Here is a 55,570-nt window from a genome sequence, read left to right on the forward strand (position 1 = left end):
TCACCCTGACACCACCATCTCCTTGCGCCTCAAGCTCAAGCGCGCCGGGTGGAACGATGCCTTTCTTTTTGAGCTCCTCGGCCACATGCGATAGCCCTGACCCTCAGGGGGAGGGTAGGAGGGGCAGTCGCGCGCTCCTTCGCTACTTTTGCGGCGGGCCGAGATCGAGCGGCGGCAAGTCGATCTGCGGCACTTCGATCTTGATCGTGCTGGGGTCGATGTTCGATTGCACGCCCTTGTAGTGCATCACCATCGAGGGGAACGCGATCACCAGACCTACCATGATCAACTGAATCACGACGAATGGCACCGCCCCCCAATAGATCTGGCCCGTGGTGACAGGCTCCATTCGCTTGCCGGTGACGCGATCAGTATATCGATCCTTCGGGGCGACCGATCGCAGATAGAACAGCGCAAAGCCGAATGGCGGATGCATGAACGAGGTCTGCATGTTGACGCCGAGGATGACGCCGAACCAGATCAGGTCGATGCCGAGATGCTCGGCGGCAGGTCCGAGCAGCGGGATCACGATGAAGGCCAGCTCGAAGAAGTCGAGGAAGAAGGCCAGCACGAACACGAACGCGTTGACGAAGATCAGGAAGCCGACCGGGCCGCCGGGCAGGGAGGTGAGCAGGTGCTCGACCCAGACATGCCCGTTGACGCCGTAGAAGGTGAGCGAGAACACGCGGGCGCCGACCAGGATGAACACAACAAAAGCCGACAGCTTGGCGGTCGATTCCGTGGCCTGCCGGATCAGGTCCCAGCTCAGCCGCCGCTTTGCGGCACCGAGGATGAGGGCGCCGGCGGCACCCATCGCGCCGCCTTCGGTCGGCGTCGCGATGCCGATGAAGATCGTACCCAGCACCAGGAAGATCAGGAACAGGGGCGGCACCATGACGAAGGTGGTCTGCTGCGCCATCTTCGAGAGGAAACGGAAGCCGGTGAGCTTGTCGATAACCCAGTTCAGCACGGCGACGACGAAGGCGAAGATGATACCGTAGAACATGCTCAGCACGACGTAGTCGGCGCCATGCGTGCTCGAACTGCGCATCATGAACCATCCGAACACACAGCTCGCGAGGAACAGCATGCCGAGCGAGACCAGGCCGCGGCTGCCGTCCTCCTCGCGGAAACCGATGGCCTCCTTCGGCAGGCCCGGCACGGCCTTCGGGAAGATCATGCTGACGAGGAAGGCATAACCGGCGTAGAGGGCGGCGAGCACGAGGCCCGGGATGAAGGCGCCTTCGTACATGTCGCCGACGGACTTGCCGAGCTGGTCGGCCATCACGATCAGGACGAGCGAGGGCGGAATGATCTGCGCGAGCGTGCCGGACGCGGCGATGACGCCGGTCGCTACCCGGCGGTCATAGCCGTAGCGCAGCATGATCGGCAGCGAAATCAGCCCCATCGAAATCACCGAGGCGGCAACCACGCCCGTCGTCGCGGCCAAGAGCGCACCGACGAACACCACCGCGTAAGCAAGTCCGCCGCGGATGGTGCCGAACAATTGGCCGATGGTGTCGAGCAGGTCCTCGGCCATGCCCGATCGCTCCAGCACCAGCCCCATGAAGGTGAAGAAGGGAATGGCGAGCAGCGTGTCGTTGTTCATCACGCCGTAGACCCGCTCCGGAAGGGCCTGGAGGAAGTCGGGGTGGAATTGGCCGAGCTGGACGCCGATGATGGCGTAGAACAGGCCGACGGCGCCGAGCGAGAATGCCGCGGGATAGCCGAGCAGCAGCACGACAACCAGCGACGCGAACATGATGGGCGCCATATTGGCGATGATAAACGCGGTCATGATTTCCCCTAAACCGTCGCCAACGGCTACTTCTTCTCGATCGCTTCGACGAGATGCTCGACTTCTGCCTCGAGCGCCGACACTTGGGATTCATGCGGATCGGGCATCAGTCCGCGCATGACTGCCATCCGCTTGATCAGCTCGGAGATACCTTGCACGAGCAGGAGAGCGAACCCGATCATGATCAGGGCTTTGGCAGGCCATTGCGGCAGGCCGCCGGCATTGCCGGATTGCTCGTTGATGTGGAAGGAGCGCTGGAAGAACGGCACGCCGGTGATGATCATCACGACGCACAGCGGAATGAGGAAGAACAAGTGACCGATCACGTCGATCACGTTGCGGGCCGTCTTCGGCAGTGCGTTGTTCACGATATCGATGCGGATGTGCTCGTTGTCGAGCAGCGTCCATGACGAGCAGAGCAGGAAGACGATGCTGAACAGCACCCATTGCAGCTCGAGCCACGAATTGGAGGACGTATCGAAGGTCTTGCGGATGACGGCGTTGACCGCCGAGATGATGACTGCGAGCACGATCAGCCATGCCAGGCGTTTGCCCGTCCAGCGCGTGAACGCGTCAATCCTGCTGCTCAACTTTAGGAGCGCTTGCAACGATAGGTCCTCCCCCGATTGTGCCCCCGGCCGTCTTGACTGCGCCGAGTTGGCGCGTGGCTTGTCTCGCCGCGCAGGCATGAGGCAGCCGCACCAAACCAGCGGGCGTGCCGCCAGTCAATTGGAAGTTTGTTGATAGTTAAGGGGAAATAATACCCGCGAGCAGGTTAAGGGCTACCCGCCGGTGACGCTCATATGCCTGGAGACGCTGGGACGGTTGTGGCGGCGGTCGATAATGAAATCGTGGCCCTTGGGCTTGAGCCCAATGGCACGATCGATCGCATCCGCAAGCAGCACATCCTCGTTCGATGCACGCAGAGGTTTACGCAAATCGGAAGCATCCTCGTGGCCAAGGCAGGTGTGCAGCGTTCCGGTGCAGGTGATGCGCACCCGGTTGCAGGATTCGCAGAAATTATGGGTCATTGGTGTGATGAAGCCGAGCTTGCCGCCGGTCTCGGCGACGTTGACATAGCGCGCGGGTCCGCCCGTGCTCTCGGCTAGGTCTGTCAGCGTGAATTGCTGGGCGAGACGCGCGCGCACCAGGGACAGCGGCAGATATTGGTCGATCCGGCCCGAGCCGATCTCGCCCATCGGCATGACCTCGATCAGCGTCAGGCCCATGCCCTTGCCATGGGCCCAGCGCATCAGCTCGGGGAGCTCGTCCTCGTTGAGGTTCTTCAGGGCCACCGCGTTGATCTTCACGCTGAGCCCTGCGGCGCGGGCGGCTTCGATGCCTTCCAGAACCTTGTCGATCTCGCCCCAACGGGTGATCTCGCGAAACTTCCGGGGATCGAGCGTGTCGAGCGAGACGTTGATGCGGCGGACGCCGCAATCGGCGAGCTCCCGCGCATGCTTCGCAAGCTGGGTGCCGTTGGTGGTCAGCGTCAGCTCATTCAAGGCGCCGCTGGAAAGATGCCGCGACAACGAGCGCACCAGCATCATCACGTTGCGGCGGACCAAGGGCTCGCCCCCGGTGAGCCGCAGCTTCTTCACGCCCTTGGCGATGAAGGCCGAGCAGAGCCGGTCGAGTTCCTCCAGCGTCAGCAGGTCAGCCTTGGGCAGGAACGTCATGTCCTCTGACATGCAATAGAAGCAGCGCAAATCGCAACGGTCGGTCACGGACACGCGCAAATAGCTGATGGTCCGCCCGAACGGATCGGTCATGGGGCTCGACAGCGCGGCGAGGGGACTCGCTGTAGCGAGGGGGCTCGCGGAAGATCCGTTCATACGGGAAGCCTTGTACTTCGGGCAGCTTGCGCACCGACGCTTCAGCGGTGCTCTGGAAGCAATCTAAGCATCGGAGAGGCAAAGGACAATCGGGTCGATAGGTCAGCGCCTCCCGCGCTTGGCTCGGGGGACGCGGCCCGCGCGGCGTCCGCCGGGCTGCGGCTGCCGCAGGTTTCGGCTTCTTGGGCCGCTGCGGCTTACGGACCGGTTTGGGCGGAGTGGCCGATTGAAGCTCTGCAAATCCCGGATTTGGCGCGGTGATGGAGGCCACCTTCTGCGACCAACCGCTACATCGCCCAGCCGGACCTAAGGCGTGCCGCTTGGGCAGGCAACCACGGCTGCGCATCGATCACGCAGAATTGCAAGGAATAACTCAGATTTATCAGGGGTTTGCTGGAGCCTGGGCGGTCATCAGGCTGCGCGCTGCGGCGGGCAGGTCACGCATGTGATGGATCAGCCGGTCCGGCTTCAGTTCGGCGATCGGCACGTCCGTATAGCCGAAGCTGACCCCGATCACGGGCACCCCGGCCCGGCGGGCCACGCCAACGTCGGTTCCGGCATCACCGACCATGATGGAGGCTTTGACCTCCCCGCCGGCGCGCGCCACGGTCTCGCGGAAAATGGTCGGGTCCGGCTTCTGGACGCCGAACGTGTCCGCGCCGCAGATCGCCGCGAAGCGGCGGCTGAGGTCGAGCTGGTCCAAAAGCCGCTTCGACAGCCATTCCAGCTTGTTGGTGCAGACCGCGAGGCGGTGGCCTTGGGCGGCAAAATGGTCGAGCGCGGCCTCGAGCCCCTCGAAGGGGCGGGATTCCACCGCGATATGATCGGCGTAATAGGCGATGAAATCCGCCGTCATCCGGTCCATGTCGGCAGTGGTGACGGTGCGCCCCTCGGCCTCCAGGCCCCGCTCGATCAGTTTGCGGGCCCCGGCGCCGATCATGTTCCGGGCCGAGGCCATCGGCACCGGCGGCAGCCCTTCGCGGTCGAGCACGTGATTCAGCGCGGTGATCAGGTCGGGCGCCGTATCCACAAGCGTGCCGTCGAGATCGAAGACGATGGTGTGAGGGAAGGTCATGGGCGAAGCGCTACCGGCCCGGTCGTATCGAAGCAAGGGGCGGGACCATAAGATCCGCTTATAGACCTGATCCCAGACCCTGTTCTCCGGGAAAAAACGAGGCTACATAGGCCGCCGCAACCGGCCACACCCGGCGGCACATTCTCGATTCAAGGCGGGCGCAAACGTGAACATGGACCAGTTGAAGCGGCAAGCGGCCGCGCGCGCCCTCGAGGAGGTGCGTGACGGCATGCAACTCGGGCTCGGCACCGGCTCGACCGCAAAACATTTCGTCGAGCTGCTCGGCGAGCGCGTCGCCGCCGGGCTCAAGGTGATCGGCGTACCGACCTCGGAAGCGACCCGCTCGGACGCCGAGCGTTGCGGCGTGCCACTGACCACGCTGGACGAGATCGACCATCTCGACATCACCGTCGACGGCGCCGACGAGATCGATCCCGAGCTCAACCTCATCAAGGGCGGCGGCGGGGCGCTGCTGCGCGAGAAGATCGTGGCGGCTGCGTCGGATCGCATGATCGTGATTGCCGACGAGAGCAAATGGGTGCCGACGCTCGGACGCTTTCCGCTGCCGGTCGAGGTCATCCCGTTCGGGCTTGGGGCAACGCGTCGCGCGATCGAGATTGCATTTGCCGAATGCGGCGTTTCCGGGCAGATGGCGGTCCGCAAGGCCAAAGACGGCCACGTTTTCGTCACCGATGGCGGCCACTGGATCGTCGATGCCCAGCTCGGACGTATTGTGGATCCATCCGGCCTCGCCAACGCGTTGAGCGCGATTCCGGGCGTGGTCGAGCATGGGTTGTTCATCGGCTTGGCCGGCTCGGCCGTTTTGGCGGGCGGCGAGGGAATCCGCGTGATTGAACGGCGCAAGCCGAAAGGAGACTTGGAATGAAGATCGTGTTGAAATTCTTGCCGGCTGCGACCCTCGCTGTGGGACTGGCGCTTTCGGCCGCCCCGGCAATGGCCCAGCAGGCCGCGCCCAAGGCCGCCGCGCCGGCCCAGCCGAAAGCCTCACCTGCGGCGATTGCGGCGGCCAAGGAGATTTTGCAGATCAAGAACGCGACTGCGATGTACAGCGGCGCCGTGCCCGGCCTCGTCGAGAAGACCAAGATCGCGCTGATCCAGCAGAATCTCAACTACCAGAAGGACCTCAACGAGGTCGCGCCGATCGTCGCCCAGCAGCTCAACGGCCGCCAGAACGAAATCGGCGAAGGCATGGCGCAGATCTATGCCAGCGAATTTACCGAGCAGGAGCTCAAGGACCTCGTCACCTTCTACAGGTCGCCGCTCGGCAAGAAGCTGATCGAGGCCGAGCCGCGCGCCATCGGCCTCAGCATGGCCTTCATGAACTCCTGGGCCCAGAACTTCTCCGAGACCGTGATGGGAGCCTTCCGCGCCGAGATGCGCAAGCGTGGCAAGGAGATCTGAGCGCACCTATCTGATAGGAGTCCTAAAGCGCGTCATCGCGCTCTGGGTTGTTATTTGAGCAAGATCTTTTTCGGAAAACCGCTCCACACTTTCCCGGATCATGCTCTGAAAGAGGTCGGAGTGGACAATGGCTGAATTCGACGTCGACCTCTTTGTCATCGGTGGCGGCTCGGGCGGCGTGCGGGCCGCCCGCATCGCGGCTGGTTACGGCGCCCGCGTGATGATCGCGGAAGAGTACCGCATGGGCGGCACCTGCGTGATCCGCGGCTGCGTGCCGAAGAAGCTGTTCGTGATCGGCTCGCATTTTCGTCATGAGCTCGAGGACGCCGCCGGCTTCGGCTGGACAGTCCCGCCAGCCACCTTCGACTGGCCGACGCTGATCGCCAACAAGGACAAGGAGATTGCGCGGCTCGAGGCGGCCTACACGGCCAATGTCGAGAAGTCGGGTGCGCAGATCGTCAAGAGCCGGGCGGTGATCGAGGATGAGCACACTGTCCGTCTGCTCGAGAACGACCGCAAGATCACGGCGAAGTACATCCTGATCGCCACCGGCGGGGCGCCAAACCATGGCGCGGCGATTCCCGGCATCGAGCACGTGATCTCCTCCAACGAGGCTTTCCATCTGAAAAAGTTGCCGAAGCGGATCGTGATTCAGGGCGGCGGCTACATCGCGCTGGAATTCGCCGGGATCTTCGCCGGCTTCGGCTCGGACGTCACGGTGATCTATCGCGGCGACAACATCCTTCGCGGTTTTGACGAGGATGTTCGGACCCACGTTCGCGCCGAGATGGAGAAGCAGGGCATCACCATCCTCACCGGCTGCACCGTGACCAAGGTCGATCGGCACGGCGAGGAGTTCACCACGCATCTGTCGAACGGGTCGAGCCTCGCCTCCGATCAGGTCATGTTCGCGATCGGCCGCCATCCTGCGGTGGCCAATCTCGGCCTTGAGAACGCCGGCGTCGCCATTAATCCGAGCAATGGCGGCATAGCGGTGGATGGTTTCTCGAAGAGCTCGGTCGACAGCATCTATGCGATCGGCGACGTCACCCACCGCTTCAACCTGACGCCGGTAGCGATCCGCGAAGGCCACGCCTTTGCCGACACCGTGTTCGGCAAGCGCGAGGTCAGGGTCGATCATGCCAACATCCCGACCGCCGTGTTCTCGCAGCCGGAGGTCGGCACCGTCGGCCTCACCGAGACGGAGGCACGGGCGCAGTACAGCCACGTCGATATCTACAAGACGACGTTCCGCCCCATCAAGGCGACGATGTCGGGCCGCGACACCCGCATGCTGATGAAGCTCGTCGTCGACGGGGCGACCGAGCGCGTGCTGGGCTGCCACATCGTCGGCGATGCCGCCGCCGAGATTATCCAGGCGGTCGCGATCGCTGTGAAGATGAAGGCGACCAAGGCCGATTTCGATGCGACGATCGCGCTGCACCCGACCGCGGCCGAAGAGCTCGTTACCATGCGCACGCCGAGCGCACGCCACGTGCGCCAGGCGGCGGAGTAGCCTTTCGACTGTGAGGTCTCGGCCTGTGAGGCCTTGACGTTATGTTCATGTTTTGTTCTTATGCTGCGATCGTCAGGGAGGCAGCCATGGACAACCGTATCAACGAAATCCGCAGAACCATACGAGCGCTCCGGGTCAGCATGCTCGAGGCCGAGTCCATCATGCGTGAGCAGGTCAATCGGGACGAGGACTGCAGCTTCGTCGCGCAGGAAATCCTCAAGATGCGTTCGGTCATGAGCCTGCTCGTCAAGGAGCGTGCAACGCTCGGCGATGACGAGCCGATCCTCGTCAACTGCCTCTATCTCCGGCGACGCCGGCAGCCGCGAAAATCATCGGCTGATCGCCTCCCGGAGCCGCAATATTCCACCGCAACGCGTGGCGGCGAGGATCTGACCGGAACGGGGCGACCGCTCATTCGAGCGACTGACGGGCAGCCCGCTCAGGCTTGCCGGACGGGCTGTCCGCCCACTTCGCCATGTCCGTCGTTCGCACGTCGATGCCTTCGCACCAGAGGCAGCTGAGCTCCGCGCGGCCCTTGGCCGAAAGCATCGGGACAAGTCCATGGCCGCAGCCGGGGCAAGACGTGACGCGATTCATGCGTTCCTCCGATGCCCGAATTCAAGACGACATTTCGTTGCCGAAGCTTGCCCGGGCGTTATGACGGAGCAGGAACGCTGCCAGTCGGAGCGCTCGTCCCTGAGATGGTCGAGGCTGCGATCCAGCGCGAAACTGCCCCGATGTCCTCGGCATGTTCGCGATAGGCGCGAAGCTGGAATTCTGCGGAGCTGCCGCGCGCAACGATGGTCCGACAGTGCTCGACCTCGGCGGCGCAGTTCAGTGCCGCTGCGTCCCCAGCGATGTCGTCGATCACGCGGGAGAGCAGCTCCGAGATCGTGACGGGCCCGTCCTTCGAGGCGAAGATGCAATCGGTGCCGTAGCGCTGGGCGCGCCATTTGTTTTCGACCGCAATCGCGCGTTCGACCGCGGTGACCTCCTTCGACAGGTGGGGCCGCAGGTAGAGGTGCCGTGTCAGGCAGCGATAGAGCGAGGCGATCGCGACGGCGTCGTCGATGAAGGTGCAGGTGTCGGGCGCGCGCAGCTCGAGGGTCGGGTGTCGCATCGAAGGTCGCATCGCCCACCAGATGTGGCTCTCGTCGGGAATCACGCCCGAGCGCTGCAACGCGCCGACATAGTCGTCGAAGTCCTGCTTGCTTTCGAACAGTTCGGGCAGGCCGGTGCGCGGCAGCTCGGAGTAGGCGGCGAGCCGGTAGCCCTTTAGTCCGGTCTTGTGCGAATTCCAGAATGGGGACGAGGCGGAGAGCGCGATGAACAGCGGCAGATGCGGCAGCATCGCCCGCATCACCGCCATGCGCTTCTCGGGATCTGGCAGCTGGACGTGCACATGCATGCCGCACATCATGTTGCGGTGGCCGATGCTGCGCAAATCCTCGATCATCTCCTCGTAGCGCGGTTTCGGGCTGGGCTGCGACATGCGCCAGACCGCGGTCGGATGCGTGCCGCAGGCCATGATCACGAAGCCGTATTGCGCGGCGACGTTTGCGACCTCGCGGCGCAGGAAGCGGAGCTCTTCGCGCGCGTCATTGACCTCGACGTGAATGTTGGTCGCGACCTCGAGTTGGGATTGCAGCATTTCCCGCATCGCCTGGCCGCCGGTCGACCAATTCGCCGATTCGAACAGCTCGTTGGGAGTCTCGATCGCGACTTCCAGGCTGCGACGATCGGCGAGGAAATATTCCTCCTCGATGCCGAACGAATATTCCGCCGCCTTGCCGCCTCTGCCGGCGGAGCGAATGACGAAGTGCTGCCTGTCGTCGGACGGATCAAGCCGCAGCAGTTTCAAAACGTCTGAAGCAAATGTCATTGTCCCACCCGGCCGAGGTATTTACCTGCCGGCAACAATTCTTCTGGATGGAACGGGTTCCGCGTCGCACTCACCCGTAATTGCAAGAGTGAACGGAACAATCTTCACGCTTTCGGACGCGCGCGCGATCAGCGTGTGATTCGGCGGCACTTCGGCCCAATCCTCGTCCTTGTCGAACGGCTCGGACACGACGACGACCTGGCCGCCGGCCTCGCGGAAATACAGCGTGTTCGCGGCATCGTTGACCGCAACGCGGAACGCGTAGAGATCGTGGCCGTTGGCGATCGCGCTCGTGAAGCGCAGCCGTTCGCGTAGCTGGCCTTCGTTGACGAGACTGACGAGGGCTTGCAGCACGCGGTGCGTTGCGCCGAGCGGATCGCTATCCAGACCCGCGCCCATCATGGCGAGGAATACGGCTTCCGAATCGGTCGTGCCCAGCCGCGATGGGTAATAAGGATCGGGGATCAACGCCTCGACCCTGCGCCGCAGCCGATTCCAGCTCCCGACGAATCCATTGTGCATGAACATCCATTGGCCGCAGGCGAAGGGATGGCAATTCTGCCGTGTCACCGCCGTGCCGGTGGCCGCGCGCACGTGCGCGAAGAACAAATGCGAGCGCAGATGGCGGCAGAGATAGCGCAGGTTCTCGTCCGACCAGGCCGGGCGCGTCTCGCGATAAAGGCCTGGCTCCGGATGCTCGCCGTACCAGCCGAGGCCAAAGCCGTCACCGTTCGAACCCGCCGTCGACTGAAGCGAGCGGATGCTCTGCGCGACCAGCGAATGCTCGGGCTCGGTGACGTAGGGCTCGAAGGACGTCGTCTCGCCCCGGTATGCGATCCAGCGGCACATGAGGGATCCTCTCGGGGATGTGTCTTGAGCTGCACCAACAGTTCTGACTCCCTCATGGTTCCCGGTGATGCCGGGAGCGCGACCAAGGCCGGCTTCGTTGCTAGGATGCGAGAAAATCGAGATGGAGATCGAGATGAATGATCGAGCCAAGCTAGCCGCGCTCAAGCGCCATTGGGATGCTTCGGACGCGAGCAATTTCGAGGCGGAGCATGACATTTACTGCGAGGATGCCGTGCTCGACTATCCGCAGTCCGGCGAGCGCATCCGCGGTCGTAGGAACATTCAGGAGAGTCGATCCGCGCAGCCGAACAGGAAGCGATTCACGGTCCGGCGGATTGCCGGTGGAGGCGATTTCTGGGTGAGCGAATTCGTCCTGAGCTATGATGGGGTGCCGTCCTACGTCGTGAGTATCATGGAATTCCGCGAAGGCCTGGTGGCGCACGAAACGCAGTATTTCGGTGACAGGTTCGAGCCGTCGCCCTCGCGTGCGCATCTCGTCGAGCGGGGAGGATGAGGAGCACTTGGCCAGGGGCATCCATTCATGCTGGCTCGCGATGCAACGAGCGCCAACCCGACACCATCGCCCTGAGGTGTGTGACCGCGCGGCGCATGGCGTCACTTGGCGAGCCACGAAAGATCGACTCCAGCCCGCTTCCATGGCCATATGGAACCCAATGCGGCGGCTAGTCGCAGCCGTATCGCCTTGATTCCGACAGCCCCGTCTTTATCTCTGAGAGGAACAAGAATCCGGGCCCCTCTGGCGAGGACGCCGACAATGTCGGCAAACCTCGTGATGTCGGATGACCTGTCCCGCGCGAATGCGATGGATCGGCCGATCGTCGGGCCTTCTTCGGTTCTCTCCGACCAGTCGTTCCATCGCAGCTCCGTGCGGCCATTTCGCAAGCTTAGGGAGCAACGATGTCTGACGCCAAGCATTCAAATCCGATCGAGATCGAGATCGCCGATCCGTCCAGCCTGAACGAGCAGGCTGCGGCGGCGCTGGTCATTGCCGGCGCGCTCGTCGCCGTGGCCGACCGGCGCGTTTCGCCGGTCGAGCGCGACGAGGTGATCCGCTTCATTCGCGATCGCGGATTGGCGCCTCATATCGAGGACGAAAGGCTATTTGGGATGTTCGACACACTCGCCGAGCGACTCGAGGAGCCGGATTTTGCAAACGTCGTGATCGATACGCTGCGGCCGGTCTCGGACATGCCGCTGTCGTCGCATCTGATGGAGTTGTCGGAGCGCGTCGCCGCTGCCGACGAGGACGTGCATCCGCATGAGGTGCAGGCGATCAAGCTGTTGCGCCTGCTGACGCTGGCCCTGCCGCGTGCAAAGCAGGTCGCACCGGGTGCTGCGCGCGCCCAACAGCCCGTGGCGGCAGAGGAGTGAGCATGAGCGCAGCTTCGGACGAGCCTACGAATGGGGCCACGGGCCCCGCCAGCCAGTTGGCCGGCGGCGACCCGCGTCTCGACAAGCTCGTCCATCGCTTGCCGCCGCGCATGGGCGACGCCGTCACCTATCTGCTCAAGCCGTCCAGCCGCTGGATCAGGATTCCCTCGGGCCTGCTGCTCATCGTCGGCGGCGTGCTCTCCTTTCTGCCGGTGCTCGGCGTCTGGATGCTGCCGCTCGGTCTTGCATTGCTGGCGGAAGACGTGCCGCTGCTGCGCTCCTCGCGCGCCAAGGTCCTGGATTGGGTTGAACGGAAGAAACCGCACTGGCTCGATCCGTCTGCACCGAAAAACGATCAATCATGACAGAATTCATCACCGCCGATGCTCTGACCGCGCTGTTTCAGGTCATCCTGATCGACCTCGTGCTGGCCGGAGACAACGCCGTCGTCATCGGCCTTGCCGCGGCGGGACTGCCGGCCGAGCAGCGCCGGCGCGCCATCGTCGTCGGCATTGTCGCCGCCACGGCGCTCCGCATCGTCTTCGCCGGCGTTGCGACCCAGCTCCTGCAGGTGATCGGCCTCCTGCTCGCCGGCGGCGTGCTGTTGCTGTGGGTCTGCTGGAAGATGTGGCGCGAGCTGCGCGAGCAGTCCGCGCATTCGCGCCAGCTCGCGTTCGAGTATGGCGGCGGCGCGGGTGCTGCGCCGGCGCAGCGAAAGACCTTTGGTCAGGCGGCCTTGCAGATCGTCGCCGCCGACGTCTCGATGTCGCTCGACAACGTGCTCGCGGTTGCGGGCGCCGCGCGCGAGCATCCCTACATCCTTGCCTTCGGTCTGCTATTGTCGGTGGCGATGATGGGCGTTGCGGCCGACCTGCTCGGCCGCGTGCTGCAGAAGCAGCGCTGGATCGCCTATGTCGGTCTCGCCATCATCGTTTACGTCGCCTTCGAGATGATCTATCGGGGCTCGCTCGAGCTCGCGCCTGTCATCGCGAGTCTGTGAGGCGCTTCCTATTTGCAATCCGGAGTGATCAATGACGTCTGAACCGAAAGCACCTTCGGCGCATGCCGCGGAGGGGCCGCAGATCGGCCCGTTTGCGCAGCTCATCTTTGGTTCGCGCTGGCTGCAAGTGCCGCTCTATGTCGGCCTGATCATCGCGCAGGGCGTTTATGTGCTGCTGTTCCTCAAAGAGCTCTGGCACCTGGTCTTGCACTCGTTCGACGCCAGCGAGCAGCAGATCATGCTGGTCGTGCTCGGGCTGATCGACGTCGTCATGATCTCGAACCTGCTGGTGATGGTGATTGTCGGCGGCTATGAGACCTTCGTCTCCCGCCTGAACCTGACCGGGCATCCCGACGAGCCGGAATGGCTCAGTCACGTCAATGCCAGCGTGCTCAAGATCAAGCTGGCGATGGCGATCATCGGCATCTCCTCGATCTCTCTGCTCAGGACCTTCATTGAGGCGGGCAATCTCGGCACGACGCGCAGCAATTTCACCGAGAGCGGCGTGATGTGGCAGGTGCTGATCCACCTGACCTTCATCATCTCGGCGATCGGCATCGCTTGGGTCGATCGCCTCAGCGAGAGCGGCCATCGCAAGGAGGCAAGCCACGGCTGACGAATCCGGCCGTCCGATACCTCCCGAGCGGCCAAGCCTGGGCCCGCCTGGTCGCTTGGTCGGGCGGGCTCCCTTTTCCGGATCGATAAAATTGCCTGCAATCCGCACAGTAGCGGCAAACCCTGCGAACAAGAAGCGCGCGGCTTTAAACCTCGACTTTGGAACCAGCGTGCATCCTCCCGGCAAAAGGGCAGGGCATCCTCATGTCTATTCTCAGGGAGATCGTCGCCGCAGTCGCAGGAGTGTACGCGCTCCTGTTTCTCTGCGACGCATTGTTCGGGGTCGGCGAGGCACGCTTCGACGAGGCCTATTTCCGCACCAGTTTCTACGCGCCGCGGCCGAAGGAATTTCGCTTTGCGAGCGATACGCCGCCGGCGGTGCGAGTTAGCGACGCATTTGCGCAATTCGCGCCGGGCGAAGCCAGGCTGAACAGGCGTTACTCGTCTCTGACGACGATCATTCGCTGACGTCATTCCCCCTAGGTCTGGGTCCATTCCGCGACGCCGCCCCACCTTGTATCGCGGTGATCGGGGCGGTGGCGCCGACGTCGAATGGCTTGACCGTCAACACCTCCGGTTCGAATTTGACTTTGGCCGCAAGGGTTTGCAATGCGGAATGGATTTACAACTGGCGGGACGGGGCCAGCCTGTGTATAAGGCGGCCCTCGCAACCCACAGATCAGGTTGCGCTTTTTGCTTCACGGAGAGATTGCGATGTCCGAGCGGTGGACGCCCGAGTCCTGGCGCAGCAAGCCGGTGCTACAGGTGCCCGACTATCCCGACGCCAAGGCCTTGGCCGACGTCGAGGCGCAGCTTGCGACCTTTCCGCCGCTGGTGTTTGCCGGCGAAGCGCGCAATCTGAAGAAGGCGTTGGCACGGGTTGCGGCCGGCGAGGCCTTCCTGCTCCAGGGCGGCGACTGCGCTGAGAGCTTTGCCGAGCACGGCGCCAACAACATCCGCGACTTCTTCCGCGTGCTGCTCCAGATGGCGGTGGTGCTTACTTACGCCGGCGCCGTCCCCGTGGTGAAAGTCGGCCGCATCGCCGGCCAGTTCGCCAAGCCGCGGTCGTCGCCGACCGAAAAGGTGAACGGTGTCGAGCTCCCGAGCTATCGCGGCGACATCGTCAACGACATCGCCTTCACCAAGGAAGCGCGCGTGCCGGATCCGCAGCGCCAGCTGATGGCCTACCGCCAGTCGGCCGCGACGCTGAACCTGCTCCGCGCCTTCGCCACCGGCGGCTTCGCCAATCTCGGCAGCGTGCATCAATGGATGCTCGGCTTCCTGAAGGATAGCCCGCAGTCCCGCCGCTACAAGGAATTGGCCGACCGCATCTCGGACGCGCTCAACTTCATGCGCGCCTGCGGCCTCGATCTCGAAAGTCATCCCGAGCTGCGCGCCACGGATTTCTACACCAGCCACGAGGCGCTGCTGCTCGGCTACGAGCAGGCCCTGACCCGCGTCGATTCCACCACCGGCGACTGGTACGCGACCTCGGGCCACATGATCTGGATCGGTGACCGCACCCGCCAGCTCGATCATGGCCATATCGAATATTTCCGCGGCATCAAGAACCCGATCGGGCTCAAATGCGGCCCGTCACTTAAGCCCGACGAACTGCTGAAGCTGATCGACGTGCTCAACCCCGACAACGAGCCGGGCCGGCTGACGCTGATCGGCCGCTTCGGCTCCGACAAGATCGGTGAGCATCTGCCCAACATGATCCGCGCCGTGCAGCGCGAGGGCCGGGTGGTGGTCTGGTCCTGTGATCCCATGCACGGCAACACCATCACCTCGACTTCGGGCTACAAGACCCGCCCCTTCGACCGCATCCTGTCCGAGGTGAAGTCGTTCTTCGCGGTCCACGCCGCGGAAGGCACCCATGCCGGCGGCGTGCACCTGGAGATGACGGGCCAGGACGTCACCGAATGCCTCGGCGGCGCCCGCGCCATCACCGACGAGGATCTCAACGACCGCTACCACACGGTCTGCGATCCCCGTCTCAATGCTGAGCAATCCATCGACATGGCTTTCCTGATTGCCGAGCTGCTGAAGCAGGAACGCGCCGGCAAAGCCAGGCCGATGCCGGCCGCAGCGGGGCTCTAGAACCTTGCTGCGAATTTGGAAGGCCACGATCAATTCCCGGAACGGTCTGGCCTTTGCGTTCCGCTCGGAGCAGGCCGTCCGCGAGGAGATCTTTGTGCTCCTCCTGTCGCTGCCGCTGGCCTGGTTCATCGGCGCGACCGCGATGCGCGCGGTCGAGCTGGTCTGTGCAGTCGCCTTCGTGCTGGTGGTCGAGCTGCTCAACACCGCGATCGAAAAACTCGCCGACCGCCTGACCATGGACCACGACAAGCAGATCGGCCGGGTCAAGGACATGGGCTCGGCCGCGGTCGGCGTTGCGCTGCTGATGGCTGGCGCGTTCTGGATCTTTGCGCTCATCGAGCGATTGGGTTTCGTCTAGCGAGGATCGAACAAGGGCGGTCCATGACCGAACGTCTCAACGCATTCGCGGTCACGCTCGCCCAGCTCAATCCGACCGTGGGCGACATCGAGGGCAATGCTGCGAAGGCACGCTCGGCGCGCGCGCGAGCCGCCGCCGACGGTGCCGATCTCGTGCTGTTTCCGGAATTGTTCATCGCCGGCTATCCTCCGGAGGACCTGGTGCAGAAGCCGGCGTTCCAGGCTGCCTGCCGCGCCGCGATCGAAGGCCTCGCGCGCGAGACCGCGGACGGTGGTCCGGCGATGCTGGTCGGCACGCCCTGGGTCGAGGAGGGCAGGCTTTACAATGCCTGTGCGCTGCTCGATGGCGGCCGTGTCTCCGGCTTACGCTTCAAATGCAATCTGCCGAACTACGGCGTGTTCGACGAGAGGCGACTGTTTGCGCGCGGACCCGCAGCAGGACCCGTGACCGTGCGTGGCGTGCGCATCGGGGTGCCGATCTGCGAGGACATCTGGCTGGAAGAGTCCGAGGACTACGAAAACGTGATCGAGACGCTGGCGGAGACTGGCGCCGAGATCATCCTGGTGCCGAACGGCTCGCCTTACGCCCGCGACAAGAACGACGTTCGTCTGTCGGTCGCCGTGGCGCGCGTCACCGAAAGCGGCCTGCCGCTGGTCTATCTCAATCAGGTCTGTGGCCAGGACGAGCTCGTGTTCGACGGAGCGTCCTTCGTGCTCAATGGCGACCTCTCGCTTGCGGCGCAATTACCGGCGTTCGAGGAGAGCGTGGTCACGCTGCGCTTCACCAGGAATGGTGACGACTGGCGCTGCACCGGGCCGGTCGCCCAGCAGCCCGAGGGCGACAAGGCCGATTATGCCGCCTGCGTGCTGGGCCTCCGCGATTACGTCGCCAAGAACGGCTTTCCAGGCGTGCTGCTGGGCATTTCCGGCGGCATCGATTCCGCGCTGTGTGCGGCGATCGCGGTCGATGCGCTCGGCGCCGATCAGGTGCATGGCGTAATGCTGCCTTATCGCTACACGGCACCACACGCGATTGCGGATGCCGGCGAGCTCGCGGGCCATCTCGGCATCCGCTACGAGGTTTTGCCGATCGCCGAAGCGGTGAACGGGTTCGAGACGATCCTGTCCGGCATCTTCAAGAATCTGCCGCCAGATATCACCGAGGAAAATCTCCAGGCCCGCACCCGCGGCACGCTCTTGATGGCGATCTCCAACAAAACCGGCTTGATGGTGGTGACGACAGGCAACAAGTCGGAAATGTCGGTCGGCTACGCCACGCTCTATGGCGACATGAACGGCGGCTTCAATCCGATCAAGGACATTTATAAGACGCAGGTGTTTCGGCTGGCGACACTGCGCAATTCCTGGAAGCCGGAAGGCGCGCTCGGACCGGCCGGGGAGGTCATTCCGCCGGATATCATCACGCGGCCGCCGACCGCGGAATTGCGCGAGAACCAGCGTGATGAGGATTCTCTGCCGCCCTACGATGTGCTCGATGCCGTCCTGGAGCGTCTGGTCGAACGCGAGGAGCCACTTGATCACATCATCGCAGCCGGCTTTGACCGCGAGACGGTCACCCGCATCGACCATCTCCTCAACGTCGCCGAATACAAGCGCCGCCAGGCCGCACCCGGCGTGAAAGTGACACCTAAGAACTTCGGTCGCGACCGCCGCTATCCCATCACCAACCGTTTTCGTGACAAGGGCGAGCCCTTGCCGGCGGCGGATGAGGCGCTGGTGTCACGTGGTAGCAAGGCGTCGATCGACGCGTTTGAGGGGTGACTCTTCTAGATGCCCGCCTCGCGCGGAATGACGGTGAGAACTCGGGTTGCCGCTACGACGGGGTTGCGAAGAAGAGCACGCGAAGGAAGTGGGTGTAATCGGATTCGAGCACCATGATCGACACAAATACCAATACCACGACCGGCGGCAGCAGGATGGCGTAGGCCAGGGCCAGTCGCTCCCAGGCCATGTGCATGAAGACAGCGACGATCAAGCCGGCCTTCAACACCATGAACAGCAGGATCAGCGACCACCTCAGATAGCCATGTAGGCCAAAGTAGTCGACGAGGTAGGAGCACGTGCTGAGGACGAACAACCAGCCCCAGACCACGAGGTAGAGCTTGATCGGGTGCTGTTGACCCTTGGCGTGAACGGCCCCCGTTGCGACTGCGCCATGCACCGGAGCGTGAAGTTGTCCTTCCATGTGTACCGCCGCGTTTGTCATGCGCCGACCTCACCAAAGATAGAAGAATGCAAAGATGAACACCCACACGAGATCGACGAAGTGCCAGTACAGGCCCGTGATCTCGACGATCTCGTAATACCCCTTGCGGCTCGTGAAAAAGCCGCGCCTCTCGACGTCGAAATCGCCGCGAAAGACCTTCCGCGCGATGGCGATGAGGAAGATCACACCGATCGTGACATGGGTGCCGTGAAAGCCCGTGATCATGAAGAAGCTCGCGCCAAACTGCGGGGCACCCCATGGATTGCCCCAGGGCCGGACGCCCTCCATGATCAGCTTGGTCCATTCGAAGGCCTGCATTCCAACGAAGGTCGCGCCGAAGGCTGCCGTGGCCAGCATTAAGGCCGCGGTTCTGACGCGATCGCGTCGGTAGCCGAAATTGACGGCCATCGCCATGGTGCCGCTGCTGCTGATCAGGATAAACGTCATGATGGCGATCAGAATCAGCGGAATGTGCTTGCCGGCGATGTTGAGAGCGAAGACTTCGCTGGGATTGGGCCAGGGCACGGTCGTCGACATGCGCGCCGTCATGTAGGAGAGCAGGAAGCAACTGAAAATGAAGGTGTCGCTGAGGAGGAAGATCCACATCATGGCCTTGCCCCAGGACACGTTCTTGAAGGCGCGCTGATCGGACGCCCAGTCGTCGGCGACGCCGCGCCAGCCCTCAGGCCGCGCAGGCGATTGGCCCGGATTTGTGAGCACGGTCTCAGCCATCTGGTCTCTCTAGCTCAGCAATTGGCGGCAGATGTTGACGAAATCGTCGGTCCAGCCCGTGAGAAGACCGAGCAGGACAAGCCAGACCAGCAGCAGGAAGTGCCAGTAGATGGCGCACAGCTCCACGCTCAAGCGCATGTTGGCGATCTCGGTGCCGCGCCACATCTTGGCTGAGGTTCGGCCCAAGGCCACCAGACCGCCTGTCAGATGGAGCCCGTGCACTGCGGTCAACAGGTAGAAGAAAGAATTCGCCGGATTGGACGCCACGAGATATCCGGCAGCCCCCAGCCGTTGCCAGGCCAGGAGCTGCCCGGCGAGGAAGATCACGGCAGACGCTCCGCCGGCGAGCAGACCGATCATGGCGCCTTCAGCATCGTGTCGGCGCGCGGCCACGTACGACCATTGCAGCGCGACGCTGCTCAGGACCAGGACTCCTGTGTTGACCCACAGCAGTCGCGGTATCGGCAGCGGCCGCCAGTCCACCACGCTCATGCGCATCGAGTAGGCGCTGATGAAGAGGACGAATAATGCGCTCGCGACGGCGAGAAACACGCCAAGTCCGACCTTCGCTGCCGGCCAGGTCATGGTATCGCCGCCCGGGAAGTTACCGACCGGGCCTTCCTCCAGCCATGGCTTGGCCGTCAGCCGCTGCTGCGATAGCCACCAACCGGCGATCACCGCAAGCACAGCCAGGAAGAGGATGACGGCGCTCACGAAGCAGCTCCCTGAATGAGCTGCGTCGCGCGCGGCGGCTGGTTCTGCGGAATGAAGTCCTCTGCGGCGCCGGGCACGCTGTAGTCATAGGCCCAGCGGTACACGACCGGGAGCTCCTTGCCCCAGTTGCCGTGCCCTGGAGGGGTCTCCGGCGTCTGCCACTCTAGCGTCGTCGCCCGCCACGGATTGCCGCCTGAGGCCTCACCTTTGAACAAGCTCCAGGCAAGATTAAACAGGAACACCATCTGGCTGAAGCCGACGGTCAAGGCCACCACGGAGATGAAGGCGTTGAGTGAATGGGCCGAGGATGGGATGAATGTCGCATCGCCGAGTTCGAAATACCGCCGCGGAACCCCGAGCAGTCCAAGATAGTGCATGGGGAAAAAGATCAGGTACGCGCCGAGGAAGGTGACCCAGAAGTGAAACTTGCCCAAGGCCTCGTTCAGCATCCGTCCCGTGACCTTGGGGTACCAATGATAGATCGCGCCGAGCACGACCATGATCGGCGCCACGCCCATCACCATGTGGAAATGCGCGACCACGAACATGGTGTCCGAGAGGGGCACGTCCACGACGACGTTGCCGAGGAAGAGGCCGGTGAGCCCGCCGTTCACGAAGGTGATGATGAAGCCGAGGGCGAACAGCATCGGCACCGTGAGATGGATGTCGCCGCGCCACAGGGTCAGCACCCAGTTGTAGACCTTGATCGCGGTGGGGATTGCGATGATGAGCGTTGTGGTGGCGAAGAAGTACCCGAATTGCGGGAACATGCCGCTCACATACATGTGGTGCGCCCATACGATGAAGCTGAGCGCGCCGATGGCCACGATCGCCCAGACCATCATACGGTAACCAAAGATGTTCTTGCGCGCATGCGTGCTGATCAGATCGGAGACGATGCCGAAGGCGGGCAGGGCGACGATGTAGACTTCGGGATGGCCGAAGAACCAGAACAGGTGCTGGAAGAGCAGCGGGCTGCCGCCACCATATTTCGACAGCGTGCCCATCTCGACGAGCGAAGGCATGAAGAAGCTGGTTCCGAGCAGGCGGTCGAGCAGCAGCATGACCGAGGCAACGAACAGGGCAGGGAATGCCAGCAACGCCATGACGGTCGCCGTGAAAATGCCCCACACCGTCAGGGGCAAGCGCATCAACGTCATGCCGCGGGTGCGGGCCTGGAGTACCGTTACCACATAATTCAGTCCGCCCATGGTGAAGCCGATGATGAACAGGATCAGGGACGACATCATGAGAATGATGCCCCAATCCTGCCCGGGCGTTCCGGAGAGGATTGCTTGCGGCGGGTATAACGTCCAGCCGGCGCCGGTGGGGCCGCCGGGCACGAAGAATGTCGAGGCCAGCACCAGGACTGCGAGCAGGTAGACCCAGTAGCTCAGCATGTTCACATAAGGGAAGACCATGTCCCGCGCGCCGACCATTAGCGGGATCAGGTAGTTGCCGAAGCCGCCCAAGAACAGCGCGGTGAGCAGATAGATCACCATGATCATGCCGTGCATGGTGATGAACTGAAGGTATTGGTTGGCATCGATGAAAGAGAAGGTGCCGGGGAATCCCAATTGCAGCCGCATCAGCCACGATAGCACCAGGGCCACCAGCCCGATCGCCGTGGCCGTCAGCGAATACTGAATAGCGATCACCTTGGCGTCCTGCGAGAAGACATATCGTGTCCACCAGCTCCTCGGATGATAGAGCTCGACATCAGGTACTTCGGCAGGCGGGATGCCGGGGATCCCTTCATATGGAATATCGACCACAGAAACCTCCTCGGTCGTTTCCATCGGGGGAGGCGTTGGCCTCATGCACCCGATCTATCTTTGCGGCGGCAGCTTGCTAGTTGCCTCCGGATTGGAACGTCGCCTTCACGACGGCCTTCGCCGGCGACAATTCTGCAAACGTTTTTTGTTGCTCCAGCCAAGCGTGATATTCACGCTCTTCGTCGACGATGACCTTGGCCCGCATCTGATAGTGAGCAGCGCCACAAAGCTCCGCACAGAGAACATCGAACGTTCCGGTTCGGATTGGCGTTATCCAGAAATAGGTCACCATGCCTGGAACCATGTCCATCTTGGCCCGGAATTCGGGCACGTAGAAATCGTGCAGGACATCAACCGAGCGGAGCAGAACCTTGACCGGCTTTCCCACTTGAAGGTGCAGGTCGCCGTTCTCGATCACGACGTCGTCCTGCGCGTGTTGGTCGTCATGATTGAGCCCCATCGGATTGTCGGAGGCGATGTTGCGGACGTCGGATGTGCCCAATTGCCCATCCTTGCCCGGAAGGCGGAAGCTCCATTGCCATTGCTGCCCCATGACCTCGACCTCGGTGGCATCCGCAGGCACCGTCACGAACTGGTGCCAGACCACGAGGCCAGGCGCCAGCATGGCCGCGACGCCGACGCCGGTTCCGACGCTCAGCCACCATTCGAGCCTTTTGTTTTCCGGATTGTAATCGGCCCGTCTTCCCTCTTTGTGGTGAAAGCGGAAGACGCAGTAGGCCATGAAGGCGATGACCGCGACGAATACAAAGCCCGTGATCCAGAACGTGATGTTGATGGTGTGGTCGATATAGGCCCAGTTAGTGGCGATCGGCGTCCACCACCACGGGCTGTAGAGGTGAAACAGCACGGAGCCAATCGCGACCAGCAGCAATATCAGTGCGACAGCCATCCTGATCCATCCTTGCCATTGAAGGCTACGGATACGAATCCAGGGCGGAGCTCATGTCGGTTGCGATGGCTGGCCTTTCTCGTTGGCGTTCATGCCATCTCCGGCCTCTTGCTTCGCCCATTCCACTGGTCGCGAAATCAAAGGAACGCTCGCGACCATCAATCTCATCGGAGCTTAGGGCGTCTGTGTCTAAAATGATCCCAGCCTAAGCCGGCGTCAATAGAGCATATTTTCGTGTCGACGCGGCGTGGGCGTTGCCGTCGTCGGGCACGACCAAGCATCAGGGCATCAGGTGCGCTCAGCGTCCGGGGTGATGCAACGCACAATCAGCCGCACAATTCACCCAACCGTGAGTGCAGCCGTGCCCCGCGCGCGCTAAGCTTGTGAGGCAGGTCGCGGCGGGTTCCGTCCGGCCAGGCTCGTTCGCTGAACCTGGGTTGCCGTACCCGACCCATCGCGTTTCCTGCTTATCCGGCGGACACGCGTGGCTGGAAAGCGCGTGTCATCGAATCCGCGATTTTCAGCACGGGAGGGTCCGTTCATGGCCACTCTGTACTCCCACGACATCAGGCGGCACGTATTCGGCGAAGCGGCCTCCTATCCCATTCGCAAGATCAGCTTGTCCGACCTGTCCGAGGCCCTGCGCCTGGGTTGGGGGGATTTCCAGGCAATGCCGAGTCACGCGATCATCGTGTGCGTGATTTATCCCGTTCTCGGTCTCGTCCTGTTCAGGATGGTGCTCGGCTATTCGGTGCTGCCGCTACTGTTTCCGCTGGCCGCCGGCTTTGCCTTGGTCGGGCCTTTTGCCGCCATCGGTCTCTACGAGCTCAGCCGTCGTCGCGAGCGCGGCGAGGAGGTCGATGCATGGGATGCGTTCAAGGTGCTGCGCGCACCCTCGTTCGGCGCCATGGTAGAACTCGGCGTGCTCCTGCTGGTCCTGTTCGGGGCCTGGATCGGTGCCGCGAACGCAATCTATGTCGCGATCTTCGGTCACGCGGCGGCCGCAAGCATTCCCGACTTCGCAACGCGCGTGCTGACGACACCGGAAGGCTGGTCGCTCATCATCGTCGGTTGCGGCGTCGGCTTCCTGTTTGCGGTTGTCGCGCTGTGCGTCAGCGTCGTGTCATTCCCGTTGATGCTCGACCGGCATGCGACTGCGATCGACGCGATCCGCACGTCGCTCCGAGTGGTGGCGGCGAATCCGATTGCGATGGCCGGATGGGGCCTCATTGTGGCAGCGCTGCTCGTGATCGGCTCGCTGCCGCTCTTCGTCGGCCTTGCTGTCGTTCTGCCGGTGCTCGGTCATGCCACCTGGCACCTCTACCGGCGGGTGGTCGAGCCGAATCCGAACCCACCGGACGCACCGCCCCCGCCCCGGAAGGGAAGGCGCTACGCAGCAGACTTTCCGGCCAATCTCTTCCCCTGGAGCCGCGAGGGAGAGCCGTAACGGCCGAAACGGCCGCGCCGGCGGCCGCCTGCGCGGAGCATGACAGAAAGTAACGGCCTACTTCTGCTGCTGCGGCAGGAAGGTCGGGCCGACTGAACGGATCGGCTTATTCTCGGAGTTAGCGGTGGTGCCGGTATCCGCCGGCGACGTCGTGGCCGGCGTATTGGCCGTCGTCGGCGCCGAAGCTGCGCCCTTCTTGGCATTCGCAGGCGTGCCCTTGTTGAGCCGCTGCTGCTGCATCTTCCTGGCGCTCTCTTCGGTGACGATGATGTCGCCCTGCTGCTCGACTGCGGCCTTGTCGTCCGCCGATTTCAACGCGTCCGCCCAGGTCTGGCCTGCGGCCTTGCAGGAGCAGGATGGGTTGAACTCGCTGCGGAACTTGAACGCTGTCGGCAGCGCCGTGTAGGGCTGGCCGCCGATCGAGACCGCCGAGTTCATGTCTTCGCCGGGATTGCGATGGGTGTAGAGCACGGCCTCCGCGGCCGGGCACAGCGCCTTGCAGGTTTTCTCGTCGTCGGGGAAGCGCGCCGGCACGGTCGCAAACGAGATCGGAAAATAGGCGCCGTCGCAGGTGCGCACGCACACGGTGCGAAAGGTGGCGGATTGCGGGCCGAGATCGGCGGGCGGAACGGCTTGCGGATTGCCCGCGTTATTGCCGCCAAACAGATTGCTGAGGAAGTTGCCGCCGCCTTGCGACTGCGCCGCGTTGGCATATTGCGGGCCGCAATTGTTCTGCGCCAGCGCCGCCAGCACCGAACGGCGCTGATTGTCGCGCTCGGGGCTGAAGCCGCCGGGGCCACCGCCGCGCAGGCGCTCGAGATTGCCAGTGATCTGATCCAGATTGGCGCGCATCTGCTGGATCTGGGTGTTGACCGGGCCGCATTGCGCGGATTGGCCGCTGAACAGCGAGAAGAAGCCGGAGGAATCGCAGCCCATGCGCTTGGCCTGCATGGTGACGCGATCGAGCTCGGCCTGCTGACGGGTCTGGGAATCCTGGTAGCGGCGGATCTGCTCTTCGCGCGCGGGGTCACCACCGCCGCCGCGGTCGAGTGCGGCGAGCTGGCCTTCCAGCCGCACGCACATCGGATTAGGGCCGAGCCCGTTCTGGGCGGGCTGAGGCGGCGGTCCCGGAGGGCCGACCTGCGCGAAAGCGCCGGTGGCGAGCACGACCGTGCTCAAGAGCACGGTGCAGACATGGAGGAAGCGGGCACGGGGCAGGGACAACAATTCAGGCATATCCGCCATTCTAGCGAGGTCACGGCCCAATGTGACTTGGGAAGCCGAAGTGACTTGAGGGCCGAAGCGCGCCCTCCCATAGCCGCTTCCTGCGGCATCGTCACGTCGTTTCAGGGGCCAAAGATTGGGCCTAAGGTCCGCCAGTTCCGAGGGAATTCAGCGCTGGCAGGTGATTGCGACATATTCGTCGCAACGGCCATGGGAGCAGTTTGCGCCGGATTTGGGGACGGAGCCGGTAATTTCGTCGGGATCGACCCGGCGATAGGCCGAGGCCTGGGCAAAATCCCGTCAATGGCAATAGGTGCGCGCGACGGAGGCGCCGCATCTCTCGCCCTTGGCCAGGCACTGGTCAACTCCATAGCCGTCCGCCTGGTTGGCAATGATGAAGACGCGCGTCTCGGCGTAAGCGCTGGCTGCCGCAAGGGTGGAGGCGCACAAAATCAGGACGAGCAAGGATCGCATGAAAATACCCGTGAAAAAATGGAACCGCCAGTTCCAGAATGGGCTCAAGTGGTTAAGGATCACGAACCAGCAGGGCGAGCCGCGTGCTTTGCGGAGATAAAGCGGCGCTTTCGCGGCTCTCTTGACGCGGAGCCGCCTCATAGCCCATATGTGGCCGCATGAACGGTCTCCTCGCCATTTGCGCCATTTGCCGCGAGATTACGAGCTAGCGATTCGCTGGCTGGAGCCGTCTTTTCTCAAAAACATTGAGAGCCTTGGACGCCCGGCCAACAGCCGACGGGTATCCATATGGAATTGCGCCTCTACGATACGCTGAGCCGGGAAAAGCGGACCTTTGTACCGCTCGATGCCAACATCGTGCGCATGTATGTCTGCGGACCGACCGTCTATGACTTCGCCCATATTGGCAATGCGCGGCCGGTGATCGTGTTCGACGTGCTGTTTCGGCTGCTGCGCCATCTCTATGGCGAGGCGCATGTCAAATATGTCCGCAACATCACGGACGTCGACGACAAGATCAACGACCGCGCCGCGCGGGATTTTCCCGGCCTGCCGCTGAACGAGGCGATCCGCAAGGTCACGGAGGAGACGGGCCGGCAGTTTCATGCCGACGTCGATGCGCTGGGCGCGCTTCGACCGAGCGTCGAGCCGCGCGCGACCGAGCATGTCGGCGAGATGCGCGAGATCATCGAAAAACTCGTCGCCGGCGGCTTTGCCTATGTCGCTGAGGATCATGTGCTGTTCTCGCCGCAGGCAATGAACGCGGCCAATGCCGGCCTGCCGCGCTACGGCGCGCTATCCAATCGCTCGCTGGACGAGATGGTCGCCGGCGCCCGCGTCGATGTCGCGCCCTACAAGAAGGGCAACACCGACTTCGTGCTGTGGAAGCCATCAAAGCCGGGCGAGCCGTCATGGCCATCGCCGGCGGGCATCGCCGCGCAGGGACGCCCGGGCTGGCACATCGAGTGCTCGGCAATGGCCTGGAAGCATCTCGGCGAGCATTTCGACATCCATGGCGGCGGTATCGATCTCGTGTTTCCGCATCACGAGAACGAGATCGCGCAGACCTGCTGCGCCTTCCACCAGCAGCGCATGGCGAACTACTGGATGCACAACGGCTTCCTGCAGGTCGAGAGTGAGAAGATGTCGAAGAGCCTCGGCAACTTCATCACCATCCATGAGCTGCTTGCGGATTGGCCGGGTGAGGTGCTGCGTCTGAACATGCTGAAGACGCATTACCGCTCGCCGATCGACTGGACCATGAAATCGCTGGAGGAGAGCGCCAAGACGCTCGACGACTGGTATCGCGTTGCGGCCGACGTCGAATCCGGCAGGCCGGCAGCATCCGTGGTCGAGCCGCTGCTGGACGACCTCAACACGTCCCTTGCGATCGCGGCGCTGCACGGCTTGCGCGGCAGCGACGTGAACGGCTTGGCGGGATCGTTGCGGCTGCTCGGTTTTCTCTCCGAGAGCGCTGCGCAATGGGAAAGCCGCAAGCAGCAGGCGAGCGGCATCGATGCGAAGGAAGTCGAACGCCTGATCGCGGAACGGACGGCCGCCCGTCGTCGTAAGGACTTTGGGGAGTCCGATCGCATCCGCGATCTGCTCGCCGCGATGGGCGTTGCGATCAAGGACTCCAAGGAAGGCACGACCTGGGAGATTGCGCGATGAAGCGGCCCGACACGCCTTTTCCGCGGCACTGGCTCTACTACATCGCGCTGAAGATCGCACTGCTCGGCGCGGCCGTGGCGATCGTGCTGAAACTCTATGGGATGTGGTGAAGACCATGGGACAGACTTTGCCAAAGCCCGCACTCAGGCCGTTCCTGCCGGCCGACGTGCCGGTGCTCGCCGCGATCTTCACCGCCAGCATCGAGGAGCTGACCGGCGACGATTATAGCGAGGCGCAGCAGCAGGCCTGGATGGAGACGGCGGAAAGCGAAGAGTTCGGCAAGCGGCTCGCCGCCGACCTGACCCTGGTCGCGACGCTGGAAGGCTCGCCCATCGGTTTCGCCTCGCTGCGCGGCAACGATCATATCCGCATGCTCTATGTGCATCCCGGAGTGAGCGGGCAGGGCGTTGCGACCATGCTGGTCGATGCGCTGGAGAAGCTTGCCGGCGGCCGCGGTGCGACGAGCCTCTCGGTCGACGCCAGCGACACCGCACAGGGCTTCTTCGCCAAGCGCGGCTACACCGCCCAGCAGCGCAACAGCGTCACCGTCAATGATGAGTGGCTCGCCAACACGACCATGAAGAAGACGCTTGGAGCGCCGCAATGAGCAAGGAGCGTCTCTATCTGTTCGACACCACGCTGCGCGACGGCGCGCAGACCAACGGCGTCGATTTCACGCTGGCCGACAAGCAAGTCATCGCGGCGATGCTCGATGATCTCGGCATCGACTATATCGAGGGCGGCTATCCCGGCGCCAATCCGCTCGATAGCGAATTTTTTGCGACCAAGCCCAAGCTTAATCATGCGCGCTTTATCGCCTTCGGCATGACGCGGCGGGCCGGGCGCTCGGTCTCCAACGACCCTGGTGTCGCCGGGTTGCTGGAAGCAAAGGCCGACGCGATCTGCTTCGTGGCGAAGTCATCGGCCTATCAGGTGCGCGTTGCGCTGGAGACGACGAAGGAGGAAAACCTCGCCTCGATTCGCGACAGCGTCGCGGCTGCGAATGCCGCCGGCCGCGAGGTAATGCTCGACTGCGAGCACTTCTTCGACGGCTACAAGGAAGACGCGGCGTTCGCGCTCGCCTGCGCCAAGGCCGCCTATGAGGCCGGCGCGCGCTGGGTGGTGCTGTGCGACACCAATGGCGGAACCATGCCTGACGAGGTCGAGGACATCGTCACCGAAGTGACGAAGCACATCCCCGGCGATCACGTCGGCATCCATGCCCATAACGACACCGAGCAGGCGGTGGCCAACTCGCTCGCTGCGGTGCGTGCCGGCGCACGGCAGATCCAGGGCACGCTGAACGGCCTTGGCGAGCGCTGCGGCAACGCCAATCTCTGCTCGCTGATCCCGACGCTGAGGTTAAAGAAGGGCTTTGCCGACGCCTTCGAGATCGGCGTCACGGCCGAGAAGCTGGCAACGCTGGTCAAGGTCTCGCGCACGCTCGACGACATGCTCAATCGCGTGCCGAACCGGCATGCGGCCTATGTCGGCGAGAGCGCCTTTGTCACCAAGACGGGCATTCATGCCTCCGCCGTGCTGAAGGATCCACAGACCTACGAGCACGTCCTGCCGGAACTGGTCGGCAACCACCGCAAGGTGCTGGTCTCCGACCAGGCCGGACGCTCCAACGTCATTGCCGAGCTCGATCGCGCCGGCATTCCTTACGAGAAGAGCGATCCGAAGCTGACGCGCCTCGTCGAGGAATTGAAGGCGCGCGAGGCGGCGGGCTACGCCTACGAATCCGCAAACGCCTCGTTCGAGCTCCTGGCGCGCCGGACGCTCGGGAAGGTGCCGCACTATTTCGAGGTCGAGCAGTTCGACGTCAATGTCGAGCAGCGCTACAATTCGCATGGCGAGCGCGTCACCGTCGCTTTGGCCGTGGTCAAGGTCGACGTCGCCGGCGAGCGCCTGATTTCAGCCGCCGAGGGTAACGGTCCCGTCAACGCGCTCGACGTCGCCTTGCGAAAGGATCTCGGCAAGTACCAGACCTACATCGAGGGCTTGAAACTAATCGACTATCGCGTGCGTATCCTGAACGGCGGCACCGGTGCGGTCACGCGCGTCCTGATCGAGAGCGAGGACGAGAACGGCGACAGTTGGACCACGGTCGGGGTGTCTCCGAACATCATCGACGCTTCGTTCCAGGCGCTGATGGATTCGGTGATCTACAAGCTGGTGAAGTCGGGGGCGCCGGCGTAGCTATCAGGGAGTCATTCCGGGGCGGTCCGCAGGGCCGAACCCGGAATCTCGAGATTCCGGGTTCACGCTTCGCGTGCCCCGGAACGACAGCGGAGAGGGGGAGCGCGACCAATGATCGATCACATCTCCGTCGGCGTCAGCGATCTCGATCGCGCCGCAAAATTCTACGAGGCCGCGCTCTCCGCGCTCGGCCTCACGCGCCTCGTGACGCGACCGCGGACGGTCGGCTTCGGCAAGGCCTATCCAGAGTTCTGGATCAACTTGCGCGAGGGCATGCCGCACGTCCCGCCGGAGAGCGGCGTGCACATCTGCCTGCGGGCGAAGACGACTGATGAGGTCGATGCGTTTCACGCCGCCGCGCTGTCCGCCGGCGGTGCCTCCGATGGCGCGCCCGGCCTCCGCCCCCACGATCGCGTGCGCTATTATGCGGCGTTCGTCAGCGATCCCGACGGCAATCGCATCGAGGCGGTGACGTTTCCGAGCGCGTAATCCTTACAGCCGGCGTGCCACTTCCGGAGCCATCTGCTTTTCCGCCTCGGCGACCTGGGCGGCGGCTGCCTTCAGCTTCGGTAAAATATCCTCGACGCGATCGGCCTTGAGGATGTCGATCGACAGGCCGGCGCGGATGAACTCGGTCTGGCGCATATGCGACAAGAGCGAGAACAGCGGCTCCCAGAAATTGTCGATGTTGGCGAGCAGCACCGGCTTGGCGTGACGGCCGAGCTGCTTCCAGGTCATCTGCTCGACCAGCTCCTCCAGCGTGCCGACGCCGCCCGGCAGCGCCACGAAGGCATCGGAGCGTTCGAACATCAGCCGCTTGCGCTCGTGCATGTCGGGGGTGACGATCATCTCCTGCACCCGCGTCAGCGCGTTCTCGCGCAGCCGCAGGAAGTCGGGGATGATGCCGGTGACGGTGCCGCCGTGATCCAGCACGGAGGTCGCGACCGCGCCCATCAGGCCAAGCGAGCCGCCGCCATAGACCAGGCGGATGTTGTTCTCGGCGAGCGCCTTGCCGAATGCCTTGGCACCTTCGGTAAAGTTGGGATTGGTTCCGGGGCCGGAGCCGCAATAGACACAGACGGTTTTGATTGTGCTCATTGGTGCCATGATGCATTGCAGCGAAGAGGCGTCAAGCCAAATCCGTGATTCGGTACTCCCGGAAATCTACCGGCAAATAGCGACAAACAATCGAAGATTCGCCATCTGGCGGGGTGCGCTGGCATCGGGAAGGCTCTATATGACGGGCGAAAATCGCAAATCGTAACGCCGCCCGCATCCGGCGGGCTTTCAGGCTTTTTGATGGACCAACCTCAATCGTTCGACGGCGCCGACGTTCCTGATCCTCCCGCGGGGCAAGGGCTGGAGCGGGCCACGCTGATGGGCACGCTGGCGCATCTGTGGCCCTATATCTGGCCGGGCGACCGCTTCGACCTGAAGATGCGGGTGGTCTGGTCGCTGGTGCTGCTGCTCGCCGCAAAGCTGATCACGCTCGCGGTGCCGTTCAGCTTCAAATGGGCGACGGACGCGCTGACCGGCGCCAACACGGCGCCGGTGCAGGCGGACAATTGGCAGCTCTGGGTTATCGCCCCGCCGCTGCTGCTGACCGCGAGCTACGGCGCGATGCGCATCCTGATGGCCGTGCTGACGCAATGGCGCGACGGCATCTTCGCCCGCGTCGCCATGCATGCAGTGCGCAAGCTTGCGACCATCACCTTCATTCACATGCACGAGTTGTCGCTGCGCTTCCACCTCGAGCGCAAGACCGGCGGTCTGACGCGGGTGCTCGAGCGCGGCCGCGAGGGCATCGAGGTCATCGTGCGCATGGTGATCCTGCAGCTGATCCCGACCATCGTCGAGGTCTCGCTGCTGATGGCCGTGCTGCTCTGGCAGTTCGATTGGCGCTACGTGGTCGCCACTCTGATCACGGTCACGCTCTACATGTATTACACCTACATCGCGACCGAGTGGCGGATCGGCATTCGCCGCAAGATGAATGATTCCGACACCGAGGCGAACACCAAGGCAATCGACTCGCTGCTCAACTACGAGACCGTCAAATATTTCAGCGCGGAGGCGCGCGAGGCCCAGCGCTATGACAGATCGGTGGCGCGTTACGAGGAGGCGAGCGTCCGCACGTATACTTCGCTCGCGGTGCTCAATACCGGCCAGGCCGTGATCTTCACGCTCGGCCTGACCGCGACCATGCTGATGTGTGCGATCGGCGTGCGCAACGGCACCAACACGGTGGGCGATTTCGTGCTGGTCAACGCCATGATGATCCAGCTCTACCAGCCCCTGAACTTCATGGGCATGGTCTATCGTGAGATCAAGCAGGCGATCATCGACATCGAGAAGATGTTTGGTGTGCTGGGCCGCGAGGCCGAGATCAAGGACGCGCCCGATGCGCAGCCGCTGGTCGTCTCCGCCGGCACCGTGCGCTTCGAGGACGTGCGCTTTGCCTATGAGCCGACGCGGCCGATCCTGAAGGGCATCAGCTTCGAGGTGCCGGCCGGCAAGACGGTCGCGATCGTCGGCCCCTCGGGTGCGGGCAAATCGACGATCTCGCGGCTGCTATTCCGTCTCTATGACGTCTCCGGCGGAAAGATCTTGATCGACGGCCAGGATCTTCGCGACGTCACGCAGGCCTCGCTGCGCGCGTCCATCGGCATGGTGCCGCAGGACACCGTGCTGTTCAACGACACCATCCGCTACAACATCCGCTACGGCCGATGGGACGCCAGCGATGTCGAGGTCGAGGAGGCGGCGCGGCTGGCACAGATCGACCATTTCATCCGCTTGGCGCCGATGGGCTACGAGACCCAGGTCGGCGAGCGTGGCTTGAAGCTCTCCGGCGGCGAGAAACAGCGCGTCGCGATCGCGCGCACCGTCTTGAAGGCGCCGCCGATCCTGGTGCTCGACGAGGCCACCTCGGCGCTCGACACCCACACCGAGCACGAGATCCAGGGCGCGCTTGACCGCGTGGCCAAGAACCGCACTTCGCTGGTGATCGCGCACCGGCTCTCGACCATCGTCGGCGCCGACGAGATCATCGTGCTGGATCAGGGCCGTATCGCCGAGCGCGGCACCCACGCAAAGCTGCTCGCGCAGGGCGGCCTCTATGCCAGCATGTGGAACAGGCAGCGCGAGGCCGAGGCAGCGCGGGAGAAACTGGCCAAGATGGCCGACAGTAGCGAGGCACCCAACCGGGAGCCGCCGCCGGTCAATGATTCCCTGACGGCGCCTGCGGCGGCGGAGTGACCTTGTCTCGGGTGCCAACTCTGGCCTAAACAACTCCACCGCGCGGGACGGCCCCGTGCGCCGTCAACCCTTCAGCGGCAGAGAGCGATGTCCATTCTCGATTCGATCCAGCGTCAGATCCCGCCGATCCACAAGGAGGGCTATCCCTTCATCGGCGGTTTCGCGCTGGCAAGCCTGATCCTATTCTGGCTGTGGTCCCCTCTGGGGTGGATCGGCACGATCCTGACTGTGTGGTGCGCGCTGTTCTTCCGCGATCCCGTCAGGGTCACGCCGGTGCGCGAGGGGCTCGTGGTGTCGCCGGCTGACGGCCGCGTCTCGATGATCACCATGGCGCTCCCTCCGGCCGAGCTCGGGCTCGGCGACCGGCCGTTGCCGCGCATCTCGGTGTTCATGAGCGTGTTCAACTGCCACGTGAACCGCAGCCCGATCGCGGGCAGGGTGGACCGCATCGCCTACCGGCCCGGCCTGTTCATCAATGCCGAGCTCGACAAGGCGAGCGAGGACAATGAGCGAAACTCGCTGGTGATCACGACGCCCACGGCGCGGATCGGCGTGATCCAGATTGCCGGCCTCGTGGCCAAGCGCATCGTCTGCTTCGTCAAGGAAGGGCAGGCGATTGGCGCCGGTGAGCGCTTCGGTCTTATCCGCTTCGGCTCGCGGCTCGACGTCTATCTGCCGGTCGGTACCAAAGCGCTGGTATGGGAAGGGCAGACCGCGATCGCTGGCGAGACGATTTTGGCCGATCTTGCCGGGGACGACGCCAGCCGCACCTATCGCACCAATTAACCAATAAGTCGTTCCAGGAAGCCGTTCCGCCGCAATGGCGGAGGGGAGCGCGGCTTGCTATATCTCGCCTTGAGGTGAGGACGAGCCATGACGCCCTACGATTTCAAAGATCCTGACGCGCGCCGGCGGCGGTTCCGTCCGATTCCGGTGCGGATGCTGGTGCCCAACGTCATCACGCTGCTGGCGATCTGCGCCGGCCTGACCTCGATCCGGCTGTCGATCGAGGGGCGGATGTCGCTCGCGGTCTATGCCATCGTGTTCGCGGCCGCGCTCGACGGCATCGACGGCCGCATCGCGCGCATGATCAAAGGCCAGTCCAAGTTCGGCGCCGAGCTCGATAGCCTCGCCGATTTCGTCAATTTTGGCGTTGCGCCCGGCCTGATGCTGTATTTCTGGCAATTGCACGAGCTCGGCAATGCCGGCTGGATCGCCGCGATGGTGTTCGCGATCTCGGGCGGTCTGCGCCTTGCCCGCTTCAACGCCACGATGGATGATCCGAACAAGCCGGCGTTTGCGGCCAATTTCTTCACCGGCGTGCCGGCGCCGGCCGGCGCCATCACCGTGCTGCTGCCGATCTATGTCGCGTTCCTCGATCTCGGACGCTGGCCCGCGGCGGTAACGGCAGGCTACACGCTCTTGATCGCCTTCCTGATGGTGTCGCGCCTGCCAGTGTTCTCCGGCAAGACCAAGCGCATGCGCGTGCCGCCCGAGCTGGTGCTGCCGGCGTTCGTCGCCGTCATCGTCTTCATCGCGCTGTTGATCGCCTATCCCTGGCACGTGCTGTCGATCGGCACGGTGCTCTATCTGCTCTGCCTGCCGCTCGGCTACAAATCCTACCGCGATCACGCGCGGGCGATGGAAACCACCGCGCCGGCGGGAGGTGAGGTCGCGTCACCGCCTTCGGCGCCGACGCTGGCGAATTTGTCCGAGCCGCCGCACGACGACGACGACCGGCCCGGACGGCTGCACTAAGCGGCCACACGCGGATATCTGCCATGAGTCCCGCTGAGTTGGGTTGATGCCTGATCTCGGCTATATCGCCCTGTGACGGCGGCACCGCGCCAACAGCGGCCGCCAATTTGGGAGAGAACGCCGTGACCAATTCCGCGACCGGGCCGCTGCCCGCTTCCGTCCTCGAAGCGCTGGGCCGCTATGATACGCCGACGATCTGCAATGCCATGGAGATCGTGGCGCCCGAGCGCCGGCTGATCGGCTACACCACCAAGCAGCTTGTTTGTCCGTTCCCCGATCTGCCGCCGATCGTCGGTTATGCCCGCACGGTCATGATCCGCTCGGTGCTGAAATCCTCGCTTCCTGCTGAGGAGCAGTCCAAGCGCCGCATCGACTATTACGAATATGTCGGCACCGGCCACGGTCCGCGCATCTCGGTGATCCAGGACATCGATGGCCCCGACGTTGGCTATGGCGCGTTCTGGGGCGAGGTGCAGAGCAACGTGCACAAGGCGCTGGGCTGTCTCGGCGTCATCACCGACGGCTCGATCCGCGACATCCCGCAATGGGCCCCGGGCTTCCAGGCCTTGGCAGGCTCGATCGGGCCGTCGCATGCCTGGGTGCATGCGGAGAGCTTTGGCGGCGAGGTGCGTGTCGCCGGCATGACCGTTAAGTCGGACGACCTGATCCATGCCGACCAGCACGGCGCCATCGTGATCCCGATCGACGTCGCGGCAAAGCTGCCCGAGGCAGCCGAGCTCTGCGGCCGCCGCGAGACCCCGATCCTCGAGATCGCCCGCAGTCCCAACTTTTCGCTGGAGAAGCTGAAGGCGGCGCTGAAGCGCTCGGCGGAGATTCACTAGACGCGCGGCGGAGCGGCCTACGGTCGGGGCACCGACCGTGGGCCGCCTTGTTCCGTCAGAAACAGGGCAGCCTGATCCGGCTCGCCGAACACCGCGGCGGCGCATCCGATCAGGGTGAAGCCGCCCGCAAGGTCCCACAAGGTGATGTCGTCCGCATTGTCCGGGAGATGGATCAACCGCGCCGCGATCACGGCGAAGGCGGCCTCGACAAAAAGCAGGGCGCTGAACGCTGGCAGCACCAGCTCCGGCTCGAGCAGATGGAGCGCCAGTACCGCCGGCAGCGCAGTGAGAAGACTGAACAACGTCAACATGGCAAATGGGCTCCTGCGATGGAGCATGCCGCATAGCTACAGAGTACCGCATGATGGCGCGTCACGGATGTGACGCAGGGCCGCAGTTGGAGGAAGCGCAATGAGGATGAAGGGCAAGACGGTTCTGATCACCGGCTCGACCGACGGCGTCGGCCGCTACGTTGCAGGCCGCCTGGCCAAAGAAGGTGCGAGGGTCCTGATCCATGGCCGCGACGCGGCGCGTGCGAAGACCTTGAGCGACGAGATCGTGGAGGCCGGCGGTATCGCGCCGACTTTCTACCAGGCCGACCTGTCATCGATGTCGGGCACGCGTGCGCTCGCGGAGGCCGTGAAACGTGACCACCAGCGCCTCGACGTCCTGGTCAGCAATGCCGGCATCGGCTCGCAGAATGACGGCCCGCAGCGGCAGGTCAGTGCCGAGGGTCACGAGCTGCGATTTGCCGTGAACTATCTCGCCGGTTTCCTGCTCGTCCATCTGTTGCTGCCATTGCTGAAGGCGGCTGCGCCGTCGCGCATCGTCAACGTCGCCTCGCTCGGCCAGCACCCGATCGAGTTCGACGACGTCATGATCACCAGGGGCTACAGCGGTTCGCGCGCCTATGCGCAGAGCAAGCTCGCTCAGATCATGTTCACGATCGATCTGGCGCAGGAATTAAAGGGCACCGGCATCACCGTGAACGCGCTGCATCCCGCGACCTACATGAACACCACGATGGTGCGCGCCGGCGGGATCACTCCGATGTCGACGGTCGAGCAAGGCGGTGCAGCCATCCTCCACCTCGTCGAGGGCGACGACGTCGCTGATCGAAGCGGATTGTTCTTCAACGGTATGAACGAGGCACGCGCAAATCCGCAGGCCTACGATGCCGACGCGCGCAAGCGCCTGCGTGCGCTCAGCCTGGAGCTGACGGGGTTATCGTCCTAGCGACCGTTATGGTTAGCGAAGTGTTGAGATTCCCGCCGCCCACCAGGAATCGCAGCGCCTGCGGCGCGCCGTACCTCGCTGTCCAGACTTAACCTTTACGCGGCTTTAAGGGCGGCGCTCTAGGGTTCCGATGCGGTTCGGGGTTGGGCCGCGCCAGCGGCCAGGACGGCCGTTGTCGTGTACGCATTGGAGTCTCCCATGGATATCATGACGAGCGTCGGGCTCATTGCGGGCACCATCGTCATCGTTGCGATGATCTTCATGGGCGGCGATCTCCACATGTTCATCTCCGAACATGCGATGATCATCATTTTCGGCGGCTCGATCTCCGCCACCATGATCCGCTTTCCTCTCAGCGCGCTCCTGCATGGCCTTCCGCTCGGCGCCAAGTTCGCTTTCACCATGAGCCGCCTGTCGGCCCACGACCTCGTCGACGAACTCGCCCGCATCGCCGAGATCGCCCGCAAGCAGGGCCCGGTCGGCCTGGAAAAGGTCGAGACCGACGAACCCTTCCTCGCCAAGGGCATCCGCTACGTTGCCGACGGTTACGACCTCGACTTCATCCGCGACAATCTCGAGCGCGACCGTGACAACTTCCTGATGCACCTCGACGAGGGCAGCAAGATCTACCGTGCCATCGGCGATTGCGCCCCTGCCTTCGGCATGATCGGTACCCTGATCGGCATGGTGCAGATGTTCGCCAACATGACCGACCCTTCCAAGCTCGGCCCGTTCATGGCGACCGCGTTGCTCGCGACCCTCTACGGCGCGCTCGTCGCGAACCTGTTCTGTTTGCCGATCGCCGACAAACTTCACGGCAAGCTGCTGGATGAGGAGACCAATCGCACCCTGATCATCGACGGCATCCTGATGATCCGCGACTCCAAGAGCCCGACCTTGGTGCGTGAAATGCTGCTGGCCTATCTGCCGGAGAAGCACCGTCACGCCGACGGCGAGCCGGTGCCGGCCTGATCGCGCGCGCCGGGATCTAGACCATGGCCAAGAAGAAACGCGGCGATGCGCACGGCGGCGGTCACGGCTGGTTCGTGACCTTCGCCGACCTGATGGGCCTGATGATGAGCTTCTTCGTGATGCTCGTCGCGTTCTCGACCCAGGACGCCAACAAGTTGAAGATCGTCGCCGGATCCATGCGCGACGCCTTCGGCGTGCAGAGCGAAGCGCGCTATGCCGGCATCGTCGAGTCCGACGGTCTGCCGACGCGGCCGCGGCTGAAGAACGTCGACCATATCCAGCCCGAGGAAGCTTCCAACACGCCGACGCCCGACCAGGATGATCGCGACCGCACCTCGGGGGCGAAGATCAAGGTCGACCGCAATTTCGCGCTCGCCGCGGCCTCGCTGCGCCAGGCGTTGCAGGACATGCCGGAACTGACGGAAATGTCCAAGCACATCATGTTTGAAGAGACCAAGCAGGGCCTCAACCTCGAGATCGTCGACCAGGATGGCCGCTCGATGTTCGCCGACGGCTCCAAGGTGCCTTACGACCGCACCCGCCGCTTGGTCGAGAAGCTCGCGATCCCGCTCAAGGCGACGCCGCTTCGCGTCTCCATCGCCGGCCACACCGCGGCGGGATTTGTGCCGGTCCGCAGCGACTACGGCGCCTTCGACCTGTCGGCCGACCGCGCGAATGCCGTGCGCCAGATCCTCGAACGCGAAGGATTGCCGCCGTCGCACATCTTCGCTGTCTCGGGCAAGGCGGACACCCAGCCGCTGTTTCCGGACGATCCCTCGCTCGCGGCCAATCGGCGGGTGACCATCACCCTGATGCGGGAAGATCCGCCACTGCCGCCGAATCTGAAGCCGTAGGGACTTGCGCTACCATCTTACCTGAGGCATCTCGTCGCGCTGCGGCGAGCGTGACCGCGCCGTCACAGCATCCGGCTCGGCGCCTGCTATGGTGGTGAGCCGGTTGACAGGCCCGCCGGAAGCGTCAAAAGGCGCCGGATCAAATTCAGGGACGAAGCGTTCTCCACCCTCATGACGGCGAGCATCACATCGACCGAGACCCAGGAAGGGCCGGTCACATCAGGTTTTTGGGCCCTTACGCTCGGGAGCATTGGCGTCGTCTTCGGCGATATCGGCACTTCGCCGCTCTATGCCTTCCACGAGGCGGTCAGAGGCGCGGCCCATGGCGAGCCGGTCTCGCGGGTCATCGTGCTCGGCGTGCTCTCGCTGATCCTATGGGCGCTTCTGATCGTCGTCACCGCCAAATACGTCCTGCTGCTGCTGCGCGCCGACAATAACGGGGAGGGCGGGACGCTCTCCCTGATGGCACTCGGCCAGCGTGCGCTCGGGCGGCGGAGCTGGTTCCTGCTCGCGCTCGGCGTGGTTGGCGCCTCCATGTTCATCGGCGATTCCATGATCACACCGGCCATCTCGGTGCTGTCGGCGGTCGAGGGTCTCAAGCTCGCAACCCCTGCGTTCGAGCACTACGTCGTGCCGCTCACGGTGCTCATCCTGGCATTGCTGTTCGCAGTGCAGAGCAAGGGCACCGCGCTGGTCGCCTCGGCGTTCGGGCCGGTGATGGTGGTCTGGTTCACCGTCATCGCGGTGATGGGAGCTGTCCACATCGCCGACGACCCCTCAGTGCTGGCGGCGATTAATCCCTATTACGCGGTGCAGTTCGTGCTGTCGCACGGCACGATCGGCCTTGTCACACTCGGCGCCGTGTTCCTGGCTGTGACCGGGGGCGAGGCGCTCTATGCCGATCTCGGCCATTTCGGGCGCAAGCCGATCCAGTCAGCCTGGATGTTCTTCGTGCTGCCGGCGCTCCTGATCAACTATTTCGGGCAGGGTGCGCTGGTGCTGTCCGATCCCAGCGCGATCGAGCATTCCTTCTATCGCATGGTGCCTGAAAGTCTGGTGCTGCCGCTGGTCGGGCTTGCGACTGTCGCGACCGTGATCGCTAGTCAGGCGGTAATCACGGGCGCCTATTCGCTGGTCTATCAGGCGGTGCAACTCGGCCTGCTCCCTCGCTTCGAGGTGCGCTACACCTCCGAGACCCATGCCGGCCAGATCTATCTGCCGCGCGTCAACCGGCTGCTGCTGATCGGTGTGATGCTGCTGGTGCTGCTGTTCCACACCCCCAGCAATCTGGCTTCGGCCTACGGCATCGCGGTCTCCACCACCATGGTCGCCGACGGCATCATGGGCTTCATTGTCATCTGGAAATTGTGGAACTGGCGCGCTGCCACGGCTGCGGCCGTGATCATGCCCTTCGTCGTCGTCGACCTAAGCTTCTTCAGTGCCAATCTGCTCAAGCTGCTCGAAGGCGCCTGGGTGCCGCTGCTGTTCGGCGTCGCCATGGCGGGGACGATTTGGACCTGGCGGAAAGGCTCGGGGATCCTGATCCAGAAGACGCGCCGGATCGAGGTGCCGCTGGACGATCTGATCCGAAGTCTGGAGAAGCGGCCGCCGCATATCGTCAAGGGCACGGCCGTATTTCTGACCAGCGATCCGTCGTTCGTGCCGACGGCGCTGCTGCACAATCTCAAGCACAACAAGGTGCTGCACGAGCACAACGTGATCCTGACCATCGAGACCGCGCATACGCCGCGGGTCGACCTGTCCGAGCGATTCCGCATGGAAAAGATCAGCGACAAGTTCTTCAAGGTCCGCTTGCGCTTCGGCTTCATGGAGCAGCCGAACGTGCCGAAGGCGCTCGCGATCGCGCGCAAGCAGGGTTGGCAGTTCGACATCATGTCCACGTCGTTCTTCGTGTCGCGACGATCGCTGAAGGCCTCGGCCCAGTCGGGCATGCCGCTGTGGCAAGACCACCTCTTCATCGCGCTGAGCCGGTCGGCCAACGACGCCACTGACTATTTCCAGATTCCCACGGGGCGCGTGGTTGAAGTCGGGACCCAGGTCACCATCTAAATGCAACTGCCGGAGTCATGCAAATTTGCATGCCTAAGGCCCGGAATCGGGCTATGCTATGCCGGTAGCGCAGGACTATAAGCCGCGCGCCCTTCCGCCATTGTGCAGTGAAGCATTTTAGAGGCCACCAGGCTCTCCATGACAAGCGACGTAGCAATTTCGGCCCCGGAAACGGCGGCGGCCAATGGCGATGCCCATACCACGGCTCGTTTCGGTGCGCTGACGCTCGGTAGCATCGGTGTCGTCTATGGCGACATCGGCACCAGCCCGCTCTACGCATTCCGCGAGGCCGTGATGGCGGCTTCGGGGGCGGAGGGGCTACCAACGCCGGCGGCCGTGCTCGGGGTGCTGTCGCTGATCCTGTGGGCGCTCATCGTCGTGGTGACGCTCAAATACGTCGTGATCCTGCTCCGCGCCGACAATAATGGCGAGGGCGGCACGCTGGCGCTGATGGCGCTGGCCCAGCGCGCCGTCGGAACCGGCGGAGCGACCGTCGTCCTGCTCGGCATCATCTCCGGCGCCCTGTTCTACGGCGATGCCGTGATCACGCCCGCACTTTCGGTGCTGTCGGCGATCGAAGGCATGAAAGACGTGACGCTGCGGTTCGAGCCCTACATCGTGCCGCTGACTGTGGCGATCCTGGTCGGCCTCTTCGCCGTGCAGTCGCGCGGCACCGCCCGGGTCGCCGCCTTCTTCGGCCCGATCATGTGCGTCTGGTTTGCGGTGATCGCCGCGGCGGCGGTCCATCCGATCATCGCGCAGCCGGAAGTGCTGTACGCGCTGAATCCGCTCTACGCCGTGTCATTCATGCTTCAGCATGGCGTCATCGGCTTCGTGACCTTGGGCGCGGTGTTCCTGGCGGTCACCGGTGCCGAGGCGCTCTATGCCGACCTCGGCCATTTCGGCAAGCGGCCAATCCAAACGGCCTGGTTGTCTATCGTGCTACCATCGCTCGCGCTGAACTATCTAGGGCAGGGGGCGCTCGTCCTCAGCGATCCCGGGGCGATCGTGAGTCCGTTCTTCCAGCTCTTCCCGCAAGGTTTTATTCGCGGCAGCATGGTGGTGCTTGCCACCATGGCCACCGTGATCGCGAGCCAGGCCGTCATCACCGGCGCCTATTCGCTGACGCGGCAGGCGATCCAGCTCGGACTGCTGCCGCGCTTCGAAATTCGCCATACGTCAGAGGCCCATTCCGGCCAGATCTTCATCCCGCGCATCAACCAGCTGCTGCTGGTTGCGGTGGTGCTGCTGGTACTCCTGTTCCGATCCTCCAGCGCGCTCGCCTCGGCCTACGGCATCTCCGTCACCGGCACCATGGTGGTCACGGCGATGATGGGCTTCGTCGTGATCTGGAAGGTCTGGCGGTGGTCTGCGTTCGCCGCCGCAGCGCTCATCGTGCCGTTCCTGTTTCTCGACCTGACCTTCCTCGCCGCGAACCTGCTCAAGGTGTTCGAGGGCGGCTGGGTGCCGCTGGCGCTCGGCGCGCTCATGATCATCCTGATGTACACGTGGCGGCGGGGCAGCCGGCTGCTGTTCGACAAGTCGCGCAAGCTCGAATTCCCGCTCGCCGACCTTGTGGCGATGCTGGAGAAAAGGCCGCCGCAGCGGGTGCCCGGCACAGCCGTGTTCCTGACCTCGGACCCACTCAGCGCGCCGACGGCGCTGATGCATAGTCTGAAGCACTACAAGGTGCTGCACGAGAAGAACGTCATTCTCACTATCGACACCGCGCAGACCCCGCGCATCGACCCGGCCGACCGGGTGCGGCTGGAGCAGATCTCACCGACCTTCTCAAAGGTGACGCTGAAATTCGGCTTCATGGAATCGCCCAACGTGCCCAAGGCGCTGGCGATCGCGCGCAAGCTCGGCTGGCAGTTCGATATCATGTCGACCTCCTTCTTCCTGTCGCGGAGGGCGCTGAAGCCGGCGGCCCATTCCGGTATGCCGCGCTGGCAGGACCGGCTGTTTATCTCGCTGAGCCGCTCGGCGAACGACGCCACCGACTATTTCCAGATCCCCTCTGGCCGCGTGGTCGAGGTTGGAACGCAGGTCACGATCTAGGCAGGCAAACCAACGCTGCGCTTCAAGTCGCTGCGATTTAGCTTTAACTTGCACCGCTCAGCTCAAGCCATTGTAGCGCTTGATTTTCGTCGGCCGAGAGGCGAGGTTGCCGCCGACCGGGTGCCCCGGCCAATAGGCGCGACGTTGGAGGATGATGTGGCAAATCAGGTACAGGATCTGACCCCGGACGAGGTCTCCAAAGGTGTCGCGGAAGGCCGCTATCTGCTGGTCGACGTCCGCGAGCCGAACGAGGTCGAAGCCGAGGCCTATCCTTACGGCGTCGTGGTTCCGCTCTCGACCTTCGATCCCAAGGCGATCCCGGATCCCGAAGGCAAGCAGGTCGTGTTCGCCTGCCGATCGGGCAAGCGCTCGGTGACCGCCTCGCTCGCGGCGCAGGCGGCGGGCCTGCCTTACGACAAGCATCTGGCCGGCGGCATGCTGGGCTGGAAAGCGGCCGGTCTTCCCAGCAAGGTTGGCGGCTGAGCTCGCGATGACGACCAAGAGCTCGTCGCTAAACAAGGTCTTCGCCGACCTTCCCGTCACCATCTTCGAGGCGATGTCGCAGGCCGCGCGCGACAATGCCGCAATCAATCTCGGCCAGGGTTTTCCTGACGATCCCGGCCCCGAGGACATCCGCCGGGCCGCGGCTGATGCCTCTCTGCACGGCTACAACCAGTACCCCTCGATGATGGGCCTGCCCGAGCTGCGCCAGGCGATCGCAACCCATTACGGGCACTGGCACGGGCTCAAGCTCGATCCGATGAGCGAAGTGATGGTGACCTCCGGGGGCACCGAGGCGCTGACCTCGGCAATTCTCGCGGTGGTTCAGCCCGGCGACGAGGTGGTCTGCTTCCAGCCAGTCTATGATTCCTACCTGCCGATCATCCGACAGGCGGGCGGCACTCCGCGCCTCGTCCGACTCGAGCCGCCGCACTGGCGGCTGAATGAGGACATGCTGAAAAGCGTCTTCAATTCAAAGACCAAGGCGGTGCTGTTCAACAACCCTTTGAATCCCTCCGCGGTGGTGTATCCGCGCGAGGACCTCGAGCTGCTGGCGCGCTACTGCCAGGAGTTCGATGTCATCGCGATCTGCGACGAGGTCTGGGAGCACGTCACTTTCGACGAGCACAAGCACATCCCGCTGATCACCATCCCCGGCATGCGCGAGCGCACGATCAAGGTCGGCTCGGCCGGCAAAATCTTCTCGTTGACGGGGTGGAAGATCGGCTTCGTCTGCGCCGCGCCGCCGCTCTTGCGCGTCGCCGCCAAGGTGCACCAGTTCTTGACCTTCACCACCGCGCCGAACCTCCAGGCCGCCATCGCCTACGGCCTCGGCAAGCCCGACGACTACTTCCTGTCGATGCGCAAGGACCTGACGCGGAGCCGCGACCGTCTCACCAAAGGGCTGGAGAGCCTCGGTTTTCCTGTGCTGAGGTCGCAAGGCACCTACTTCCTCACGGTCGATCTGTCGCCGCTCGGGCTGAACGAGAGCGACACCGAGTTCTGCTGGCGGATTGTGAAGGACTACAAGGTGGCGGCGATCCCGGTGTCGGCCTTCTACGAGCAGGACCCGGTGACCTCGGTGGTGCGCTTCTGCTTTGCCAAGAAGGACGAGACGCTCGACACAGCACTCGAGCGGCTGTCGGATGCGGTGCGCGGGCGCAAGAGGTAGAAGATGACGAACGTCGGCCGCTTCAGGCTTTGCTTCGCTCTCGCAATTGCCGCAGCGCTGACGTTGCTCTCCGCCCCTGCAAGTGCGGAGGAACGGGTCGTCAACTTCTACAACTGGTCCAACTACATGGCGCCGGAGGTCCTTGAGAACTTCACCAAGGAAACCGGCATCAAGGTGGTCTACGACACCTTCGACGCCAACGAGACGCTGGAGACGCGCCTGATGGCCGGCAAGTCCGGCTACGACGTCGTGGTGCCCACCGCCTATTTCCTGCAGCGCCAGATCAAGGCCAATATTTTCCAGAAGCTCGACAAGTCGATGCTGCCTAACTTGGCCAACGCCTGGCCCGTGGTGACCGAACGCCTCGCGATCTATGATCCCGGCAATGTCTACGCCGCCAACTACATGTGGGGTACGACGGGCATCGGCTACAATGTCGCCAAGGTGAAGCAGATCCTGGGGCCGGATGCGAAGATCGACAGCTGGGACATCGTCTTCAAGCCCGAGAATTTGACCAAGTTCAAAGACTGCGGGGTGCACATGCTCGACTCCGCCGACGACATCTTTCCGGCAGCGCTGAATTATCTCGGGCTCGATCCGAACTCGACCAACCAGGCGGACCTGGAGAAGGCTGCCGACGTCGTGGCAAAAGTCCGCCCGTCCGTGCGCAAGTTTCACTCCTCCGAATACTTAAGCGCGCTCGCTACCGGCGAGATCTGCTTCGTGGTCGGCTGGTCCGGCGACATCATGCAGGCCCGCGCCCGCGCTGCGGAGGCCAAGAGTGGCATCGAGATCGGCTATGCCATTCCGAAAGAGGGTGCGCAGATGTTCTTCGACAATCTCGCGATCCTCGCGGATGCCAAGAACGTCAAGGAGGCCTACGAGCTGATCAACTATCTCTACCGCCCCGATGTTGCCGCCAAGAACTCGGACTTCCTGTCCTACGCCAACGGCAACCTCGCCAGCCAGAAACTGGTCAACCCAAAGATTTTGAACGACAAGAACATCTATCCGGACGAGGCGACGCTTTCGAAGCTCTTCGTCATCACCGCGCGCGAGCCGGCGACGCAGCGCATCATCAATAGACTCTGGACCAAGGTGAAGACGGGGCGGTGAGGAGCACACCCGTCATTGCGAGGAGCGAAGCGAAGCAATCCAGAATCTCTCCGCGGAGGCACTCTGGATTGAATCGTCGCTTCGCTCCTCGCAATGGCGGCGTAACTACCGCCACCTTCTATGCAGCCACAGCCATTGCTCCGGATGCTCGCGCACCCAGCTTTCCACCACGCTCGTGATCGCCTGGGTCGTGCCCTGGATGTCGATCTTGCCGTCGGCATCGCGCACCGGCTTGATCTCTTCGGTGAGCTCGCCGCGAAAGCGGCCGTCGGGCAGGCGGATGATGCGCACACCGTGGATCGGGCACTCGACCTGGCGCAAGAGGCGCGCCAGCATCGGGTTGGCGCGGGTCTTGCGGCCGAAGAAGGTGACCTCGACGCCGGCCGTCAGATATTGATCGATCAGCATCGCGACGTGCTTGCCGTCCTTGAGCGCCTGCGCGAGCCGCAGCGGCGCGTCGCGGCCTGCCGGGATCAACGTGCCCATGTTGACTTGGCGCATCTCCTGGATGATGCGGTCGGCGGAGGCGATGTTCGGTCGGCGATAGAGGATCGCAGTATCCAGCCCATGCGCGACGGCGGCGAGCGCCGGCAATTCCCAATTGGCCAGATGCGCGGCGAAGATCAGCGCCGGCTTGCCATCGTCGCGGATCTGGTCGAACAGCTCGATGCTGCGCGGCGACAATTCGATCCGGCTCTTCTCGGGGTGATCGCGGTCGTAGTCCCAGACATGGTCGATATGGGCGAACTCGGCGCCGACGCGGCCGAGATTGTCCCAGACGCCCATCAGGATCTGTTCGATCTCCTCTGGCGACTTCTCCGGAAATGCCGCAGTGAGGTTGGCGCGGCCGATGCGATGCTCGCGCAGACGCGGGCCGATGAGCTTTACGACGCGCGCGAAAAAGTCCGAAGTCTTGACCGGATCGAAATAGCGCGTGGTGCGCAGCAAGCCGACAGTCGCGGCGCCGATCAAGCTGCCGCCGAGCGATTTGGCAGCCTCCCGCGCGCGGGCCTTCGTGCTCGCAGTCAGCAGTGCCATGCGTCCGGTCAGGCCGGTTCGCGGGTCAGGATCAGCGAGGCGTTCTGGCCACCGAAGCCGAACGAGTTCGACATCACCGCGGTGACGCGGGCATCGCGGGCCTTGTTGCCGACGACATCGAACAGGATCGTCGGATCCGGGGTCTCGTAGTTGATCGTCGGCGGGATACGCTGATGCTCGAGCGTGAGCAGCGAGAAGATCGCCTCGACCGCACCGGCGGCCGAGATGGTGTGGCCGACCATCGACTTATTAGAGGTGACCGGAATCTTCTGCGCGAGCTCGCCGAACACTGCCGACGTCGTGTTGAACTCCATCTTGTCGTTTTCGGGCGTCGCGGTACCGTGCGCGTTGATGTGGTCGATCTGGTCCGGCGTCATGCCGGCATCGGCCAGCGTCTTGTTCATGCAGCCGATGATCGGCTTGCCGTCGGGCGAGGAGCGGGTGCGATGGAAGGAATCGGTGAGCTCGCCGCAGCCGGCGATCACGCCGAGGATCTTTGCGCCGCGCGCGGTCGCCGCCTTGTAGCTTTCCAGCACGAGCGCGCCGGCGCCTTCGGCCATGACGAAGCCATCGCGGTTCTTGGAGAAGGGGCGGGAGGCCGCCTGCGGCGGATCGTTCTGGGTCGAGAGCGCCGAGAGTAGCGAGAAGCGCACCAGCGCCTCCGGATTGACGGTACCGTCGGTCGCGACGCACAGCGCAGCGTCGGTCTCGCCACGCCGGATCGCCTCGACGCCGAGCTGGATCGAGGTCGCGCCCGACGCGCAGGCCGTCGATAGTGAGATCGGCGAACCCTTGGTGCCGAAAGTCTCGGCGAGATGCGCGGCGACCGAGCCGAACATGAAGCGGTGATGATAGTCGCTGTACTTGCCGCCGCCGGAGATGCGCAGGAGGTCGTCGTAGTTGAAGTCGGTCTTTCCGACGGCGCGGCCAAGCTCGCGCCGCTGCGGCCATTCGACCTCGACCGGCGCGACTGCGAGGAAGAGGGGACCGGGGAAATCCTCCTTGGCGCCGATGCCGGCCTGCTCGAGCGCTTCCTCCGTCACCAGCTCCGCCATCCGCTCGGAGAGGCCGGTGGAGGAGAACGGATCGACGCTGACGAAATCCACCGTACCAGCCATCGTGGTCTTCAGGCCGTCGACCGGAAAACGCGTGATAGTGCGGATGCCGGATTCGCCGGCGACCAGCTTCGCCCAATTGTCGGCCTTGCCGGCGCCGAGCGAGGTCATGATGCCCATGCCGGTGACGACGACGACGGGACGGCCGAATTTGTCGCGTGGTGCAGTCATTTCGACCCCCTGAGCTAGCTCACTGCCTCGATCAGCGCCATGCCTTCGCCGCGCCAGTGTCCGGCCCCTATCACCACGATCTGGGTGGGCGCGCCCTGCATTTCAATCTCGGTCCCGGTGGAATCATTCGGCGGGAACAATGCACCGCGCGAGATCGACAGTGCGGCCAGGGCAATTCCGAGCGGGAATTGCGTTTCCATGGTGTGGCCGAACATGGTGCCGGTCGAGCGCACCGGCAGATCCGCATGGCCCCTCAGGAAGCTGCGCTCTTCCGAGGTCGCGGGCTCGGCGCCGGTCGCGCCTGATATGATCGCGGCCTTGCCCTCGCGCTTGGGCAGCTTTTCCCAAAGCTTCTCCAGCGTCGAGGCCATGTCGCCAGGCTGCTTGCGGCGGGCAAGGTCGGCGACGACGCTGGTGAGCTTGGCGAACGGCTTTGCGCCGCGCGCCTCTGCATGCGCCTTCGACTCCAGTACCAGGAAGGCGCCGGCCGAACCGAGCGCGAAGCCGGGACGGTCCTTGCGCGCCCACACCGGAGCGAACTTGTCCTTCAGGTTGAAGTCGCCGAATTCGTAGAGGACCATCAGGTCCTTGCGTTCGCCATTGTGCGAGCCACCGACCAGCGCAATGTCGCTCTCACCCGAGGCGATGCGCGCGAGCGCAATGCGGGCGGCGTCCGCGCCCGCGACCTCTTCGCCCATGAAGGTGCGCGAAGTGCCGCCGAGACCATGGACGATGGCGATGTTGCCGGCGAGCAGGTTGGAGAGCTGGGCCAGGAACAACGTCGGCCGCAGGTCGCTCATCAGCCGTTCGTTGAGGAAGCCGGGGGCGTTGGCGCCCTTGGCCTCGGCCGTGAGCACACCGGTGTCGACGTTGAGATCGCGCTCGCCGCCGCCTGCGGCCACCACCATGTCAATCTTCGACAGGATATCCTTGTTGCCCTTGATCCCGGCGGAATCGAGCGCCAGGCCCGCGGCATAGGTGCCAATACGCTGCCAGGCTTCCATCTGGCGCTGGTCGCCCTTCTTCGGAATCTGGCTGTCGAAAGAGACCGGCATCAAGGGATGCACGATGTAGGGCGCAAAGCCCTTCTCGTCGACATTGATGCGCTTCTCCTGGAGCGCAGCCCAGTTGGCGTCGAGCCCCTCGCCGAGCGAGGTGGCAAGTCCAATGCCGGTGATCCAGACTTCCGTCTGGGCGGGCTTCGTCGCGAAGGTGTCGGTCATGGCGAAACGGCCTGTTGCGGAAAGCCGACGCGTTTGGCGATTGCGTCCATGTGTCCGCGCATATCCGCATTGGGAAAGGGAATCTGCGTGAAGGTGAGCGTCGAATTCGCGCGCAGCTTGCCGCCGACCCGGATCTTGGCTTCGGTGACCGCGTAACCCGAGCCTTGATGGGACAGGGTCGCCTCGATGCTCATGACATCACCGGGGTAGACCGAGCCGCGGACCTTGGCCTCCTTCACGGCGGCGAGGATCGGCATGCGCTCGAACTTCAGCACGCCGAGCTGAAGCCAGCCCGAAGCCTGCGCCATCGATTCGATCAGGAGCACGCCGGGCATCAGCGGATAGCCCGGGAAGTGTCCCTCGAAGATGGTGCTTGCGTTCGGAACCTGGGCCTCGACGACAATCGTCTTCTCGTCGACGTTTAAGTCGACGATCCGATCGATCATGTGGAAGTATTCGAGTTGCATGGCCGCGCGCTTAGGCGCCCGCGCCCTTGGCCGCGACGAGCTCGTCGATGCGCGCGCACAGGTTCTTCAGCACGAAATACTGCTCGGTGGTCGCCTTGCCGTCGTTGACCTCCTGGGTCCACTTTTCAAGCGGCAGCTTGATGCCGAACTGCTTGTCGATCGCGAACGCGATATCAAGAAAATCGAGGCTGTCGATGCCGAGATCATCTATGGCATGGCTATCCGGCGTGATCGTGTCGCGCGGGATGTCGCAGGTTTCAGCGATGATCGTGGCGACCTGATCGAATGTGGAAGACATCACTAAGCCTTTGATATATTGCAGGTATTTGTCAGATTCCAGAGTGGCACGGTGGGTGGGCATCGCGCCCCTGATGACGCCCTCAAACCCCCCTCTGGCCGGGTCGAAAGCCCGTATATCGGAGCGCCGCCCTGAGTTCAATGGAGCCGGCCAGGCGCGGAGACAGGGCTGGGGATGCCCGCCACGGGCCGTCCAGTGAGGGACCGCCGGCAAGGCGCGCCTAGATGTGCGGCGTCGTGATCTTGACGCAGTCGCGGCGGCCCATCAGCACGCAATCCTGAGTCCGGCGCAGGTCGGCAATACTCACGGCGAGCCAAATCCCGATCGCGGTCAGCGCGATGGTGAAGGCGAGCGCCGCGATATTGGCGAGCATGCGGTGGCGGAAATCGTCCGGTCCGGTGCGGGGCTGCTCGTAGCGCGATAGGTCGAGCGGCTCCGGCGCCGCGCGCAATGACTGCACGGTGCCGCTGCCCCGGCGAACCATGGCGGAAGGCGAGGTGCGCGGCCTGAATTGGAGCACCCGGTGCTCGTCATCAGAGCTTATGGGCCGCTGGCTTTTCATAGGGCAGGGGATCACTCCGAAGCAGCGATTTTTAAATAGCATACGTGATGAGCGCGTTGCAGAAAATCTTCTCAACGCCCAGATGCATTTCCTATTCGCACTATTTTGCATAGCGCGCCGCCAAGCGTCACGAGCCGGCCGTAAAGTGGTCAAGAATATGCGGTTGCGTTGCAATATTGGCCGGGGAACTCACGCGTGCTCTCGTCCACATCGGCTTGTGATCTGCGCGTGCAGCCCAACGCCTTTGCCGTCGCTGGGGCGATGGCATAGTCCAGGGAACCTGTTCCGCCAATCGCAACCAAGTGAGAGACCGTTCGAGATGACAAATACGCGCGAGCCGAGAGTGCACCCGGTCCCCATCCTGTCGCTGCGGCCGACGCAGATGACGGTCGGCATGCGCGAGGTCAAGGAGAAGCGCAAGCGCTGGCGCGAGCACGACAAGAAGAAGCAGGCCGACCTGCTCGGCAAGCACATGATCCCCGTCGTCTACGGCCCGGACCAGCGCTATTACGTGATCGATCATCATCATCTCGGCCGCGCATTGCACGACGAGGGCATCAAGGAGGTGCTGGTCACCATCGTCGGCGACCTCAGAATGGTCGAGCGCGAGGCGTTCTGGGGCGTCCTGGACAACAAGCGCTGGGTCTATCCCTACGACGCCAAGGGCGAAAGGCGGCCGTTCCGGGACCTGCCGAAATCGGTGGCCGACCTCAAGGATGACCCGTTCCGCAGCCTCGCCGGCGAGCTCCGCCGCATCGGCGGCTTCGCCAAGGATACGACGCCATTCTCCGAATTCCTGTGGGCCGACTATCTGCGCCGAAAACTCTCGCGCAAGCTGGTCGATGCCGATTTCGACAAGGCGCTCGAGAAGGCCATGTCCTCGGCTAGAAGCAAGGATGCGATCTATCTGCCCGGCTGGTGCGGGCCGGCGGACGAGGATTAGAGGCACATGGATACTGCACCGCAATCCGACCTCATCACAGCCTCTTGAGCGAAATCATTTTCCGCCCGCATGAAGCGGTCCTGAAATAGAGCCGTCCCATCCTTTGGGGCAATCGGGCTCACACGGGAGGCAAGAATGCGCCGTCTGGTTTTCGCTGTTGCCCTGCTCGCCCTTGCGTCAGCGGGGGTTTCGGCCTCGTTTGCGGCAGTTCACCATGCCAAGACATTGACGTTGACGTTTGCCGAGCGCTTTGCTCCGGCACTCGAGTTGATGGCAAAGCGCTAGCGGCATAGCGCTTCGTAGCCGCACGCAATGCAGCACCGCGACCCCTGCTCGTACGGAGTCGCTGGACCCTGCGGCGGAAGGTGAGCGCGCGGCGAGCGCACGGCGAGCCGAAAGCGCCTAAACGCTGCTTTCAGGCTTCTGCTCGGAGGCTGTTTCATGCAGCAGTTCCTCCTGGCCACCGAGCATCCGGTGCAGCCAGCGCTCGACGCGGCGGCCGACCGTCAGCAGAACGAAGGCGAACGCCAGCGCGGCTGCGACGATCTTCCATTGTCCGGTGCCGCAGACGATGCCCAGACAGGCAGCGAGGAACGTGCAAGCCGCACTGGTCAGGCCGCTCACGCGAAAACCTTTGCTCTCGTGGACAATGACGCCGGCACCGAGGAAGCCGATCCCGGTCAGGATGCCCTGGATCACCCGGCTCGCCGCATCGGTGATTCTGCCGGGCTCGGCGAACTCGACCGCGAGCAGCACGACGGCCGCGGTGGAGAGCCCGACGATGCCGAGCGTCTTCAGTCCGATCGGCTTACCTTGCAGATCGCGGTTCAGGCCGATCGCTCCGCCGGCAAGCGTGGCGCTGCCGAGACGCAGCACGATTTCGGGCCAGTCGAGCTCGGTCATTGCCTGTCGATCACTTCTTCGGCAGTCGTCCCATCAGATAGAACTCCTCGTTCGGGCGCATGCCCGTGAAATTCGCCAGCCGATTCGAAAGTGCGAAGAAGGCGGAGATCGCAGCGATGTCCCAGATGTCGTCGTCGCTGAAGCCGTGCGGCGCGAGTGCTGCGAAATCGTCCTCTGAAATCCGCTGCGCCTCGGCCGAGACCTTCATCGCGAAGTCGAGCATCGCCTTCTGCCGCGGCGTGATGTCGGCCTTGCGGTAATTAATCGCGATCTGGTCCGCGATGAGCGGATTCTTGGCTCGAATGCGCAGGATCGCGCCATGCGCGATCACGCAATATTGGCATTGGTTGGCCGCCGAGGTCGCGACCACGATCATCTCGCGCTCGGCCGTGGTGAGGCCGCCGTCCTTCTCCATCAGTGCATCGTGATAAGCGAAGAAGGCGCGAAACTCGTCGGGACGATAGGCCAGCGTCAAGAACACGTTCGGCACGAAGCCGCTCTTCTCCTGCACGGCGAGGAGCCGCGTGCGGATGTCGTCCGGCAGCGTGTCGAGGGCGGGGGCGGGGAAGCGTTGCGCGGGCTTTGTCATTTGCACGGACTCCGGCTTGGGGGCGGCAAACATAGTCGATGCGGGCGGCCGTCTCAACGTGCTGCATATTCCGTGGGGCGCGCCCCGGACGCAGCGCAGCGCTTGTCCAGCGGTGCCCTGCAGAGCCGGGGCCCATCTTTCCGAGAGTGCGGTGCGTGTGGCGTGGGTCCCGGCCCTGCGCAGCAGCGTTGCACGCTGTAGCGCGTCCGGGACACGCGCGGCCTTACCTCAACGGCTTCTTCAGCAGCGAGAAGCGGTCGGGATCGAGGCCCATCGACGGTTGCAGCATCGGCGCTTCGAGGCTGGACAACGTCTTGGCGGGAGGGGCCGAGAACAGTGGATCGTTTGGCACGTCGCGCTGCGAGGTGGCGCCGCGCCAGCGTTCGAGCACGGCGCTGACGAAATGCATGTCGTGACCGGAGGTGACCGAGGGCACGCTGCTGATGGTGGCTTCGCCGCGCGGCAATTGATGCGGCGGCACCTCCTTGAAGCGCAGCCGCGTCGGCAGGGCGACGCCTTCCCCGAACGCCAGCACTTCGCGGGTGCCGAGCGAGGGCACGAAGGACAACAGGTTGGCGGCCGCGTCCGACACGGCGGCGCGGAGCAGCGCTTGGTCGCGCTCGTTGGCGAGACGCATCGTGAACAGCGTGTTGCACTGGGAGATGATGGTGGCGTCGAGCTCGGCCGGGCGCTGGGTGATGAGGCCGAGATAGACGCCGTATTTGCGGCCCTCTTTAGCAATGCGCGAAACAGCCTTGCGGGTCGGCCCGAAGCCGATGTTGCGGTCGGCGGAGGCGTAGCGATGCGCTTCCTCGCACACGAACAGCAGCGGCGAGACGCCGTCGCTCCACAGGCCGAAGTCGAAAGCCATGCGGCAAAGCACCGAGACGACGGAATCGATGACCTCGGCCGGGAAGCCGGCGAGCTGCATCACCGTCATCGGTTTGCCGTTGGCCGGCAGGCGGAACAAATGGCTGATCACCTCGGCCATGGTGTCGCCGCCAACATTGGCGTTGTCGAACATGAAGGCGTAGCGCGGGTCGTTGCGGACGGCCTCGATGCGCGAGATCAGTTTGTGATAGATGATGCGCGACGAGCGGTTCTCGAGCTTGCCCATGCGCTCGTCGATCAGCGAGATCAAGTCAACCAGGCGATACGGCACTGGCGTGTCGGCGGTGTAGCCGACCTGCTTGGGATCGATGCGCTTGAGACCGATGCGGTCGGCGTTCTGGTACTGGGTATAGACGCCCTTCGCGATCGGGATCACCTCGGCGAGAATGTCGAGCTCCTCAGGCACGCCCGCGCGGCCGCCGAACAGCACGTCGACGATTTCCTCGAAGTTGAACAGCCAGAACGGCAGCTTTAGATTCCGCGGATTGAGCACTAGCGCGCGATCGCCGAAGCAGCGGCCATATTCGTTGTGCACGTCGAGCAGGAAGATGCGCAGGTTCGGACGCGCCTTCAGGATCTCGTTCAGCAGCAGCGAGACGCCGGTCGATTTGCCGACGCCGGTCGATCCCAGCACCGCGAAGTGCTTGGACAGCATTTCCTCGACGTCGACATAGGCGACGACCGAGCGGTCCTGCTGGAGGAAGCCGACATTGATCTGGTCCGACCCGATCGGCGCGTAGATCGTGCGCAACTCCTGGCTCGTGATCAGGTCGACGGCATCGCCGATGGTTGGATAATTGGTGACGCCTCGCTGGAATTTCGGCTTGTCGGTGGCGTTGAGGATCTCACCAAGCAGGTCGACCGAGGCAATCGCAATGTAATTGTCGCTAGCCGACAGGTTTTCGCAGGAGACCTCGGTGATCATTGCGACGATAACCGAGTTTGCGCAGCGGATACTGACGAAGCGGCCGACGGTCGCCCGAACCTCCGAGACCGGCATCCGGCTTTCCGCCAGAAGCCCGACCCGGGCGAGCGATCCGCGAACCGAAATCACGCGTCCAAAGGATGTCACAATGAATGAACCTGGCAAGAGCAACGGGTTTGGTCCGGACTATGCGCAGCCGTCGCTGCACAAACGGTTAAGCCGCAGGCGCGGCCGCTTCGTTAAATCCGCGGCAATCCGGCCGAAAGGTGGTTTCCTATCCGCGTTGAGAGAAGAAATGGCAGGAAAAAGCTACATTGGGAGGTTCAGGAGAGCCGAAGGCGGTTAAGGAAGGCTTTACCATTGGAGGCAGTCAGGGTTCCGCCGTTCGGGAGTAATTGTTCCCGGGAGCGGCGCGCCCTCCCGTTGGAAGATGTTTGATTTGTTGACGAGACCTAATGATTTGTACATTAGTACAAATGAACCGACGGCTTCAGTGTCCGCCATGGCGTGGGCGCATCGCAGTCTCACGCCCGATTGCGGGATTCGGTCCTGCGGATCGCAGCCAACGCTGACGGCGACGTTTGGAGGGAAGCATGCAGCCCGAACCGATCCTCGATCTCGCCCATCTCGGCCACATGGAGCTCTTGACGCCGAAGCCTGATGAAAGCCTGAAGTTCTTCGTCGATGTCATGGGCATGACCGTGAGCGGGCAGAACGGCGAGTCGGTCTACTTGCGCGGTTGGGACGATTACGAGCGCTATTCGCTCAAGCTCACGGCCTCGAAGACCTCGGGCATGGAGCACATGGCGTTGCGCGCGCGCAGTCAGCAGGCCTTGGAACGCCGAGTCGCCGCGCTGAAAGGCTCCGGCTTCGATATCGGCTGGATCGACGGCGATATGGGGCAGGGGCCGACCTTCCGCTGCCGTGATCCTGATGGACACATCGTCGAACTCTATTACGAGACCGAATGGTATCAGGCGCCGCCGGAGCTGAAGCCCGCACTGAAGAACCAGGCCCAGCGCTTTCCGGCCCGCGGCGTCAACGTGCGCCGGCTCGACCATCTCAACTGCCTCGCCGTCGACATCAAGGCCAACCGCGAGTTCTTCGAGAACTATCTCGGCTGCCGTCTCACCGAGCAGATCGTGCTGAACGACGGTCGTGAAGCCGCGATGTGGCTGACGATGTCGAACAAGAGCTACGACTTCGCCTATTCGCTCGACCATTCAGGCACGCCCGGCCGCTTCCATCACGTCACCTACGCGCTCGACAGCCGCGAGGAGATTTTGCGCGCTGCAGACATTTTCCTGGAGAACGGCGTGCACATCGAGACTGGCCCGCACAAGCACGCGATCCAGCAGACCTTCTTCCTCTACGTCTATGAGCCTG

At 63.6% G+C, this 55,570-nt stretch carries 55 protein-coding genes and 2 pseudogenes (1 of these 57 cut by a window edge); 33 read left to right on the forward strand and 24 right to left on the reverse strand.

Annotated features, from left to right (window positions below):
* Positions 1 to 142 precede the first annotated feature (142 nt).
* The 4 genes from IVA92_RS25040 to IVA92_RS25055 all read right to left on the reverse strand — a co-directional run bounded on the left by IVA92_RS25040 (position 143) and on the right by IVA92_RS25055 (position 4,708).
* On the reverse strand, positions 143 to 1,798 hold the full coding sequence (locus IVA92_RS25040) for a TRAP transporter large permease subunit (RefSeq protein ID WP_247276791.1): 1,656 nt from the start codon (positions 1,796 to 1,798) through the stop codon (positions 143 to 145).
* 26 nt (positions 1,799 to 1,824) lie between these two features.
* Entirely contained in the window at positions 1,825 to 2,406 is a 582-nt protein-coding gene (locus tag IVA92_RS25045; protein ID WP_247276792.1) for a TRAP transporter small permease subunit, read from the reverse strand.
* 174 nt (positions 2,407 to 2,580) lie between these two features.
* Positions 2,581 to 3,633 (reverse strand): GTP 3',8-cyclase MoaA, encoded by a 1,053-nt coding sequence (moaA, locus tag IVA92_RS25050; protein WP_247276793.1) that lies wholly within the window; start codon positions 3,631 to 3,633, stop codon positions 2,581 to 2,583.
* Between the two features lie 382 nt (positions 3,634 to 4,015).
* The gene (locus tag IVA92_RS25055; RefSeq protein WP_247276794.1) at positions 4,016 to 4,708 is read right to left on the reverse strand and encodes an HAD-IA family hydrolase; all 693 of its coding nucleotides are present in this window, start codon (positions 4,706 to 4,708) and stop codon (positions 4,016 to 4,018) included.
* Between the two features lie 166 nt (positions 4,709 to 4,874).
* Between IVA92_RS25055 and rpiA the strand changes: the two genes are divergently transcribed.
* The 4 genes from rpiA to IVA92_RS25075 all read left to right on the forward strand — a co-directional run bounded on the left by rpiA (position 4,875) and on the right by IVA92_RS25075 (position 8,167).
* Complete coding sequence (gene rpiA / locus IVA92_RS25060; protein WP_247276795.1) at positions 4,875 to 5,594, forward strand: ribose-5-phosphate isomerase RpiA; 720 nt, start codon at positions 4,875 to 4,877, stop codon at positions 5,592 to 5,594.
* Positions 5,591 to 6,130, forward strand: a complete 540-nt coding sequence (locus IVA92_RS25065; RefSeq protein WP_247276796.1) for a DUF2059 domain-containing protein — start codon at positions 5,591 to 5,593, stop codon at positions 6,128 to 6,130. The genes rpiA and IVA92_RS25065 overlap by 4 nt, the downstream gene beginning before the upstream one ends.
* A gap of 127 nt (positions 6,131 to 6,257) precedes the next feature.
* Positions 6,258 to 7,646 (forward strand): glutathione-disulfide reductase, encoded by a 1,389-nt coding sequence (gor, locus tag IVA92_RS25070; RefSeq protein WP_247276797.1) that lies wholly within the window; start codon positions 6,258 to 6,260, stop codon positions 7,644 to 7,646.
* A gap of 86 nt (positions 7,647 to 7,732) precedes the next feature.
* Positions 7,733 to 8,167 carry a hypothetical protein gene (locus IVA92_RS25075; RefSeq protein WP_247276798.1) on the forward strand — a complete coding sequence of 145 codons (435 nt, stop codon included), beginning with the start codon at positions 7,733 to 7,735 and terminating at the stop codon, positions 8,165 to 8,167.
* Positions 8,168 to 8,301: 134 nt separating this feature from the next.
* Here the strand turns inward: IVA92_RS25075 and IVA92_RS25080 are convergent, their stop codons facing one another.
* The gene (locus tag IVA92_RS25080; RefSeq protein WP_247276799.1) at positions 8,302 to 9,528 is read right to left on the reverse strand and encodes a carboxylate-amine ligase; all 1,227 of its coding nucleotides are present in this window, start codon (positions 9,526 to 9,528) and stop codon (positions 8,302 to 8,304) included.
* A 21-nt stretch (positions 9,529 to 9,549) separates the two neighbouring features.
* On the reverse strand, positions 9,550 to 10,377 hold the full coding sequence (locus tag IVA92_RS25085; RefSeq protein ID WP_247276800.1) for a class II glutamine amidotransferase: 828 nt from the start codon (positions 10,375 to 10,377) through the stop codon (positions 9,550 to 9,552).
* A 133-nt stretch (positions 10,378 to 10,510) separates the two neighbouring features.
* Here IVA92_RS25085 and IVA92_RS25090 point away from each other — a divergent pair, with 133 nt between their 5' ends.
* The 9 genes from IVA92_RS25090 (at position 10,511) to IVA92_RS25130 (ending at position 17,626) form a co-directional block, all read left to right on the forward strand.
* Complete coding sequence (locus IVA92_RS25090; RefSeq protein ID WP_247276970.1) at positions 10,511 to 10,891, forward strand: nuclear transport factor 2 family protein; 381 nt, start codon at positions 10,511 to 10,513, stop codon at positions 10,889 to 10,891.
* A 404-nt stretch (positions 10,892 to 11,295) separates the two neighbouring features.
* Positions 11,296 to 11,769: a TerB family tellurite resistance protein gene (locus tag IVA92_RS25095; RefSeq protein WP_247276801.1), complete on the forward strand. Its 474-nt coding sequence runs from the start codon at positions 11,296 to 11,298 to the stop codon at positions 11,767 to 11,769.
* A gap of 2 nt (positions 11,770 to 11,771) precedes the next feature.
* Complete coding sequence (locus tag IVA92_RS25100; RefSeq protein WP_247276802.1) at positions 11,772 to 12,134, forward strand: hypothetical protein; 363 nt, start codon at positions 11,772 to 11,774, stop codon at positions 12,132 to 12,134.
* Positions 12,131 to 12,769: a TerC family protein gene (locus IVA92_RS25105; RefSeq protein ID WP_247276803.1), complete on the forward strand. Its 639-nt coding sequence runs from the start codon at positions 12,131 to 12,133 to the stop codon at positions 12,767 to 12,769. Before IVA92_RS25100 ends, IVA92_RS25105 begins: the two co-directional genes overlap by 4 nt.
* Before the next feature lie 31 nt (positions 12,770 to 12,800).
* Entirely contained in the window at positions 12,801 to 13,385 is a 585-nt protein-coding gene (locus IVA92_RS25110) for a TIGR00645 family protein (RefSeq protein ID WP_247276804.1), read from the forward strand.
* Between the two features lie 203 nt (positions 13,386 to 13,588).
* Positions 13,589 to 13,852, forward strand: coding sequence for a hypothetical protein (locus IVA92_RS25115; RefSeq protein ID WP_247276805.1), 264 nt, complete (start codon positions 13,589 to 13,591; stop codon positions 13,850 to 13,852).
* A gap of 246 nt (positions 13,853 to 14,098) precedes the next feature.
* Positions 14,099 to 15,487, forward strand: coding sequence for a 3-deoxy-7-phosphoheptulonate synthase class II (locus IVA92_RS25120; protein ID WP_247276806.1), 1,389 nt, complete (start codon positions 14,099 to 14,101; stop codon positions 15,485 to 15,487).
* Positions 15,488 to 15,491: 4 nt separating this feature from the next.
* The gene (locus IVA92_RS25125; RefSeq protein WP_247276807.1) at positions 15,492 to 15,845 is read left to right on the forward strand and encodes a diacylglycerol kinase; all 354 of its coding nucleotides are present in this window, start codon (positions 15,492 to 15,494) and stop codon (positions 15,843 to 15,845) included.
* Between the two features lie 23 nt (positions 15,846 to 15,868).
* Positions 15,869 to 17,626, forward strand: coding sequence for an NAD+ synthase (locus IVA92_RS25130; RefSeq protein WP_247276808.1), 1,758 nt, complete (start codon positions 15,869 to 15,871; stop codon positions 17,624 to 17,626).
* 52 nt (positions 17,627 to 17,678) lie between these two features.
* Here the strand turns inward: IVA92_RS25130 and IVA92_RS25135 are convergent, their stop codons facing one another.
* The 5 genes from IVA92_RS25135 to IVA92_RS25155 form a co-directional block, all read right to left on the reverse strand.
* On the reverse strand, positions 17,679 to 18,071 hold the full coding sequence (locus tag IVA92_RS25135) for a cytochrome C oxidase subunit IV family protein (RefSeq protein ID WP_247276809.1): 393 nt from the start codon (positions 18,069 to 18,071) through the stop codon (positions 17,679 to 17,681).
* Between the two features lie 9 nt (positions 18,072 to 18,080).
* Positions 18,081 to 18,803 (reverse strand): heme-copper oxidase subunit III family protein, encoded by a 723-nt coding sequence (locus IVA92_RS25140; RefSeq protein WP_247276810.1) that lies wholly within the window; start codon positions 18,801 to 18,803, stop codon positions 18,081 to 18,083.
* 9 nt (positions 18,804 to 18,812) lie between these two features.
* The gene (locus IVA92_RS25145) at positions 18,813 to 19,517 is read right to left on the reverse strand and encodes a cytochrome c oxidase subunit 3 (protein WP_247276811.1); all 705 of its coding nucleotides are present in this window, start codon (positions 19,515 to 19,517) and stop codon (positions 18,813 to 18,815) included.
* A complete protein-coding gene (locus IVA92_RS25150; RefSeq protein ID WP_247276812.1) occupies positions 19,514 to 21,292 on the reverse strand; it encodes a cbb3-type cytochrome c oxidase subunit I in 1,779 nt (592 codons plus the stop codon). The genes IVA92_RS25145 and IVA92_RS25150 overlap by 4 nt, the downstream gene beginning before the upstream one ends.
* A gap of 76 nt (positions 21,293 to 21,368) precedes the next feature.
* The gene (locus tag IVA92_RS25155) at positions 21,369 to 22,202 is read right to left on the reverse strand and encodes a cytochrome c oxidase subunit II (RefSeq protein ID WP_247276813.1); all 834 of its coding nucleotides are present in this window, start codon (positions 22,200 to 22,202) and stop codon (positions 21,369 to 21,371) included.
* 541 nt (positions 22,203 to 22,743) lie between these two features.
* Here IVA92_RS25155 and IVA92_RS25160 point away from each other — a divergent pair.
* Positions 22,744 to 23,649: a DUF2189 domain-containing protein gene (locus tag IVA92_RS25160; protein ID WP_247276814.1), complete on the forward strand. Its 906-nt coding sequence runs from the start codon at positions 22,744 to 22,746 to the stop codon at positions 23,647 to 23,649.
* Between the two features lie 57 nt (positions 23,650 to 23,706).
* On the opposite strand, the gene IVA92_RS25165 is transcribed toward IVA92_RS25160, so the two are convergent.
* A complete protein-coding gene (locus IVA92_RS25165; RefSeq protein ID WP_247276815.1) occupies positions 23,707 to 24,894 on the reverse strand; it encodes a DUF2865 domain-containing protein in 1,188 nt (395 codons plus the stop codon).
* A gap of 147 nt (positions 24,895 to 25,041) precedes the next feature.
* Positions 25,042 to 25,347 (reverse strand): annotated as a pseudogene (locus IVA92_RS25170) (hypothetical protein).
* Positions 25,348 to 25,635: 288 nt separating this feature from the next.
* Between IVA92_RS25170 and cysS the strand changes: the two are divergent.
* The 4 genes from cysS (at position 25,636) to IVA92_RS25190 (ending at position 29,709) form a co-directional block, all read left to right on the forward strand.
* A complete protein-coding gene (gene cysS / locus IVA92_RS25175) occupies positions 25,636 to 27,018 on the forward strand; it encodes a cysteine--tRNA ligase (RefSeq protein WP_247276816.1) in 1,383 nt (460 codons plus the stop codon).
* Positions 27,019 to 27,133: 115 nt separating this feature from the next.
* Entirely contained in the window at positions 27,134 to 27,625 is a 492-nt protein-coding gene (locus IVA92_RS25180; protein ID WP_247276817.1) for a GNAT family N-acetyltransferase, read from the forward strand.
* Positions 27,622 to 29,220: a citramalate synthase gene (gene cimA, locus IVA92_RS25185; RefSeq protein ID WP_247276818.1), complete on the forward strand. Its 1,599-nt coding sequence runs from the start codon at positions 27,622 to 27,624 to the stop codon at positions 29,218 to 29,220. The genes IVA92_RS25180 and cimA overlap by 4 nt, the downstream gene beginning before the upstream one ends.
* A 111-nt stretch (positions 29,221 to 29,331) precedes the next feature.
* Positions 29,332 to 29,709 (forward strand): VOC family protein, encoded by a 378-nt coding sequence (locus IVA92_RS25190; protein WP_247276819.1) that lies wholly within the window; start codon positions 29,332 to 29,334, stop codon positions 29,707 to 29,709.
* A 3-nt stretch (positions 29,710 to 29,712) separates the two neighbouring features.
* Here IVA92_RS25190 and IVA92_RS25195 read toward each other — a convergent pair whose 3' ends face one another.
* The gene (locus tag IVA92_RS25195) at positions 29,713 to 30,318 is read right to left on the reverse strand and encodes a TIGR00730 family Rossman fold protein (RefSeq protein ID WP_247276820.1); all 606 of its coding nucleotides are present in this window, start codon (positions 30,316 to 30,318) and stop codon (positions 29,713 to 29,715) included.
* Between the two features lie 201 nt (positions 30,319 to 30,519).
* Here IVA92_RS25195 and IVA92_RS25200 point away from each other — a divergent pair, with 201 nt between their 5' ends.
* The 4 genes and pseudogenes from IVA92_RS25200 (at position 30,520) to IVA92_RS25215 (ending at position 35,078) form a co-directional block, all read left to right on the forward strand.
* The gene (locus IVA92_RS25200; RefSeq protein ID WP_247276821.1) at positions 30,520 to 32,478 is read left to right on the forward strand and encodes an ABC transporter ATP-binding protein/permease; all 1,959 of its coding nucleotides are present in this window, start codon (positions 30,520 to 30,522) and stop codon (positions 32,476 to 32,478) included.
* Positions 32,479 to 32,550: 72 nt separating this feature from the next.
* Positions 32,551 to 33,264, forward strand: a pseudogene (locus tag IVA92_RS25205) (phosphatidylserine decarboxylase); the annotation flags it as partial.
* Positions 33,265 to 33,351: 87 nt separating this feature from the next.
* Positions 33,352 to 34,236, forward strand: coding sequence for a phosphatidylcholine/phosphatidylserine synthase (locus tag IVA92_RS25210; RefSeq protein WP_247276823.1), 885 nt, complete (start codon positions 33,352 to 33,354; stop codon positions 34,234 to 34,236).
* 122 nt (positions 34,237 to 34,358) lie between these two features.
* On the forward strand, positions 34,359 to 35,078 hold the full coding sequence (locus IVA92_RS25215; RefSeq protein ID WP_247276824.1) for an RraA family protein: 720 nt from the start codon (positions 34,359 to 34,361) through the stop codon (positions 35,076 to 35,078).
* 17 nt (positions 35,079 to 35,095) lie between these two features.
* Here the strand turns inward: IVA92_RS25215 and IVA92_RS25220 are convergent, their stop codons facing one another.
* Positions 35,096 to 35,389, reverse strand: coding sequence for a hypothetical protein (locus IVA92_RS25220; protein WP_247276825.1), 294 nt, complete (start codon positions 35,387 to 35,389; stop codon positions 35,096 to 35,098).
* 100 nt (positions 35,390 to 35,489) lie between these two features.
* On the opposite strand from IVA92_RS25220, the gene IVA92_RS25225 reads away from it, so the two are divergent.
* The 8 genes from IVA92_RS25225 to IVA92_RS25260 all read left to right on the forward strand — a co-directional run bounded on the left by IVA92_RS25225 (position 35,490) and on the right by IVA92_RS25260 (position 45,059).
* Positions 35,490 to 36,314 (forward strand): SDR family NAD(P)-dependent oxidoreductase, encoded by an 825-nt coding sequence (locus IVA92_RS25225; RefSeq protein ID WP_247276826.1) that lies wholly within the window; start codon positions 35,490 to 35,492, stop codon positions 36,312 to 36,314.
* A 198-nt stretch (positions 36,315 to 36,512) separates the two neighbouring features.
* Positions 36,513 to 37,286, forward strand: coding sequence for a MotA/TolQ/ExbB proton channel family protein (locus IVA92_RS25230; RefSeq protein WP_172788099.1), 774 nt, complete (start codon positions 36,513 to 36,515; stop codon positions 37,284 to 37,286).
* Positions 37,287 to 37,309: 23 nt separating this feature from the next.
* Positions 37,310 to 38,140 carry a flagellar motor protein MotB gene (locus IVA92_RS25235; protein ID WP_247276827.1) on the forward strand — a complete coding sequence of 277 codons (831 nt, stop codon included), beginning with the start codon at positions 37,310 to 37,312 and terminating at the stop codon, positions 38,138 to 38,140.
* A gap of 171 nt (positions 38,141 to 38,311) precedes the next feature.
* Entirely contained in the window at positions 38,312 to 40,210 is a 1,899-nt protein-coding gene (locus tag IVA92_RS25240) for a potassium transporter Kup (RefSeq protein ID WP_247276828.1), read from the forward strand.
* Positions 40,211 to 40,348: 138 nt separating this feature from the next.
* Positions 40,349 to 42,271, forward strand: a complete 1,923-nt coding sequence (locus tag IVA92_RS25245) for a potassium transporter Kup (RefSeq protein WP_247276829.1) — start codon at positions 40,349 to 40,351, stop codon at positions 42,269 to 42,271.
* A 156-nt stretch (positions 42,272 to 42,427) separates the two neighbouring features.
* The gene (locus IVA92_RS25250; RefSeq protein WP_247276830.1) at positions 42,428 to 42,754 is read left to right on the forward strand and encodes a rhodanese-like domain-containing protein; all 327 of its coding nucleotides are present in this window, start codon (positions 42,428 to 42,430) and stop codon (positions 42,752 to 42,754) included.
* Positions 42,755 to 42,761: 7 nt separating this feature from the next.
* Complete coding sequence (locus tag IVA92_RS25255) at positions 42,762 to 43,943, forward strand: aminotransferase (RefSeq protein ID WP_247276831.1); 1,182 nt, start codon at positions 42,762 to 42,764, stop codon at positions 43,941 to 43,943.
* A gap of 3 nt (positions 43,944 to 43,946) precedes the next feature.
* Positions 43,947 to 45,059 carry a polyamine ABC transporter substrate-binding protein gene (locus IVA92_RS25260; protein ID WP_247276832.1) on the forward strand — a complete coding sequence of 371 codons (1,113 nt, stop codon included), beginning with the start codon at positions 43,947 to 43,949 and terminating at the stop codon, positions 45,057 to 45,059.
* 105 nt (positions 45,060 to 45,164) lie between these two features.
* On the opposite strand, the gene IVA92_RS25265 is transcribed toward IVA92_RS25260, so the two are convergent.
* The 6 genes from IVA92_RS25265 to IVA92_RS25290 all read right to left on the reverse strand — a co-directional run bounded on the left by IVA92_RS25265 (position 45,165) and on the right by IVA92_RS25290 (position 49,933).
* On the reverse strand, positions 45,165 to 46,097 hold the full coding sequence (locus IVA92_RS25265) for a lipid A biosynthesis lauroyl acyltransferase (protein ID WP_247276833.1): 933 nt from the start codon (positions 46,095 to 46,097) through the stop codon (positions 45,165 to 45,167).
* An 8-nt stretch (positions 46,098 to 46,105) separates the two neighbouring features.
* On the reverse strand, positions 46,106 to 47,383 hold the full coding sequence (locus IVA92_RS25270; RefSeq protein ID WP_247276834.1) for a beta-ketoacyl-ACP synthase: 1,278 nt from the start codon (positions 47,381 to 47,383) through the stop codon (positions 46,106 to 46,108).
* A 14-nt stretch (positions 47,384 to 47,397) separates the two neighbouring features.
* On the reverse strand, positions 47,398 to 48,606 hold the full coding sequence (locus IVA92_RS25275) for a beta-ketoacyl-ACP synthase (RefSeq protein ID WP_247276835.1): 1,209 nt from the start codon (positions 48,604 to 48,606) through the stop codon (positions 47,398 to 47,400).
* Positions 48,603 to 49,073, reverse strand: a complete 471-nt coding sequence (locus IVA92_RS25280; protein WP_247276836.1) for a 3-hydroxyacyl-ACP dehydratase FabZ family protein — start codon at positions 49,071 to 49,073, stop codon at positions 48,603 to 48,605. The genes IVA92_RS25275 and IVA92_RS25280 overlap by 4 nt, the downstream gene beginning before the upstream one ends.
* Positions 49,074 to 49,083: 10 nt before the next feature.
* Positions 49,084 to 49,371, reverse strand: coding sequence for an acyl carrier protein (locus tag IVA92_RS25285; RefSeq protein WP_094974763.1), 288 nt, complete (start codon positions 49,369 to 49,371; stop codon positions 49,084 to 49,086).
* Positions 49,372 to 49,591: 220 nt separating this feature from the next.
* Positions 49,592 to 49,933 carry a hypothetical protein gene (locus tag IVA92_RS25290; RefSeq protein ID WP_247276837.1) on the reverse strand — a complete coding sequence of 114 codons (342 nt, stop codon included), beginning with the start codon at positions 49,931 to 49,933 and terminating at the stop codon, positions 49,592 to 49,594.
* 319 nt (positions 49,934 to 50,252) lie between these two features.
* Between IVA92_RS25290 and IVA92_RS25295 the strand changes: the two genes are divergently transcribed.
* Both IVA92_RS25295 and IVA92_RS25300 read left to right on the forward strand, forming a co-directional pair.
* Positions 50,253 to 50,876, forward strand: a complete 624-nt coding sequence (locus IVA92_RS25295) for a ParB-like protein (protein WP_247276838.1) — start codon at positions 50,253 to 50,255, stop codon at positions 50,874 to 50,876.
* 135 nt (positions 50,877 to 51,011) lie between these two features.
* Positions 51,012 to 51,161, forward strand: coding sequence for a hypothetical protein (locus IVA92_RS25300; protein ID WP_247276839.1), 150 nt, complete (start codon positions 51,012 to 51,014; stop codon positions 51,159 to 51,161).
* Between the two features lie 117 nt (positions 51,162 to 51,278).
* Here the strand turns inward: IVA92_RS25300 and IVA92_RS25305 are convergent, their stop codons facing one another.
* The 3 genes from IVA92_RS25305 to IVA92_RS25315 form a co-directional block, all read right to left on the reverse strand.
* The gene (locus IVA92_RS25305; RefSeq protein ID WP_247276840.1) at positions 51,279 to 51,779 is read right to left on the reverse strand and encodes an MgtC/SapB family protein; all 501 of its coding nucleotides are present in this window, start codon (positions 51,777 to 51,779) and stop codon (positions 51,279 to 51,281) included.
* Between the two features lie 10 nt (positions 51,780 to 51,789).
* Positions 51,790 to 52,368: a peroxidase-related enzyme gene (locus tag IVA92_RS25310; RefSeq protein ID WP_247276841.1), complete on the reverse strand. Its 579-nt coding sequence runs from the start codon at positions 52,366 to 52,368 to the stop codon at positions 51,790 to 51,792.
* Between the two features lie 223 nt (positions 52,369 to 52,591).
* A complete protein-coding gene (locus IVA92_RS25315) occupies positions 52,592 to 54,331 on the reverse strand; it encodes a DUF87 domain-containing protein (RefSeq protein ID WP_247276842.1) in 1,740 nt (579 codons plus the stop codon).
* 446 nt (positions 54,332 to 54,777) lie between these two features.
* Between IVA92_RS25315 and IVA92_RS25320 the strand changes: the two genes are divergently transcribed.
* Positions 54,778 to 55,570, forward strand: the 5' portion of a protein-coding gene (locus tag IVA92_RS25320; protein WP_247276843.1) for a catechol 2,3-dioxygenase. Its footprint extends 176 nt past the window's final position; 793 of the gene's 969 nt are visible here — the first part of the coding sequence; it begins with the start codon at positions 54,778 to 54,780; its stop codon lies off the right edge, out of view.

The organism is Bradyrhizobium sp. 154 (assembly GCF_023073875.1).
Taxonomy (GTDB): Bacteria; Pseudomonadota; Alphaproteobacteria; order Rhizobiales; family Xanthobacteraceae; genus Bradyrhizobium.

Excerpts from the sequence above, each read along its gene's own strand:
- IVA92_RS25290 (WP_247276837.1), bottom strand. The coding sequence starts at position 49,933 with ATGAAAAGCCAGCGGCCCATAAGCTCTGATGACGAGCACCGGGTGCTC.
- IVA92_RS25085 (WP_247276800.1), bottom strand. The coding sequence starts at position 10,377 with ATGTGCCGCTGGATCGCATACCGGGGCGAGACGACGTCCTTCGAGCCC.
- IVA92_RS25095 (WP_247276801.1), top strand. The coding sequence starts at position 11,296 with ATGTCTGACGCCAAGCATTCAAATCCGATCGAGATCGAGATCGCCGAT.
- IVA92_RS25295 (WP_247276838.1), top strand. The coding sequence starts at position 50,253 with ATGACAAATACGCGCGAGCCGAGAGTGCACCCGGTCCCCATCCTGTCG.
- IVA92_RS25110 (WP_247276804.1), top strand. The coding sequence starts at position 12,801 with ATGACGTCTGAACCGAAAGCACCTTCGGCGCATGCCGCGGAGGGGCCG.
- IVA92_RS25300 (WP_247276839.1), top strand. The coding sequence starts at position 51,012 with ATGCGCCGTCTGGTTTTCGCTGTTGCCCTGCTCGCCCTTGCGTCAGCG.
- IVA92_RS25230 (WP_172788099.1), top strand. The coding sequence starts at position 36,513 with ATGGATATCATGACGAGCGTCGGGCTCATTGCGGGCACCATCGTCATC.
- IVA92_RS25165 (WP_247276815.1), bottom strand. The coding sequence starts at position 24,894 with ATGGCGGATATGCCTGAATTGTTGTCCCTGCCCCGTGCCCGCTTCCTC.
- IVA92_RS25135 (WP_247276809.1), bottom strand. The coding sequence starts at position 18,071 with ATGACAAACGCGGCGGTACACATGGAAGGACAACTTCACGCTCCGGTG.
- IVA92_RS25220 (WP_247276825.1), bottom strand. The coding sequence starts at position 35,389 with ATGTTGACGTTGTTCAGTCTTCTCACTGCGCTGCCGGCGGTACTGGCG.
- IVA92_RS25075 (WP_247276798.1), top strand. The coding sequence starts at position 7,733 with ATGGACAACCGTATCAACGAAATCCGCAGAACCATACGAGCGCTCCGG.
- IVA92_RS25245 (WP_247276829.1), top strand. The coding sequence starts at position 40,349 with ATGACAAGCGACGTAGCAATTTCGGCCCCGGAAACGGCGGCGGCCAAT.
- cimA (WP_247276818.1), top strand. The coding sequence starts at position 27,622 with ATGAGCAAGGAGCGTCTCTATCTGTTCGACACCACGCTGCGCGACGGC.
- IVA92_RS25155 (WP_247276813.1), bottom strand. The coding sequence starts at position 22,202 with ATGGCTGTCGCACTGATATTGCTGCTGGTCGCGATTGGCTCCGTGCTG.
- IVA92_RS25310 (WP_247276841.1), bottom strand. The coding sequence starts at position 52,368 with ATGACAAAGCCCGCGCAACGCTTCCCCGCCCCCGCCCTCGACACGCTG.
- IVA92_RS25140 (WP_247276810.1), bottom strand. The coding sequence starts at position 18,803 with ATGGCTGAGACCGTGCTCACAAATCCGGGCCAATCGCCTGCGCGGCCT.
- IVA92_RS25120 (WP_247276806.1), top strand. The coding sequence starts at position 14,099 with ATGTCCGAGCGGTGGACGCCCGAGTCCTGGCGCAGCAAGCCGGTGCTA.
- IVA92_RS25195 (WP_247276820.1), bottom strand. The coding sequence starts at position 30,318 with ATGAGCACAATCAAAACCGTCTGTGTCTATTGCGGCTCCGGCCCCGGA.
- IVA92_RS25180 (WP_247276817.1), top strand. The coding sequence starts at position 27,134 with ATGGGACAGACTTTGCCAAAGCCCGCACTCAGGCCGTTCCTGCCGGCC.
- IVA92_RS25065 (WP_247276796.1), top strand. The coding sequence starts at position 5,591 with ATGAAGATCGTGTTGAAATTCTTGCCGGCTGCGACCCTCGCTGTGGGA.
- IVA92_RS25255 (WP_247276831.1), top strand. The coding sequence starts at position 42,762 with ATGACGACCAAGAGCTCGTCGCTAAACAAGGTCTTCGCCGACCTTCCC.
- moaA (WP_247276793.1), bottom strand. The coding sequence starts at position 3,633 with ATGAACGGATCTTCCGCGAGCCCCCTCGCTACAGCGAGTCCCCTCGCC.
- IVA92_RS25100 (WP_247276802.1), top strand. The coding sequence starts at position 11,772 with ATGAGCGCAGCTTCGGACGAGCCTACGAATGGGGCCACGGGCCCCGCC.
- IVA92_RS25275 (WP_247276835.1), bottom strand. The coding sequence starts at position 48,606 with ATGACCGACACCTTCGCGACGAAGCCCGCCCAGACGGAAGTCTGGATC.
- IVA92_RS25210 (WP_247276823.1), top strand. The coding sequence starts at position 33,352 with ATGACGCCCTACGATTTCAAAGATCCTGACGCGCGCCGGCGGCGGTTC.
- IVA92_RS25115 (WP_247276805.1), top strand. The coding sequence starts at position 13,589 with ATGTCTATTCTCAGGGAGATCGTCGCCGCAGTCGCAGGAGTGTACGCG.
- IVA92_RS25055 (WP_247276794.1), bottom strand. The coding sequence starts at position 4,708 with ATGACCTTCCCTCACACCATCGTCTTCGATCTCGACGGCACGCTTGTG.
- IVA92_RS25090 (WP_247276970.1), top strand. The coding sequence starts at position 10,511 with ATGAATGATCGAGCCAAGCTAGCCGCGCTCAAGCGCCATTGGGATGCT.
- IVA92_RS25305 (WP_247276840.1), bottom strand. The coding sequence starts at position 51,779 with ATGACCGAGCTCGACTGGCCCGAAATCGTGCTGCGTCTCGGCAGCGCC.
- IVA92_RS25280 (WP_247276836.1), bottom strand. The coding sequence starts at position 49,073 with ATGCAACTCGAATACTTCCACATGATCGATCGGATCGTCGACTTAAAC.
- cysS (WP_247276816.1), top strand. The coding sequence starts at position 25,636 with ATGGAATTGCGCCTCTACGATACGCTGAGCCGGGAAAAGCGGACCTTT.
- IVA92_RS25040 (WP_247276791.1), bottom strand. The coding sequence starts at position 1,798 with ATGACCGCGTTTATCATCGCCAATATGGCGCCCATCATGTTCGCGTCG.
- IVA92_RS25200 (WP_247276821.1), top strand. The coding sequence starts at position 30,520 with ATGGACCAACCTCAATCGTTCGACGGCGCCGACGTTCCTGATCCTCCC.
- IVA92_RS25235 (WP_247276827.1), top strand. The coding sequence starts at position 37,310 with ATGGCCAAGAAGAAACGCGGCGATGCGCACGGCGGCGGTCACGGCTGG.
- IVA92_RS25190 (WP_247276819.1), top strand. The coding sequence starts at position 29,332 with ATGATCGATCACATCTCCGTCGGCGTCAGCGATCTCGATCGCGCCGCA.
- IVA92_RS25285 (WP_094974763.1), bottom strand. The coding sequence starts at position 49,371 with ATGTCTTCCACATTCGATCAGGTCGCCACGATCATCGCTGAAACCTGC.
- IVA92_RS25260 (WP_247276832.1), top strand. The coding sequence starts at position 43,947 with ATGACGAACGTCGGCCGCTTCAGGCTTTGCTTCGCTCTCGCAATTGCC.
- IVA92_RS25240 (WP_247276828.1), top strand. The coding sequence starts at position 38,312 with ATGACGGCGAGCATCACATCGACCGAGACCCAGGAAGGGCCGGTCACA.
- IVA92_RS25270 (WP_247276834.1), bottom strand. The coding sequence starts at position 47,383 with ATGACTGCACCACGCGACAAATTCGGCCGTCCCGTCGTCGTCGTCACC.
- IVA92_RS25265 (WP_247276833.1), bottom strand. The coding sequence starts at position 46,097 with ATGGCACTGCTGACTGCGAGCACGAAGGCCCGCGCGCGGGAGGCTGCC.
- IVA92_RS25225 (WP_247276826.1), top strand. The coding sequence starts at position 35,490 with ATGAGGATGAAGGGCAAGACGGTTCTGATCACCGGCTCGACCGACGGC.
- gor (WP_247276797.1), top strand. The coding sequence starts at position 6,258 with ATGGCTGAATTCGACGTCGACCTCTTTGTCATCGGTGGCGGCTCGGGC.
- IVA92_RS25105 (WP_247276803.1), top strand. The coding sequence starts at position 12,131 with ATGACAGAATTCATCACCGCCGATGCTCTGACCGCGCTGTTTCAGGTC.
- IVA92_RS25160 (WP_247276814.1), top strand. The coding sequence starts at position 22,744 with ATGGCCACTCTGTACTCCCACGACATCAGGCGGCACGTATTCGGCGAA.
- IVA92_RS25080 (WP_247276799.1), bottom strand. The coding sequence starts at position 9,528 with ATGACATTTGCTTCAGACGTTTTGAAACTGCTGCGGCTTGATCCGTCC.
- IVA92_RS25130 (WP_247276808.1), top strand. The coding sequence starts at position 15,869 with ATGACCGAACGTCTCAACGCATTCGCGGTCACGCTCGCCCAGCTCAAT.